Origin of the sequence: Mycobacterium paraffinicum, assembly GCF_001907675.1 — a bacterium.
GTDB lineage: Bacteria > Actinomycetota > Actinomycetes > Mycobacteriales > Mycobacteriaceae > Mycobacterium > Mycobacterium paraffinicum_A.
Genome location: NZ_MPNT01000034.1, coordinates 1 through 56,764, shown reverse-complemented (window position 1 = coordinate 56,764; position 56,764 = coordinate 1). Strand labels below are relative to the sequence as shown.

The following is a 56,764-nucleotide window of genomic DNA, read 5'->3' as shown; positions in this document are numbered from 1 at the left end:
GGTGCTCACCGGGATCGATCCCGACCGCGCGCGGTGTGTCGCGCTCGGCCTGCTGGCCAGCACGACGGCCGGCATCGTGCAGTGGTGCGTCGAGGCGGTCACTGCACACCTGCGCATCCGCGAACAGTTCGGCAAGGTGATCGGCACCTTCCAGGCGTTGCAGCACAACGCCGCGATGCTGCTGGTCAGCAGCGAGCTGGCCACCGCCGCGGCCTGGGATGCCGTGCGAGCCGCCGACGAGCCGCTCGACCAGCACCGCATGGCCGCCGCCGCGGCGGCCGTGATCGCGGTCGCCCCGGTGCCCGACCTTGTCCTCGACGCGTTGACCATGTTCGGTGCCATCGGCTTCACCTGGGAACATGACCTGCATCTGTACTGGCGGCGGGCGATCAGTCTCGCGGCCTCGATCGGTCCGGTGAATCGCTGGGCCCGGCGCCTCGGGCAGCTGACCTGCACCCGGCAACGCGACATGTCGGTCGACCTCGGCGACGCGGAAGCCGGATTTCGTTCCTGGGTGGCCGAGACCCTTGACGCCGCAACGCAGTTGCGCAATGACCAACCCGCACCCCACGGCGACTACCCGGACCAGGCTTCCGGGCCTCAGCGCACGTTGCTGGCCGATGCCGGACTGATCGCGCCTCACTGGCCGGCGCCGTGGGGCGTCGGTGCGGGTCCGCTCAAACAGCTCATCATCGACGAAGAGTTCGCCAAGCGACCCGGTCTGGTCCGGCCCTCGCTGAACATCGCCGAGTGGATCCTGCCCTCGGTGCTGGCCGCCGCACCAAACGACCTGCAAGAAAAGCTGATTCCGCCCACCCAGCGCGGCGAGATTCATTGGTGCCAGCTGTTCAGTGAGCCCGGTGCTGGATCCGACCTCGCGTCCCTGGCCACCAGGGCAACCAAGGTCGACGGCGGTTGGCGGATCAACGGCCACAAGATCTGGACGTCACTGGCGCAGTACGCCGACCTTGGCGCCCTGCTGGCGCGCACCGACCCCGAAGCCGGCAAACACCGCGGCATCGGTTACTTCATCCTGGATATGCGGTCGCCCGGCATCGAGATCCAGCCGATCAAAACGGCCACCGGGCAGGCGCACTTCAACGAGGTGTTCCTCGACGACGTGTTCGTCCCCGACGAGATGTTGCTGGGCGCCCCCACCGATGGCTGGAACCTGGCGATCGCCACCATGGCCGAAGAGCGTTCGGCCATCAGCGGTTACGTGAAGTTCGACCGGGCCGCCGCGCTGCGCCGGCTCGCGGCCGAACCCGGGCCGGACCGCGACGACGCGCTGCGCGCGCTCGGCGAACTCGACGCGTACGCCAACGCCATCAAGGCGTTGGGGGTGCGGGAGACCATCCGGTTGCTCGACGGCCAGGCGTCGGGCCCGGCGTCCAGCATCGCCAAGGTGGCGATGAACGAGCTCCTGCGCAGAACATTCGAGGCCACCCTCCGGTTGACGGGGCGCGCTGCCATGGTGGCCGACGCCGACCCCGACATCGTGGAGCGCTACCTGCACCTGCCCGCCGAGTTGATCGGCGGAGGAACCCGGGAGATCCAGCTGAACATCATCGCACAGATGATCCTCGGACTACCTCGAAAGTAGTTACCGCCCATGGGGTTACGCGGAGAAGCCGCGATCGTCGGCTATGTCGAGCCCCCGCCCGAACGGCTCAACAAGGCCTCGCCCGCGCCGTTCGTGATCGAACAATGGGCGGAGCTCTCGGCGGCCGCACTCGACGATGCCGGCCTGCCGGGCGATGTCGTCAACGGAATCGTGGCATCGCACCTGGCGGAGTCCGAGATTTTCGTGCCGTCGACCATCGCCGAATACCTCGGCGTGGGAGCGCGATTCGCCGAACATGTGGATCTCGGCGGCGCCAGCGCCGCGGCCATGGTCTGGCGGGCGGCGGCGGCGATCGAACTGGGCATCTGTGACACGGTGTTGTGCGCGCTGCCGGCCCGCATATCACCCCGTCTTCGAAGAAAAAGCCCAGGCCGATGGTCGACGCGATGTTCTTCGGCTCGTCGAGCAACCAATACGGCTCTCCCCAAGCCGAATTCGAGATCCCCTACGGCAACCTCGGCCAGAACGGACCCTACGGGCAGGTCGCCCAGCGCTACGCGGCCGTCTACGGCTACGACGAGAGGGCGATGGCCAAGGTCGTCGTCGACCAGCGGTTCAATGCCAACCAACCGTGCCTTCGTGTCCGGCAACGGCGGGATCCTGTCGGAACAGACGACGCTGATCCTCGAGGGGGATTGATCGACATGGCCGCCTGCGAGCGTCCGATTCCCGTCAAAACGCCTACCAGCGCGCCGTTTTAGGACGCGCTGGCACAGCATCGTATCGTCATCCAGTATTCGCCGTCGCTGCAGAGCTATGTGTTCTATCCACGGGTGCGCGCGCCGCGCACGCTTGCCGACGACCTGGAATGGCGAGAGATCTCCGGCATGGGAACGTTGTATTCCTTCACCGTGGCGCGCCGGCCCGTCAGCCCGCACTTCGCCGACGCCGTCCCGCAGCTACTGGCCATCGTCGAATGGGACGAGGGGCCAAGGTTTTCCACCGAGATGGTCAACGACGACCCCGCCGAGCTGAGGGTCGGGATGCGGGTGCAACCGGTGTTCTCCGATTACCCGGAGGACGACGTCACGATGCTGCGCTACGCGCTGGCCGACTGAGGGCGCCCGATCCGAGCCTCAACCGCTTGGTGATTCGGTAGCCCCTAGTTCAGGCGGCGAGTCCATCGCTGCTGTGGTTGGCCAGCGATGACCACGCGCGACAGTGACGACGCGGGCGGCCACGGTGGTACTTCCGCGCGACGACGCGAAACCTGTCGGGCTGCTCGGAAGGCGCTGCCAGAGCCATGTGCGTCACGTCTGCCCGATTACCATGACGTTCACTCGGGTTGCTCCGAGCCTGGACCCCCTAGGGCAGGCCAACTCCGGGCTGGACGCCGGTTGTCGCGGCGTGGACCCTAGTCACCGGCCGACCCAGCCGTACCTGCGTGATCGCACCGAGCAGTTACCCCGGGTCGGAGGCGTTGGGGTCGCGCGCTGTCCAGTCGGTGTTGAATCCTCCGAGGTGCGGATGGAACATCTCATCTCCACTGTGCTGGGTGAACTCCACTTTCACGCTTAAGCGGTCCAGGCCCAGGACATCGGCGCAAATCTCGATGAGTTCGCGCGCCAGTGCTGCGCGAGTTTCGGCTGACCGGCCGCGGCGAACGTCACACATGATCAAGGTGTGCGGATGAGGTTCGCTTGCAGTGCAGCGCCACACGGACCCCTCGCCCAGATCGTGTATTGAGACCGTGACCAGTTCCGGATCAGCGCCCATCGTCGCCGCGTACGCCAACCCGAATCGTCTGGCCAGCAAGCGTTTAGACCCGAACTCAAGACGAGCGGGCACATCTATCTGCAGTGACGGCATGACATCCCTTGTCGCCCTCAAGCCGCTGGGGCTAACTGGCGTACTGAGCTTCGCCGTTGCCAAAGGACCAGTTCTCTTTGGTGTTCTCCACCAGATTGATGACGATGTCCTCGCGGCGCATCCCGAGCCGCTCGTGCAAACCGTCCGCGATGGCTTTGTAAAACGCTGACTTCTTTTCCACGGTTCTGCCGGCCAGCAGCGTCACTTGGATGAACACACAGTCGTTCGTCCGGTTGATGCCGAGGTATTCGGGGTCGAAGATGAAGTTCTGCGCGCGATGCTCATTGATCACCTGGAAGCGATCCCCTTCAGGCACGCCGAGTGTGTCGACCATGGCCGTGTAGACGACATCGCCGATCGTTTGGCGGTAGTCGTCGGATTGCCCTTCTGCGAGGTCTATTCGAGCGAATGGCATCGGTATATCCTTCCATCTGCGTAATACTTTGCCCGGCAGCAGTTTCTGTATCCCTGAAGCTGTGTGCAGGAGCTGGGGGCAGGGATTGTCGAGGTGGTCGTGGCGTCAGGAGCGCGGACCGAAGCCCCAGTAGGGAGCCAGCGCCACGACCGTGGGTGCCGTTAGGTAGCCGCCGCGGACCATCGGCAGCGCGCCGAGTCTGTCCGCCGCGACGGCGGCCGAGGGCGCCTCGACAATCATCGAGGAGCCCGAGCCGTCGGCGTAAACCCAGATTTGCTGGATGAATCCGTCCATGTAAAGGCCACGCACCGCCTGGAATTCGGCCTCTCGCAGGTCGGTAGGCGGCGCCGCGTGCGGTTCCTTGGCGTTCAAGGTGACCGTGGCGATGAGTTGCATCTCAGTTACTCCTTCACGGTTGCCAGCTGGCCCGCCTAGGCGAGACCGGCCCTGCCGTTGCGCCGCATTGACATCTATGCCTCGAGGGTAGACTATGAAAATCATAGTTACAAGTGACCGTGCGGAGCGGAGCGATGAGATGGGCGTAGCTAGATGGAGCGAAGCCGCGGCAGACACGCTGTGCCCAGTCGCACGATCGACGGCCATTGTCGGCGATCGCTGGACCATGCTGATCGTGCGTGAACTGTTCGCAGGCTGCAGTCGCTTCGATGAGATGCAAGCGCAAACCGGCGCCACGGCTCAGATGCTCTCGGCTCGGCTCAAACGGTTGCAGGCCGACGGGATGGTCGAACGGCGAACCTACAGCCGGCGCCCGACGCGCTACGAGTACGTGCTGACCCCGATGGGACGCGACTTCTTTCCCGTGATCCTCGCCTACCGGGCGTGGGCCGAGACATGGTGCAAGAGCGAGAGCGAACCCCTGGCGATACGCACCACGCATCGAGCATGCGGAACCGAAGTCGGCCTGGACGGCGTGTGCCCGACATGTGATGAACGGGTGCCGATATCGGACCTGGACGCCGAACCGGGTCCCGAGTACGCGGCAGAACGCCAGCAACGCCGCGAGGCGTACAGAGCTCGGTCACAACGCCCTCCCGGACGGCGCAGTACCAGCGCCGTCAACAAGCGGGCAGCGTCAACGACACGCGCGGCGAATAGGACGCGGTGACGACGCTAACCATCCACCAGCACAATGCCATTGGAAACGAACTGGTCGTCCGGTCGGAATCCTTGCGCAACGTCGCGGGGACAATCAGCGACAGCGATTGGCCTACTCCGCACTTCGGTTAGCGCCGAATGCCGACATCAGTGGAAAGCTCTGCAAGCAACCAATGTCGCCGCCCGTTATCGTCGCCAACCAGCACCTCTAGTGGGTCAGCCAAAATCCAGAACGAGTTGCCCTACAAGGTTATTGGGACATAGCGGAAGCCGGGTTGCCGGCACCAAAAAACGAACAGCATCTACCAGAGAAGGAGAAACCTCATCATGGTACAAGTCGCGGGATCCACAGTCGTCGTCACCGGAGGGCAGCGCGGTATCGGTAAGGCCATGGTCGACGAACTCTTACGGCGCGGGGCCACGAAGGTCTACGCCACAGCACGTAACCCGCGCCCCGGCGACGACCCCCGCGTCGTCGCCGTTCCGTTGGAAGTCACCGACGCCGCATCGGTTGCAGCCTTGGCCGCCGTCGCGACTGACGCCAATATCGTCATCAACAACGCGGGCGTCGCTGGCGCGCTGACTTTTCTCACTAGCGACATCGACGCGGTACGTGAACAATTTGAAACCAACTTCTTCGGAGCCCTGCGGGTCGCGAAAGCCTTCGCGCCCATCTTGGCCAGCAACGGTGGCGGCGCCCTGGTCGACGTCGCTTCCGTTTTGTCCTGGGTCGCCGGCTTCGGCGGCTATGGCGCATCCAAAGCCGCGCTGTGGTCGGCGACCAACTCGCTACGCATCGAACTCGAAGGCCAGGGCACGCAGGTCATCGGGGCGCACCTGAGCTACACCGACACCGACATGACAGCCCCGTTCGATGTGACCAAGAATGACCCGGCTGACGTCGCCCGCCACATCATCGACGGGATCGACAACGGGGTCACAGAGGTGCTGGCCGACAACGAAACCCGGCACTTCAAGGCCGAACTGTCCGGCCCCGCGGAAGCTCTGCGTTTCGGTTAGACGTTACGTGCGCACTCGCCGCCGAAGACGCCTACTCGGTCGCGCAACTTTCGTTGCGGTGGTGGCCCTGCGACACTGCGCGCGGCGGCGTGTTCCGATCACTCAGGCGTTGCCGCCCGTACGCTCCGAACCCTGCCGGCGCGAGACCGGTGCGGCGGCGGACAGCGAGATCACTTCATCGGAGCGACCGTTACGGCGCCACGCGGTGTGATCAACAGTCAACGGGACCTGGCAATGGATACACCAATCCGCGGACACAGTCGCTGCATTGCCGCACGTGGTGCACCACACGTCTAGATTCGTGCTCTTGAGTTGGGCAGGCGTTCGGTGACGATCACCCCACGCGGCGAGTGCTTGCAGGATCGGCAGCGTTGCCGCACCCGACTGGGTCAGGTGGTAGGTCGGACGCCCGCGCCGCGATTCCGGCGATGCGATTCGCTCGATCACGCCGGCGTCGCACAAGCGGTTCAATCGGTCCGACACCACGGTGTCGGCCGCTTGTAGGCGATCGCGAATTTGGCCGAAATGATTGATGCCACTGAATAATTCGCGCAAGATCAGTACGGTCCACGGATCTCCGAGGACGTCAAGACTGCGCGCCATGGGACAGGTATCCATCGACCAGTCAGATCGCAGCGGCATGACTTCGCCTTCCGCCGATTGCACGGCAATACAGGCCCAGTTTTTACTTGCTTCAAGATAGCACGACCAGTAAAGTGCCATTTACTAGCTTGACGATAGTTAAGTTCGAGAGGTCCTGAGCCATGCCGTTAGACCGATTCGCAGCGCCTACCGGTCAATTGACGCTCAAGTTCAACGAGGAGATCGCCGCTAGAGGCCTTCTGCGGATGAGTAGTGGCGAAGGCAAAACCAATCCGTAGCGTCGGCTGTGCGTGGATCGCTGGACTGCACGATCCGCCAGCGTTGCGGCTGACAACGGAGCCGCTCGGCATGCAAGAAAGCGACGACGTCACGACCGCATCATTGATTGGAGCGATGGGATCTCATGCCGACGTATGTCTGTTGGGCCAGGGATGGTCAGCTCAGCGCTGACCAGAAGCAGCGCATCGCCCAGGGGGTGACGCTGATACACAGCGAATGCACCGGGGCGCCGCCGGCGTTGGTGCAGTGCATCTTCGAAGGCATCGACGCGACCAGTCACTACATCGGCGGGCAGCCGGCCCCGGACAGCGTGTGGGTCTACGGGCACATTCGAGACGGGCGTGACCTCGAGGTCCGAGAACAGCTTCTCCTTCGGATCGCTGAACTCCTTGTCGACGTCGCCCACATCGACTCGTCACTCACGTGGGTTTATCTCAACCCGTTGGCCAACACCAACATGGTCGAGTTCGGTCAGACCCTGCCGGTCCCGGGCTCGGAGCTGCAGTGGATCGAGCAAATGCCAACCGGTCTACGCGAGCGCCTGTTGGAGCTGAACGCAAATACCAAGCGATGACTGCCCATGCGATCGCCGACCACGCGCGCTCGGCACTCATAGTTCATGCCACCTCTCGCCGAACACAAGTTATCGCTTGCTCGGTGATTGCATCGCGATCGCGACATCGAGCGAGCTTGTCGTTGGCGGTAGGCACGCATGCTGACTTGCGAGGCGCAGTTGTGGCTACAGTGAAGGCCGGACCCGTTGTAGGTGTGATCCCGAAAGCCCAAGTAACAGACGGGGGTTCTTGCATGCTCTTACCGAGCCCACATGCGGGGGTCGACCGCAATTGCTGCGAGGCCGGCCAGGACGGCCCCGATGGCGCCGGCGAATCCGCTTTGCGTGCTGGCCAATTGAGCGCCGTGATGGTCGAGCAGCAACGCAAGAGGGTGCGCCGCGGCGGCCGATCCAGGATTCGGGTGGTTCGATCTGTCTCCTCGGAGCCCTCCACCCCGACGGTTCCTTGAGCGTCGTCACCAGTGCTGGGCGCAGCTCGCGAACGATCGTGCCGGGGGCGTGCGCCAGCGACCTCGGCAAATCCTCTGCCGCTGAGTTGAAGTCAGCCTCAAGCGACTCCTGCCCGCGCAAGAGCGATGAACAAGCGACGTCTGCCGCCCCGGGCGCGGCCAAAGGGGTGGAATGCCACCCACCTAGCGGTGCAGTGGTCCGCGCGATGATCGCTGATTCCGATTCTGCACAGGACTCTGCTAAGGCAGAACAGGCAGACGCTTTTCGTCGAGATGCGGTTACAGCAATGACTCGAGAACGACCGCAAAGGCTTCGTCGACGCGGTCGTGATCACCGGTTGCGGCCAAATCGAGTTGAAGGCCGCGGATTTGGGCGAGGAGCGCGGTGGCAACCGCCGTTGCCCGCCGGCTCGGCATTCCGTCGCGCATCAGACTGTTCGCGATCGGAGTGACGAAGTCGTATACGAGTGACTCCAGCAGCCCGGTGAAACGACGGCGGTCGCGGACCGCGAGGGCGTAGATCTCGGTCATCACCAAAAACTGTCGTCGTTCGCGCGGGTCGGCGAGTCTGGCCCAAAACGTCTGCGCGATGGTGGCTGTGGATGCGCCCGTGTGAGGCTCGCCGAGAAGGCCGAGTTGGCTTAGCAGTTCCACGCGGACATGCTCGACAACCTCGGCGAGTAACGCCGACTTGGATGTGAAGTGCCGTATCAGCGTCGCGTGCGTCACGCCCAGCGCATCGGCCATCACGCGCAGCGAGACATTCGCGCCGATTTCCAAAACGTACTCGGCGGCCGCAGCGAGAAGTTCCTCGCGGCGACCTTGGTAGCGCAGTGTGCGGCCGTCGACGCGTGTCGGCGATGACATTGCTCAAGGATAGCTGTCAAAAGCCTCCAGGATAGCTGGCAACCCTCACTAGGCGTACCAAATGGTTTGACAAACCGAGTGGTACGCCTAGACTCGGCGGGGTGGACGACGCACCGATGTCACTGCTGGATTTGGGGCTCTTTGACGGTGGTCCTAAGCACGAGTTGTTCCCGCTGCTAAAGGACATTGCCCCTAATCGCATGACGTCGCCGTCGTCGTCGCCGCACCCGTTCGGCATGGGGCGCCCCATCGCGTTGCCGCCGACCTATCAATTCGGCGGCGCGGCAAGGTCGTCCGAAAAGTTCCTCGTCGACACCGACACCGTGGCGCTGCTGGTACTCCACGGGCGTCGTGCGCTATGAGCGATACGCCTTGACCGGCGGCCCAGACGTGCACTGGCTTTCCTGGTCGGTCACCAAAAGCTTCGTGTCGGCGCTGGTGGGCATAGCGGTCGCCGAAGGTCACATCGGCAGCATCGACGAGCCGATCAGTGCATACATACCGGTGGAGTCAGGCTCGGCCTACGACGGTGTCTCGATTCGCCACATGCTGCAGATGTCCTCAGGGGCGCGCTGGAACGAGGACTACGCCGACCCGTCCTCTGACATCTACCGTCTCGCCGCGGCGGCTGGCGGAGCCGGCACCGTTGAGGCGTTCGTCGCATCGATGGTTCGCGAGAGTCCTCCCGGCACGGTGTGCCGTTACAACTCGGCCGAGACCGCGGCGCTGGGCTACCTGCTGGCACGCGCAACCCAGCGGCCTCTGACCGCGTACATGCAGGAGAAGCTGTGCGAACCCATGGGTATCAGCTCTAACGGCTATTGGTTGCTCGACGTCGCGGGAACGGAAATGGCGTTCGCCGGTCTCATGATGACTCCTTACGACTTCGCCAAATTGGGTGAGCTATACCGCAATGGAGGCCGCCGCGGCGGCCGCCAGGTGGTCCCTGCGGACTGGGTGCGAGCCTCGGTTACTGCGAGCGAGCCGCATCTTATGCCCGGGCGAGTCATCATCAACGATCACTATCTGCCGCTTGGCTACGGCTATCAGTGGTGGGTACCCGAAGGTGATCGCGGTGAATTTGCCGCAATGGGCATCTACAACCAGTTTGTCTACGTGGATCCATCGCATTCCGCCGTCATTGTCAAACTCTCGTCCAACCGCACGTACGGGACGACATCAGACGAATCGACCAACCGTGATGTCGAGAACATCGAATTCCTGCGGGCGATCGCCGCGCGACTATGACAACGACTCAGAAGGACTGTATGCCTCCTGTGATCGAAATTCCCCGCACGCACAACCCATTCCCGACGACCGGCGTGTCCCGCGGTGCCGACGGTGTCCTACGCTACGGGCGCCTGCCCGCGACGCTGCTGGACATGCTCGCCGAGCAGGTCGACAACCGCCCAGGATCGGAGGCCGTCGCTGAATTGACAGCACTCGGCAGTAGCCGATTGACGTACGGGCAGCTGTGGGACCGCGCGGCGCGCGTGGCCGGCGGACTTCGAGCGGACGGCCTAAGCCCGGGCGATCGCGTCGCCGTGCGTTACCCGGCCGGGATCAATTGGGTGCTCGCGTTCTGGGGCACCGTGATGGCCGGTGGCGTTGCGGTCGCGGTCAATACGCGCTCGGCGCCACCGGAGATCGAGTTCGTCCTGTCCGACTCGGGAGCGCGGATGGACCTGGCCCCGGACGCGCCATTGCCCGACGGCGATCCCTACGTGACCCACGGTCTCGCACAGACGGACGTTGCCGCCCTGTTCTACACGTCGGGCACCACCGGTCATCCGAAGGGCGTGCCGACCACACACGAGGCGTTCGTGACCAACACCGAGAATGTGATCCGCTGCCTCAAGCAGCCGAGGGACCTTGGCGAGGAAATGCGCACGCTCATCTCGGTGCCGCTCTTCCATGTAACCGGGTTTAATTCACAGCTTTTGGCCGCCGCACGCCTCGGGGGAGCATCGGTAATCATGCCGGCGCTGAACCTCGACCAGCTGATCGCGACGCTGACCGCCGAACGCATCTCGCAGCTGGTGACCGTCCCGACGATCTATGCACTGATATTGCGGCACAAGGCTTTTGCTGGCACGGACGTCTCCGGCGTGCGCTGGGTCGGGTACGGGGGCGCGCCCATCGCGCCCTCACTGGTGGGGGCGGTGAAGGAAGCGTTCGGCAGCGCGACGGTGTTCAACGGCTACGGCATGACCGAGTCGGCTTCGCTGATGACCGTGCTGCCCGATGCCGACGCGGTCGAGCACGCCGACTCGGTCGGGTATGCGGTTCCCTCGGTGGATCTCGGCGTCATTCCCAGCGGTGACGACCCCGGGTTGGGCGAGTTGGTGGCCCGCGGGGCGAATGTGACCGCCGGGTACTGGAACCGGCCGCAGGCCACGGAGGCGACCTTTGCCGACGGCTGGCTGCACACCGGCGACGTGGTGCGGGTCGACGCCGCGGGCCGGGTGCACATCGTCGACCGGCTCAAGGACATCATCAACCGGGGCGGTGAAAATGTCTCCAGCGTCGAGGTCGAGGCGGTGCTGCTGGCCGCGCCAGGTGTCGCGGACGCCTGCGTGCTCGCGGTGCCCGACGATGTGATGGGCGAGAAGGTCGGCGCCGTACTGTTCGGCGCCCAGACGCAGATCGACGTCGCGGCGGTGCTCGAGCACTGTCGCGCACACCTCGCGGACTTCAAGATTCCGCAATACATCACCGTCACGTCGGATGCGTTGCCGCGCAATGCCAGCGGCAAGCTGATCAAGGCCAAGCTGCGCGGCGAGGTGCAGTGGGGCGCGCCGCTCCGATGAACGCGGCCCTGCTGATGGCCAACCGCGGTGAGATCGCGCTCGGGATCATCGGCACCGCAACCGAACTCGGGCACTAAACGGTCGCGGTGCACGCCGAGGACGACGTCGACAGTCCGCACGTGCACGCGGCCGACGAGGCGATCGGCCTGCCGGGCGCCGGCCCCGACGCCTATCTCGACCGGGCGGGCGCCGTTGACTGTTGATCACACCGCACAGCACCGTAACGGTCGCTCCGATCAAAATGATCTCGCTGTCCCACGCGCGCCGGTCTCGCGCAGGCTGGGTTCGCAGTGTGCGGGGGGTAACACCGGATGTCGGAACAGGGCAGCGGACGCAGCACGATCGCGCACGGGTGCCCACGCCGGAAGCGACTAATAGTTGCTTTTTGATCCGCGATCGAGCTGCGACGAGGTAGGCGGCGCGGAGGGCGGGCTGCCGCCATTTAGATTGGTACGAGGGCCGTTAGGCGTCGAAGCGTGCCCGTGCACGCGGTTGACACTGTGACGAACGCCATTGTCTACTAGTCACTACCTCGGTGAGGAGTGTGGCATGAACAAGGACGACCTGATCCTGATCAGCGTGGATGACCACATCGCCGAACCCGCCGACATGTTCGACGCGCACGTACCCGCGAAGTACAAAGACCGCGCCCCGCGAGTGGTCATGGAACCCGACGGCGTCCAGCAGTGGTACTACGGTGAGGTCCGCGGCCGGAACATGGGCCTGAACGCCGTCGCGGGAAAGCCCCGCGAAATGTACAACATCGACGCCTCGCGCTACGACGAGATGCGGCCCGGGTGTTTCAACGTGGACGAGCGGGTCCGCGACATGAACGCCGGCGGCCAGCTGGCAGGCCTCAACTTCCCCAACTTCACCGGCTTCTCCGGGCAGGTGCTCAACCAGGGCCCCGACCGCGACGTCAACCTGGTGATGATCAAGGCCTACAACGACTGGCACATCGACGAATGGTGCGCGGCGTACCCGGGCCGGTTCATCCCCTGCGGCATCCTGCCGCTGTTCGACGTGGCCGAGGCGGCCAAGGAAGTCAAACGCCTCGCCGACAAGGGCTGCCACGCGGTGACGTTCTCGGAGAATCCGGAAGCGTTGCAGATGCCCAGCATTCATACCAAGTACTGGTATCCGCTGTTCGAGGCGGTGTGCGAGAACGGGACCGTGCTGTGCACGCACGTCGGCTCCGCGTCGCGATCTCCGCAGGTCTCGACCGACGCCCCGCCCAGCGTGCAGATGACGGCGTCGTCGATGATGAGCATGTTCACCTTCACCGAGCTGATCTGGGCCGAGTTCTGGGCGGACTTCCCGCAGCTGAAATTCTCGCTCACCGAGGGCGACGTCGGGTGGATACCGTACTTCCTGTGGCGCGCCGAGCACGTCTACAACCGCCATTCGGGGTGGACGCTCGCCACGTTCCCGCCCGGCTACAGCGGGCCGGCCGACGTGTTCAAGCGACACTTCTACACCTGCTTCATCAGCGACAAGGTCGGCGTCCACAACATGGACTGGTTCAACGAGGACATGCTGTGCTGGGAGTCCGACTTCCCCCACTCGGACAGCAACTGGCCGTTCGCGCCCGAGGACGTCATCGAGACCATGGGGCATCTCGACGACTCCGTCATCGACAAGATCACCCACGAAAACGCCATGGCCGCCTACTCATTCGACCCGTTCCGGCACATCCCCAAGGAGCACGCCCGGGCGGGCTACCTACGCGCCCAGGCCACCGATGTCGACGTGGTGACGCACGTCGGCCACCTGGCCAGCCAGCGTGACCGCGACGCCTGGACCAGAATGACCCAGTTCGCCTTGCAGTCGCAGGTGACTGCGGAGGCCGCCGGCATTTCAGGACGCGCCACCACCCTGGGCAACTGATCGTGACAGCCCGAGCGCCGTTCGCGGACTGGCGCGTGCTGGAGTTGTCCAACGGACTCGCGGTGTCCTACTGCGGCAAGATGTTCGCCGACGCCGGCGCCGAGGTGGTGAAAATCGAATCCGCGCAAGGGGATTCGGTGCGTACTCGGGCGGCCGGCGGGCCGCCCGGGGCGCTATTCGACTATCTGGCCGCGGGCAAGAAGTCGGTGACCGATGACGGCCGGGCGGAGATCACCGCCCCGCTGGCCGGCGCCGACATCGTGCTGACGGACCTGACCGACGGTTGGACGCTCGACGCGATCACGACCCACACCGGTCCGTCGGCGGTGGTGGTCGCCGTGACGCCGTTCGGCACGACGGGACCCTACGTGGACGACCGCGTACTGGCCAACGAGTTCATCCTTCAGGCGCTGTGCGGCTCGACCGCCGGCCGCGGCTGGCCCGAGGACGAACCGGTGCAGGCCGGCGGCCAACTCGGTGAGTGGTTGGCGGGCACGTTCGCGGCGGCGGTGGCGGCGGCGACCGCGCGACATGCCGCGCGAAGCGGCCGCGGGGAGATCATCGACGTCTCGACGTACGAGGCGATGGTGATCGCGATGGGGGGACTGTCCGCCATGTCGGCCAGCGTCCTGGGGGCGGATTCGCTTCTGGGGCAACGTAGTCTGGAGCTGCCGTCAATCGTCCCCACCGCCGACGGCCTGGTGGGCTTCTGCACCATCACCGCGCAGCAGTTCCAGGACTTCCTGGTGCTGATCGAGCGCGCCGATCTGCTCGACGACGCCGATCTCGCCTCATTCGGCGGGCGCGTCGCCCGCCGCGACGAATTCCTCGACATGATCACGCAGTGGACCCAGACACGCACCACGCAGGAGATCGTCGACCTCGCCGTCGCCTTCCGCATCCCGGTGGCCCCGATCGCGACGCCGGAAATGCTGCCCGAGATCGACCATTTCGTGGAGCGGGGCGTGTTCGTGGAATCCGAGGCGGGGATGTTGCAGCCGAGGGTGCCATATCGCAGCGACGCGATGGCGACGAGGGCGCCCGGACGGGCCCCCGGGCTGGGCGCCGACAACGGCAACGTCCACTGGCCGCCGCGCGCCCGCCCGGTCGGCGGCACCGACGCCGACGCACTGCCATTGGCCGACGCCCGGATCACCGACTTCACCGCCTTCTGGGCGGGGCCGGTCGCGACACAACTACTGGGTGCCCTGGGCGCAGACGTGATCAAAGTCGAGGGTGTTCGCCGGCCCGACGGCATGAGGTTCTCCGCCGGCCGCCCACCGACCTGGCAGCAGTGGTGGGAATGGGGCCCGGTCTTCCTGTGTAGCAACAGCAACAAGCGCGGCGTCAGCGTCGAACTGAGCACCGACGCAGGACGGGCCATCGCGCTGGAGCTCATCGCCACAAGCGATCTGGTGATAGAGAACTTCTCGCCCCGGGTCATGTCGAACTTCGGCCTGAGCTGGGATGCCGTGCGCGCGGCTAACCCGCGCGCGATCATGGTGCGGATGCCGGCCTTCGGCCTCGACGGTCCCTGGCGCGACCGCGTGGGCTTCGCCCAGACGATGGAGCAGGCGACCGGCATGGCGTGGATGACCGGACACGCCGACGGCCCCCCGGTGATTCCGCGCGGTGTGTGCGACCCGATCGCCGGCCTGCACGCGGCCTTCGCAGCGGTGGCCGCGCTGGTGGTTCGCGACCGTGACGGGTGCGGGATGCACGTCGAATCAACCATGGTGGAGGCAGCGCTGAACGTCGCCGCCGAGATGCTGGTGGAGTACTCACAACACGGAATCACGATGCGCCGCGACGGTAATCGCGGCCCTGATGCCAATCCTCAAGGGGTCTACCGCTGCCGCGGAGATGACGACTGGGTCGCGCTGGCCGCGATGGACGGCGCCGCACGGACGGCCTTGGCCCGGCTCCTCGGCCGGCCGGACCTCGCCGCGAACGACTGGTCGGAGCAACCGGACGAAATCGACAAGCTGATCTCCGACTGGACCGGGCGCCGGCCGGTGACCGAGGCGGTCGACACGCTGCGCGCGGCGGGGGTGGCCGCGGCGCGCGTCACACCGGCCCCCGAGTTACTGCGTGACCCGCATCTGCACGCCCGCGGATTCTGGGAAGCCGTCGACCACCCGGTCGCCGGCTCCTTCCTGTGCACGGGAATGCCGTTCGCGTTCCTGGGCAGGCCGCGGCGCTGGATTCGCCGGGTGCCGCCGCTGTACGGCCAGCACACGAGCGAGGTGCTCACGGGCCTGTTGGGACGCGGCCACGAAGACCTGGCCGCCCTGCGACAGTCGGGAACCATCGCCCCGCGGCCGGCTGGACTATGACATGGCGGTCACCCTGTGCGTGCCGCCCCGCGCCGGCGAATTGTGTGCACCCGTCCGCTTCCTGCTGCGCCACGACACCGTGGTGATGGAATTGACCGCCCGGCACCGGATCACCAGCGTCGAGTGGGACGAGGGCGAGCACGCGGTGGTGATGGTCGTCGAGATCACCGACCCGCAGACGGCGCGGCCCGTGGACGTGCGGATCGATGTCGTCGATGCCGGCGCGACACCAGCCGATGCCCGGACCACGAAAATCGGCACCGTCACCCGCGACGGGCGGCAATGCGACGTTGTCGGCACCTACCTCGGTGTCGTCGCGGACGAAAACTAAAGCAGAACAAAGGATCACAGAGTGGCAGCCACGAAACGCACCGCGGCGATCGTCGGTGTGCACAACACCCCGCAGGGCCGGCGCCTGGACGGCGAGACGTCCCGCAGCCTCGCGCTGACGGCCATCCGGGGCGCCCTCGATGATGCGGGCCTGCGCATCGAGGACGTCGACGGGGTCAGCGCGGGCCCGCTGTCCACCGCGTTGATCTACGACCTGCGCCTCGGCCCGGCCTGGCAGGGGCTCGCCTTCGGCGTCGGCATGATCACCGAAGCGGTCACCGCCATCGAGCACGGCATGGCCGACGTGGTGGTGCTCGTCGCCGCCCAGGCCGGCGAGTACCGCGACCACGAGGCCACGGCGCCGTGGACCCGGCCCGAAAACGAGTTCGTCGCCCCGTGGGGGATGTTCACCACCGCCGAGTTCGCGCTCATCGCGCGTCGCCACATGCACGTCTACGGCACTACGCGCGAACAGCTATCGATCGTCGCGGCGACCATCCGCAACAACGGATCGCGTAACCCCGAAGCGGTGTATTACCAACGCGGACCCTTCACGCCCGACGACATCACCTCGTCGAGGCCCATCGCCGACCCGTTCCATCTGCTAGATTGCGCCACCACGTCCGAGGGCGGCTGCGCGCTCGTGGTGGCCAACCTCGAAAAGTTCGATGGCGCAAGCCAGCCCATCTACGTGCTGGGCAGCGGCGCCGACTTTCACGGCCCGTCCTACCAGCACCCACCGGCGTGGGATCTGGCCGGTCGGCGGGACAGACACGTGAACGGCGTGGTCGGCCGGCGCGCGGCCGAGCGCGCGTTCGCTCACACCGGGCTGCGGCCCGACGACGTCGACGTGCTGGAACTCTACGACCCGTTCTCCTTCGAAATCATCCGCCAGCTCGAGGCGTTCGGTTTCTGCGGCGAGGGCGAGGGGGGACCATTCGTCGCCGACGGCCACATCGCCGTCGACGGCAGCCATCCCATCACCACCGACGGAGGAACCATGTCGTTCAGCCATGCCGGCTCCAACCCGCAGATGATGCAGCGCGCCATCCGAGCGGTCCAGCAGCTGCGCGGTCAGGCGGGAGAGCTGCAGGTCCCCGACGCGCACATTGCGTTGTGCAGCAACGGGGGAGCGGGCGCCTTGTTTACCACGCTGCTGATCCTGGGGGACGAGCCGCGGTGACCTCCGATGCCTTGCGGCCCCAAACCGGCCCGGTGCCCCATGCCACCAGCCACCTCAGCGTGCCCTTTTGGCAGGGCTGCAAGTGCGGCGAGTTGCGGTATCAACACTGCGAAGCCTGCGGGCTGGCGAACTTCCCGCCGACCGAGCACTGCCGCGAATGCCTTTCGGCGCAAATCCGTTGGGAGCGGAGCGGCGGACTCGGCGAGATCTACAGCTGGACGGTGGTGCACCGGCCGGTGACGGCGGAATTCGAGCCGCCCTACGCGCCCGCCATCGTCACCCTGGACGAGGGCTACCAAATGCTGACCAACATCGTCGGTGTGGCACCGGAGGATTTGCGGATCGGCATGCGCGTGCGGGTGCAATTCCACCCGGTCGGCCCCGACGTGACGCTGCCCTACTTCGCCGGCCAGGGATAGGACGGCCATGAGCCCCCGGCGCATCAGCAACGGCCTGCCGGTAACCGCCTACCTCGTGCTGGGCGTGCTGGCCGCCAACGACGAGCAGCTGACCGCGGGGGAGATCAAGCTGCGCGCCGAGCTGTCGGTCGGTCACTTCTACTGGTCGCCATCGGTCAGTCACGTTCGGCGCGAACTGAATAGATTGTTGGCCCGCGGCATGGTCGGCGAGATCGGCGCCCAATCGGGCAAGCGGGCGATCACGCTTTACGAGACCACCGACGCCGGACTCGACGCGCTGCGCCGCTGGGTGCAACACTTCCCGGGCCAGGACCAGGTCGTCATCAAGCACCCTGTCATCCTCAAGACCTGGCTCTCCCGCGGCGAGGACCCCGAACGCATCGTCGACACGTTGGAGCGGCACCTCGAGGCGACCCGGGCGCGGCTGGACGAGGCGCTGTGGTCGCGCCAGCGGTCGCGGGAGCTTGGCATCACCGACGACCCGAGTCAGCGTTTCTCGTTCGCCGTCCTGGACTATGCGATCCGCGGACTGTATGCGGAGCTCTCCAACATCACGCAGTTGCGCGACGAGATCGCCTCCGGCACAACGCAAGATCCGGTCAAACGGGTGCGACGGTCGAAGGGCCAGATCCGCCGCCGGGTACCCGAGACGTAGGCGTCGCGACCGCGTAGGCGGTGCCGCGCGGTTCGCGCTCCCACAGCATCTCCCCGTCGCCGATGCCGGTGCCTTCGGCGATCAACTGGCGCTTGAGCACCTTGTGGGTGGCGGTACTGGGCAGGTCGGTGGCGAGGCGGACGTAGCGGGGGCGGGCCTTGGGGGACAGGTCCGGCTGCGCGTCGAGGAACGTCTCGAACGTGTCGGGGTCGAGGGTGTGCCCCTCGTTGAGGACGACCGCGGCCATCACCTGATCGCCGACCCGCTCGTCCGGAACCGCGTACACCGCCACGCGGTTGATTGATTTGTGCCGCAGCAGGATTCGCTCGATGGGCGCCGCGGCCAGGTTCTCCCCGTCCACCCGCATCCAGTCGGCGGTCCGACCGGCCAGGTATATCCAGCCCTCGGCGTCGCGGTAGGCGAGGTCGCCGGACCAGTACATGCCGTGGCGCATGCGCTCGGCATTGGCGTCCGGGTCGTTGTAGTAGCCGGTGAAGAATCCCGAGCCGGCGGTGTTGACCAACTCACCCACGGCCTCGTCGGCGTTGAGCAGGGCGCCGTCGGCGTCGAAGCGGGCGACCGCGCACTCGGCGACGGTGTCGCTGTTGTAGATCGCCACCCCGTCGATCCCCTTGCCGATGGAGCCCTTTGGCGTGCCGGGTTCGCGGATCACGATGACCGCGTTCTCGGTCGAGCCGAACCCGTCCTCGACCTGCACGCCGAAGCGCCGCGCGAACTCCTCGATGTCCTTGTCGTTCGCCTCGTTGCCGAACGCCACCCGCAGGGGGTTGTCGGCGTCGTCGCGGCGTTCCGGTGTGGCCAGGATGTAGGCGAGCGGCTTGCCGACGTAGTTCATGTAGGTCGCGCCGTAGTGCCGAACGTCGTCGAGGAAGCTGCTTGCCGAGAACTTCGCCGGCACGATCGCCGCGCCGGAAACCACCGCGGGGGCCCACCCGGCGACGACGGCGTTGGAGTGAAACAGCGGCATCGACACGTAGCAGGTGTCCTGTTCGGACAGGGCGAAACGCTGGACCAGATTGATGCCGGCGAACGTCGCCATCAGGTGCGACACCTGAACCGCCTTGGGATTGCCGCTCGTTCCCGACGTGAAGATCATCATGAACGGGTCCATCGCGGTGACCTGCCGGTGCGGCACCAGTTCGCCGGCGCCCTCGATGAATTCGGTCCACTCGGCTGTGGAGGTGTCCAGGACGTGCGTTCCCTCGAGGTCCAGGCCGTCCAGCAGTGACCGGTGTTCGGCGTCGGTGACGAGGAATTGGCAGTGCGCGCGCCGGACGTCGGCCGCGAGCGCCGCGCCGCGCCGGGTGGTGTTCAGGCCGCACAGGACGTAACCGCCGAGCCCTGCCGCCGCCATCTGGCTCAGCATCTCGGGGTTGTTTCCCAGCAGTGCGCCCACGTGCATCGGCCGGCCGGGGTCGGCGGCGGATATCAGGGCCGCCGCCCGCGTGGCCGCGCCGGCCAGGTACTGACTCCAACTCCACTGCAGGCCGTGGTGTTTCACCGCGGTCCCCGGGTCGGACAAGCGCTTGTTGAGCAGCGCTTGAATGGTGTCGTCAGTCATCGGTCGGATTCACCTTCACTATGCCCAGCCTGCGAGACGAGACGGTCCGTCTTATGGTAGCGGCCGGCCGTCGGTCACAACACCGCCGTGGTCCATCGGCGCGACTGCGCACCGGGCGACCGCGGCCGTCCGCCATCTCGTGTTCGCGAAACCTTTGCCGCCATTTCTCAGAGGATTCTTCGCGGCTGGCTGCGTGTATCACGGCGCACTCCGGATCGGACGGCCAACATTGCCTCATGCTGTTCGAGTTGCACAGATCGCTGATTCTGCTCAGGAACAGAGCGCGACATCTGATGGCCCCATCGCCCGGCGCGGCAGTAAGACGCATGCCGCGGCCTCTCCGCCGCAGACACCCTAGACGCCGGGCCGTCTTGCCGTGACGGCGCCGGTTTGGCTGCGTCGCTGCTCGTACATGGCTTGATCGGCGCGCTCGAGGACGGCGTCGATGGATCGGCCGTCTCCCGGTCGGTGTGCCGCGCTGCCGATCGTCAAAACGATCGAGATCTCGGTCCCGCCGGCGAGGGTGATCGGCGTTCGCTGTAGCTGGCTGGTGATCCGGTCGGTGAGCAAGCTGAGCCCACGATCGTCGACCGTGTCGGTGATGACGAGGAATTCGTCGCCACCCCATCGGGCGACGAGGCCAGCTTCCCCGACCGCGGCGCGCAACCGGCCGGCGATCTCGACCAGCAGTTCGTCGCCGGCCTGGTGGCCGTGTCGGTCGTTGATGGATTTGAACTTCTCGATGTCGCAAAACAGAATGCCGTAGCCGTCGTCGGCGGCGTCGAGTTGCTCAAGCCGGCTCCACGCCGCGGACCGGTTGGCAATCGCCGTGAGTGTGTCGGTGCTGGCTCGGCGCGCCAGCTCGGCCTCTCGCATGCGGTCGGCGGTGACGTCGAGAATCTGGGACACGAAGCAGCGCGGCTGGTTACGCGGGCCTTGGACGAGCACAGCGGTGAGGTTGCACCATACGACGCGCCCGTCGGCGGCAATGTAACGCTTGTCCATGCGGTAAGCGCGGCGGCGCCCCGCAAGGCATTCGCCGAGCAGAGCCAGGTCGGCGTCCAAGTCGTCGGGATGGGTGATCTCCTGGAAGGTCAAGCCCGCCAGGTCCTTTCGGCCGTATCCGAGCATGGTCCTGAGCGCACGGTTGGTGCGCTGGAAGGTGCCGTCCAGCCCGACGACGGCCATGCCGATGGGCGAGTGCGTCAGCGCCAGCTCGAACCGCCGCTCGCCCAGTAGGTCGAAAACGGCTGCGGACTGATCGACCGGTTCGGCGACGACGGCGCCGGCCGCGAAACCGTGGGTGTGGGACTTGGGCCGGCTGAGGTGGAAACCCTGCGCCCAGGGAATGCCGACCGCACCCACTGCATCGAGTTCGCCCTGAGTCTCCACCCCTTCGGCGATTACGGTCGCGCCGATCTGCGCGGCCAGTTCCGCGATCGACTGGGCCAGTCGCCGCCGCGCCGCGTCGGCGTCGATGTTGCGTGTGATGGAGCGATCGATCTTGATGAACTCTGGTGCTATCTCCAGCACATGGGAAAACGACGAGAAGCCGGCGCCCACGTCGTCGACCGCCACCCGCATACCGCGCGCCCGGCATGCATCCAGGGCGTCGTCGAGGGCGTCGTAGTTCTCGACGGCGTCGTGCTCGGTAATCTCCAGCACGAGACGCGACGGGTCAACCTCGGCCAACAGGTCGGGCCACGGCGTGCGCAGCACCGCCGATGGAGAGATGTTCACTGCGACGAATGCATCCTCGGGCAGCTGCGGCACCAGCGACAGTGCGCGCGCCACGACCGCGGTCTCCAGTTCGATGTCCAAGCCCAACGCGGCCGCTTCGCCGAAGACAAGATCGGGTCGAAACGGTTCGCATGGGAAGCGCGCGAGCGCTTCGACACCGAGCGCCTTGCCGGTCGAAACATTGTGCACCGCTTGAAATACGATCTCGAAGTCCCGCTCGGCCACCATCCGGCGAATGCCTTCGTGTTGATCGGTATGGATCTTCGTCGGGTCCCCCGGCAGTTCCATCAGAGCGCCGATGAGTTCGGCCATCTTCCTGGTGACTCGTAGATCAACGTCGGCCAGGTGCCGCTGCGGCCGCTGGCTGACCGCGCACACCATCCCGACCGCCGAGCCATCCGGGCCGATCAACGGGACACCAACATAGGCGCCCACACCCCATTCGCGGGTTTTCGCCAGAACGGAGGCAGTCTTATCGGCCGACGTGTCCGGGATGACGGCGGGCAGCCGCCCATCGATCACGCGGACGCTAAACGACCCGGACAGCGAAGAGCGGTCGCCTGCTGAGAGACCGAAGGCGCTGGCGTCGCCGTCGACCACCTCGAACACCTGCATGCCGCTGGAGAACGACGCCACCCACGCCGTGTCAAGGCCAAGGCGACGCCGTAACCAGCCTAGGAGGGTGCGGACCAAGTCGGCGGAATTCGCCGGTTCGTGGCCCGGGGCGTTTGCCGCCTGCTCCTCGGCGCCCATGGCGACGATGCTAGACCGGCGCGCGGAACGAGGCATTCCGAATAGCGTGGATTTGCGGGCCGCACCGGCCGGGGTCGAACAACCGGGAGCGGACGTGCACCATGATCGCCCTCGAAGTACTGGGTCGATTTGCTGAAGGCGCTTTACCGATCCGGCCGGGGGTTCGTATCCGCGAATCACATTGACCCATTGCGCGACTCGGTTCCTCCGGGCGAACACCGCGCCGGCTCAAAGCCAAAAGACGTCCGGGCCTGTCAGGCCTTCAATGACTTGTCCGGCCGTCATCCACCCACCATCATCAGGCCACCATCGACGGCCAGCAGCTGCCCCGTGATGAACCCGGAACCGGTGCCGGCCAAAAAGACGAGCATCGGCCCGAGGTCGCGGGCGGGATCCCCCAGCGCCCCGCCCAACGGGATCATCATTTGCATCTGCTGATCGATCAGCGCGCTCGCGTCGGGGCCGAGGAACTCCCGCAGCCGATCGGCGCCGGCGGTCTGCACCGCAGGGGCCAAAGCGTTGACGGTGATCTTGTCCGCCGCCCAGGCTTTGGCCGCAGACCGCGTCCAGGCCTGAACCGCACCCTTGGTTGCGGCGTAGACCGCCGAAATCGGGCTGCCCATAACGGCTTCCGACGATCCGAAGTTGATGATCCTGCCGCCTTTGGGGTCTTGGTCCTTCATCACGGCGTACGCGGCCTGATTGGTCAGGATGGTGGCCTTCACGTTGGTGTCCAACAGGAACGAGATCTCGTCGACGCCGATGTAACCCGGGATGCCGGCCTGCCACAGACCCGCGGCGTTCACCAACACGTCGAGTCCGCCCATGCCGTCGGCGGCTTGGCGCACCATCGTCGAGACACCGTCGGCGTCGCGCACGTCGCACTGCAACCAGGCGGCCGCGAGACCATCCGGCGGCGGTGTCCGGTGATAGGTGGCGACAACCTCCGCCCCCGCCTCGCCGAGCGCTCCCACCGCGGCCGCTCCGATGCCGGTCGCTCCGCCGGTTACCAAGATCCGCCGTCCTTGCAGCACTTCTTTCATGCCCGCGAGCGTAACGCCACGGCGAAATTCAACTCGAATTTTCGCCGTGGCGTTACGGTCGTGAAGCCGACGGCACTAGGTGCGTACCGCGATCGTCGACAGCAGGTCGGCGAGCCGGTCCGGTTGGTCGATCATCGAGAACGTTCTTGCGCCCTCGATGATCTCGAGGCGGGAGTTCGGGATGGTGGCGGCCAGTCGGGCGCCGTCCTCCTGTTCGAAGAACACGTCGTCGGCCGACCACGCGACCAGCGTGGGCTTGTCGAACTCGGGCAACCGCGCCGCCACGCCCGTCGTCACCTCCGTGCGCATCGACAGCGTGAACCGGCGCAGGTCTTCGGCGATGCGGGGATCGGACAGCCCCGGGCGCACCCACGCCTCGGTGAGGTCGTCGATGTTGCGATGCGCCAGTCCGTCGAACGCGCGCTTGCGCGCCGCCGGCACCCGCATGGCCTGTGAAACTGCGCGGAATGTCGTCTTCGACTTGGCCGCCAGGATCACCGGCTTGAGAATGGGCGGGGGAAAGTGTTCGAACGCATCGCAACTCGTGAGCACCAGCGCGCCGAGCCGCTCCGGGTGGTGCACGGCCACGAGTTGGGTGACGACCCCGCCGGTGTCGTTGCCGACCAGGACCACGTCCTCGAGGTCGAGCGCGGCAAACACCTCGGCGACCATGCCCGCGACCCCCGTGATGGTTCGATCGGCGCCGCGGCGCAACGGTTCCGGGTGCGCGCCCAGCGGCCAAGTCGGAGCGATGCAGCGCAGCCCCCGGCCCGCCAGCCGTTCGCTGACCCGGCGCCATAGCTGGCCGCCCATCATGTACCCGTGCACGAAGACCACCGGCCTGCCGCTTTCGGGTCCGGTTGCTTCGTAATGAATGGTTCCGGCACTAATGTCGATCGTCGACATAAAAAAACTCCTACCTCGGGATACACTTACAAACAGGCTGCCTGTTCGTAAGTTACCAACAGACTGTATGGAAAGCAAGAGACGGACCCAGGAAGAGCGCTCCGCGGCGACCCGCGAAGCGCTGATCGCGGCTGCCCGCAAGCTCTGGGGCTTGCGCGGCTACGTGGATGTGGGTACGCCGGAGATCGCGGCCGCAGCCGGGGTGACGCGCGGCGCGATGTACCACCAATTCGCCGACAAGGCGGCCTTGTTCCGCGAGGTCGTCGAGGCCGTGGAACAGGACGTGATGGCCCGCATGGGCACTCTGGTGGCCGAGTCGGGAGCGACGACGCCGGCGGACGCGATCCGCGCCGCGGTCGACGCGTGGCTCGAGGTTTCCGGTGATCCGGAAGTGCGGCAGCTGATGCTCCTGGACGCCCCGAGCGTGCTGGGCTGGGCCGGTTTTCGCGATGTCGCCCAGCGGTACAGCCTGGGCATGACCGAACAGTTGCTCACCGAGGCCATTCGAGCCGGCGAGGTGCCCAAGCAGCCGGTGCGGCCGCTGGCGCACGTGCTGATCGGCGCGCTCGACGAGGCCGCCATGCTGATCGCCACCGCAGAGGACCCCAAACGCACCCGCCGGGAGACCCGGCAGGTGCTGCACATGCTCATCGACGGGATGCTGGCACTGCGATAGGGGTCAGGGATCGCCACCGCGAACGGTGGCGGCACCCTACCGGTGGTTTTGGGTGAAGAACTGCCAGATGGTGTCGGTGGCGTCCAGCGCCGTCGAGGGCGCCGGGGTGCCCGCGAGCTTCTCGGCGAGGGGGCTGGGCTCGCCGCCCGGCCATTGATGGCCGGCGCCGGCCACCGAGATCAACTCGACGGTCCGCCCGTCCGGGCAGCCGGCGACTTGGGTGGTCACGTCCCCGGCGGTGCTCGAGTTCGGCGGCCCGCACGCGTCGATGGCGCGCCAAGTGGCGTTGACGGATTGCGCCGACGGCCCGTCGACGCGGGCGGTCCCGTTGAACGAGAAGGCCTTTCCGGGTCCGCCGTTGTACGGCACGCGATCGTCGGCCGTGCCGTGGATCTGCAGCACCGATACCCGGTGCGCCTGGGAACAGTCGGTCAGCAGCGTGCCCGCCACCGGAGCGATCGCGGCGAAGACGTCGGACTGGCAGCCGAGCCGGAGCGCCATCATGGCTCCGTTCGACATGCCGGTCACATAGATGCGTGCGCGATCGAGCGGCATCTGCTGTTCGACGGCACCGACCATGGCCGTGATGAACCCAACGTCGTCGGCGCCGACGCGCTGCGGTTCGCCGCAGCAAGTGCCGGCGTTCCAGGCCCGGTTGAGGCCGTCGGGGTAGGCGACCAGAAACCGTCCGCGGTCGGCCTCGGCGTCCCAGTGGTAGGCGCGCTCGGCCTGCTCACCATTGCCGAAACCGCCGTGCAGCATCACCACCAGCGGGGCGGCATCGGTCAATCCTTGCGGCCGGTACAGGTGAAACGTTCGGCTGACGCCGCCCCATTCGATGCTCTGGACGGACTGACCGACCGGAATCGTCTGCGGGCCGGGCGTTCCCAGCGCGTGCCCGCCGCCGCCCACACAGCCGCCGAGGACGACGACCAGGAGACCGAGAAGGCACAAGCCGGCGGCCCGGAAGCGGCGCGATCGCATGTCGCCATCGTGGCAGGCGCGGCGGATTTTGACAAGTAGCTTGTCATTCCTGTTCCGGATGGCACACTTTCCCCATGCGCCACCCTCACGGCCCCGACTGGCAGCCCACGGTGCCCGCGCTGGTCAACCTGGTGGCCGCGTCCGGGGCGCCGCGATTGCGGGCGGCGTTTGCCGCCGCAGGCCTCGACGGCATCCGTCCCGCGCAGGCGGTGGCGCTCGTCCCACTGGCGGCCGGCGGGCTGCACGCATCGGATCTGGCCGATCGACTCCAGGTGAGCCGGCAGGCGGTGGCCCAGGCGGTCGCCGGGCTGGAGCGCCACGGCTACGTCACCCGAGCCCCTAACCCCGCCGACGCGCGGGCGCGGATCATCGAGCTGACACCGCGCGGCCGGCAAGCGCTACGCGTAATGCGTTCGAACGCCGTCGATTTGGAGGGGCGGTGGGAACGGGTGCTGGGCCGGCAGCGACTGGCCGACCTGCGCGAGACGCTGCAGATGTTGCTCTCCGACCAGAGCTAGGCCATCGCGGATCGACGCTCGCGGGAAATTGCCATGTCGTGACGGCCGTTGACGGCCTAGGCTCGAACCGAGACAGTGAACAGGAGTCCTGAGTGCCCATCTTCATGGTCGAGCGCAACTTTGCCGAGGAACTCGAACCCAACCTCGAGATCGCCGACGGCATCAACCGGATCAACGACCTGGAGGGTGTTCGCTGGATGTACTCGTTCCTGTCTGCGGATAAACGAAAGACCTACTGCCTGTATGAGGCGCCTTCGCCGGAGGCGATCAGGTCCGCGGCCGCGCGTGCCGGCCTGCCCGCCGACGCCGTCGTCGAAGTGAAGGACCGGTTGATGCCGGACGGCGCCCTGTCCGAGATCTGACGGCGCTACCCGAGAAGCTCGTGGTCGGCGGCGTACATCGCCGCCTGGGTGCGGTTCGCGGCGCCCGTTTTGATCAGGATGTTGCGCACGTGGTTGGCGGCGGTGTTGGTGCTGATGAAGAGGCGCTCGCCGATCGCGCGATTGCTCAGCCCCTCGGCGAGCAACCGGAGCACCTCGACCTCCCGCACGGTCAGGCCGTCCGGACCCAGGGCACCGATGGCAAGCAGCGAATCCGCCAAGTCGACGACCCGGGTCTGGCCGATCGCACCGGCGATTGCCCTCGCCTCCTCCGTCAGGCACCGGGCGTCCTCGGCGCGACCGCACGACGCGGCGAACAACGCTTGCCGGGCCAGCGTCTCGCTGATATGGACCACCGAGCCCATCCGGCGGTCCATCTGGATCGCCGTGGCGAAGTGCCGCTCGGCCGCGCGGTTATCCCCGCAGAGCGCCGCGATGCGGGCCAGATATCGGTCCGCACTGCCGAACAGTGCGACGAATTGCCCGGCCACCAAATTCTTTCCGGCATAACGCGCGACGTAGGGCCGCAGCGCGTGGACCGCTTCGCGGTGGGACAGTTCCAGCGCCGCCTCGACCATGAACACCAGCTCCATCGGCCACTGCGCATCCTCGAGGCGGTCGCCTAGGTTGCGGTTGAGCAATTGGCTGAGCGCCCGGGTCATGCCGCGTTCGCATTTGAGCTCGGTGTAGAGGGCGAGCAGCCCGGGCACCCAGCGGCCGGTAAATGTTTCGCTGCCGTCGATGAACTCGCCGAACCGCTTCAACTCGCCCGTCTCGCGACGGATCATGAACATCTGGACGCCGTTGGACCCCTCGGTGTCGTCGGCGCCGAACAAATCCCCTGTGCGCAAGGCGATGTCGGCCCAGCGTTCGGCGCCGGCGAAGTCACCGCGCAGATAGGCCAGCGCCTGCTCGATGCACGCGCCGACGAAGCCGAAGGCGGGTTGTCCGCAGGTCTGCGCGGCTCGCCGCATGTCGGCGGTCGCGGCGGCCAGGCCGTCGGGGCGGCCGGACAGGTAGCTGACCATGCCGTGGAAGTGTGACGCCGCGCCCAGCGACTCGTAGTCGCGACGCGACAGGGCCATCGTCGACACCTCGGCCGCGCGCTCCGCCTGGATTTCGCTCATCTCCGGGGTAAGGCCTTGCCACAGGCTGGTTTTCAACGTGTGTAGAAGCACCGACGCGTCGTCGATCGCCCGTGCACGCTCGATCGCGTCGGCGCCGACCGCGCGAGCCCGGGCCGCTTCGCCGGCGAAGGCCAGGGCCCGGCCGAAGCTGCCGAGCGCCTGCACGTAGCGAGGGTCCTCGGCCCGCAGCCCGCTGGATTCCAGAGCCGACGCGAGCAAGTCCGCAGCCTTCGAATTAGATTGCGCGGAGCGCCAATTGGCCTCCTCGTAGCCGACGGCCGCCTCCAGCCGCATCAGCGGGTCGTCCATCCCGCCGATGCGCTCGTAGATGCCCCGAGCCCGCGCGAACGACCCCCCGCGCACGTGGTTGGCGGCCGCGTCCAGTTGCAGCCTGGCCCGGTCAGCGAGGCTGAGCTCGGGAAGCGACGCCGCCCGCTCGAACCACTTCGCCGCGTCCTCGTAGGCCAGGCTCTGCTCGGCCATCCGGGCCGCCTGACGCGCGTACCGCAACGCCTGCTCGTGGTAGCCGAGCACGTGCGCCATCAGGAAGTGGTTGGCCAGCCGCGGAACGAGCGACGGGTCGGCGCGTCCCTCCAATGCCTCGGCGGCGCGCGCGTGCATGATCCGCAGCCGCGAGGCGGCCATCCCGCCGAGCACCGATTCACGGGTCAGGGCGTGCACGAAGGCGAATTCGCCGTCGGAGTCGTGGACCGCGCGGACCAGCCCCACCGCCTCGGCCGAATCGATCGCCGCCAGCGTCGCGCCGACCTCCGTCTCGCGCGTCGAGATGAGCGCCGGCAAATCGAACGTCTGGCCCAAAACCGCCGCTTGCTCGATGACCGCCCGCACGGCGGTGCCCAGCCCGGCAAGGCGGCGCGCGATGGCGTCGCCGATGGATGCGGGGACCGTCTGCTGCGTGCTCAAAGTGGCGAGCCCGCCCCGGATTTCGAGGTCGTTGACCAGTTCGGTGAGGAAGAAGGGATTGCCGCCGGTGCGCTCGCGCAGCAGCGCCGCCGCGGTGCGCGCCGACGCCGGCGCCAGTTGCTGGGTCCGCGCCACGAACTCGGCGATGGCCTCGGTGTCCAGGCCCGCCAGGTCCAGTCGGCGCACCCCGTCGAACCGGTGCAGTTCGGCCAGCCGGGTGGCCAGGTCGTCGGACCGGTCGGGCTCGGTCGTGCGGAAGGTGACCACCGCCAGCACCGGCACATCGGCGCAGCCGATCAACACGTGCTCGAGCAGTGCGAGGGTGGGCAGCTGCGCCCAGTGCAGGTCGTCGAGGATCAGCGCGACGGGGCGGTCGACCGCCAGACGCCGCAGGAATCGCGTCAACGCGTCGAAGAGAGCCTGCCGCGCCGCACCAACGTCCGGCGCCGGACCGTCGTCGGCCAAATGCCGGCCCACGTGCGGCGACAGCCGCCGCAGCTGGGCACCCACTTCGCCCAGCGGTTCGGTCATCGAACCCGGGGGACCGGCGATCAGTAGCCGGTCGAGCGCTTCGGCGAAGGGCGCGTAGGGCAGATCCTCGTCGGCGGTCGAACTGCCCACCAACACCGCGACACCGTGGTCGAACAGCGTCCCGGCCACCTCCGCGGCCAGCCGTGTCTTACCGGCGCCGGGCTCGCCGCCGATGAAGACCGCCTGGCGGTTGCCCGCATCCACCCGCTGCCAGGCCTGCTCGAACACCGCGAGTTCCGCGTCACGGCCCACGAGCGGGCCGCGGCGACGAGCGATGAGTTCGGCCGGGAGCGGGGGCGGTACCCACTGCGCCATGCAAACAAGGTAACCGCGGCGGTATGGATGGGTCGATAGTCAGATGTGACTATCGCGGAATGCCCCGGCAATGCTCGGTTGCAGTCCCGACCCGCGGCTCACCGGGCTCGTAGCGGTGCGGCATCAACATCCCCCCTATCGGCGGGTGCTGCCCCTGGTCGTGCTCGATCGGCAGCAGCGCACCCATGCCTGGAACGCGCTGCGCCGCAGCGAGGTTCGCGCCGATCTGGCTGGATTTGTCGCAGCTACCGCGATGGCTGACCGCGCTACAATCTCTACGTCGACCATTGCCGGGGGGTCACAAAGCTGGCGTGGGCGCCCACGTAACAACCAATCCATCAAGGCATTTCGCGACGCGGCGTAAGCCATAATCATTGCGTGATGGAAGATTCGCACGTCTACCGCCGGCTCGCCCTGCTGGAACAGCAGGTGCGCCTGTTGTCCGAAAAACTCGGAGTCCCATGCCCGACGTTCGGCAGCGACGCGGGCGCGGCCCCCTCGGGTGTGTTCGAGAACGGCGTGCCCGCCGAGGTCGTCGCCATGGCCCGTGCAGGGAACAAGATCGGCGCGATCAAGCTGTACCGGGAGCTGACCGGCGCGGGTTTGCGCGAGGCGAAAGAGGCCGTCGACCCGCTGTAGTGCGGCGTAGCCTGTGGCGGTCTCGCGGCGCGGAGGCCTAGGGCGTCTTGAGGAAGACGTCGTTGAGCGTGACGGTGCGCAGGTTGCGATCCCGGATGACCTCGACCAGCTGAGGGTAGACGTGCGTCACCGGAAGGTGATTGAGGTGCCCGATGACGATCGCCTGCGGCGTGAAGTACTGGTCTGCCATCTGGACGATATATTCCTCGGTGATCAACGTCGAATCCGACAACGACCCTGACCACAGCGTCGGCACCGTGTAACCCAGGTCGGCGGCGATGGCGTCGACGACGGCGTTGCGTTTCGCGTACGGCGGGCGCCAGTACGGCTTCGCGCCAATCCCGTACGTCTTCTTGAGGAACTCGTCGTTGCGGGTGAGCTGCTGAGCGACCTGCTCTTTGGTCAGCGTCGTCAGGTCCGGGTGCGACCAGGTGTGGTTGCCGAGTTGGATCTGCCCGCTGTCGACCAAGGGCCGGAGCATGTCGGCGTTCTCGGTCCAGGAGTCGTAGGTGCCGTTGACGAAGTAGGTCAGCCGGACACCGGTGTCTTTGGCGAACTGCGTGTAGGCGCGGACCACCTCGCTGTTTACGCCATCGTCGACGGTCAGCGCGAGCAGGTCGCCGTCGCCGGGAATCTTCACCAGCGCGCCGCCGCCGGGCAGCGGGATCCGCGCGCCGGGCGGCGGCGGTGGCAACAGGGCCCCCGGGGCGGCGGGCCCCGAAGTCGCCACGGAATCCGCGGGGACGTCCGCAAAGGTGCGCGGCTGCGGGTCGACCACCAACCGCGCGCCGCCCACGCCGGCGACGACCGAGGCGGCGAGCGAACCCAGGAACTGGCGGCGATTCATCGCGGGCAGACGAAGGCCTGCAGCGAAGGCGGCGGGCTGTTCCCGCCGGTGGCTTCGCCGCGGGACGGGCCGGGCCGACCCGCGGAGGGGCCGTCCGTCGCGGAGAGAATCGTCAGCCATCAGCAGCGAACCGTACCACTACCAGGGCGAACATTTCGGAGGTGTTACGGGTGGGTCAGCTGTGAATTTTGTGATCAGTGTGGTTCGCCGCCCCCGCGCTGGGGCAGCTGTACCGGCTCGGTTGCGGGTGTCCCCAGGGTCGAGGCCAGCCAGGGCAGCGCCGCGGTAAACGCCTGGGCGGCGAACGGCCAGTCATGCTTGCCGGGTTGACTGACGACGGCGCAGGAGATGCCGTTGGCGGAGGCGGCCGCACAGAGCGCGTTGGCGGCGGTGTCCTGGCCTTCCGGGTTGGCGGCGGGGTCGGTGCCGGGGGCGCCGGACGTGGGATTGGCTTCCTCGGCGACGTTGCGCGGTTCGGACGACCCCGGGACGTCGAACCACCCCGACAATCCGCTGTACGGACCATGCCGGGCGATCACGGTGAGCGGATCGAAGCCGGCCCAGGCGGTGCGATTGCCGTCGAACAGTTTGGCGATCGTTTGATCCTTCGGGCCCACGTTGGGGCTGCGATCACCGGCGATGTCGACGAACGCGCTGAACAGTTCCGGATGCATCACGGCCAGGGTGACCGCGCAGGTGCCGCCCATCGACCATCCGGCGACGCCCCAGTTGGCTCGATCGGCGCTCACGGCAAAGTTCGACACCATGAAAGGTACGACGTCCTTGGTCAGATGGTCGGCGGCGTTGCCGCGGCTGCCGTTGACGCACTCGGTGTCGTTGTCGAACGAGCCGGTGGGGTCGACGAACACGAGCACGGGGGAGAAGCCGCGATGGGCGGCGGCGAAGTTGTCGATCGCGGTGAATGCGCCACCGGGGCCCAGCCAGTCGGCCGGGGTGTTGAAGGCCGAGCTGATCATCATCACCGCCGGGAGGCGGGGTGGCGGATTGCTGTTGAACCACGCGGGTGGCAGGTACACCAATTCCCGGCGGTGGCGGAAGTGGGAGGCGTTGTCGTCGATGTCCACCGGCACCACCACGCCCTTGCTCGGCCTCGTCCCGGCGACCTGCATTTCGGTCACGCGCAGGCGGTCGATCTGGTCGGGCAACGGCACCGACGTCAGTTGGTTCCACGCGGCCAGCGCCGTCGGGAAGTAACCCACCCAGCTGTTCAGGGCCAAACTCGCGCACAGCACGCACAGGGGGATGGACAGCACCGCCACCCCCCGGCGCCACCACCGCGCGCCCGGCCAGCCCACCAGGAAAACCGCGGCTGCCAGGCCGGTCGCCGCGATCCATAGCCATAGCGTCGTCGGCGCCGGGTCCCCGGCCACGCCGAGCGACGTGATGTACCAATACGCGACCGCGGTCGTTGCGGCGGCCGCGATCAGGGCCACGGGCAGCACTCGCTTGAGCCACCGTCGGGCACGCCACTGGATCGCGATGATCAACAGCAACAGCGTCAGCGCCTGCACGGTCGGCGGAAACCAGCCGTGCAGCAAGGACAGTCGTCCGAAGAATTGGTCCAACGGTCGTTGCCTTTGCTGAGTCGCTGCGCGGGGGCGGACCCGTGGTCTTTTTCGAACGCGGTGGGTCGGGAACAACTATCCCACACCGGCCCCGCCGGCCCGCCTGCCAGCGCCGCGTGTGGGCGTGGCCGTTAGGAGGCTGTGACGCTGGTGAAGGAGCGCAGCCGCAGGCTGTTGGCAACCACGAAAACGCTGGAAAACGCCATCGCGGCGCCCGCGAGCATCGGGTTGAGCAAGCCGAGCGCGGCGAGCGGGATCGCGGCGATGTTGTAGCCGAAGGCCCAGAACAGGTTGGCCTTGATGGTGGTCAGGGTCCGCCGGGAGAGCCGGATCGCATCGACGGCGGCGCGTAGGTCGCCGCGGGTGACGGTGAGGTCGGCGGCTTCGATCGCGACGTCGGTGCCGGTGCCCATGGCCACCCCGAGATCGGCGGTCGCCAGGGCCGCGGCGTCGTTGACGCCGTCGCCGACCATCGCGACGACCTTGCCTTCCGACTGCAACCGCGCGATGGCGGCGACCTTGTCGGCGGGCAGCGTTTCCGCGATGACCTGCGCGATGCCGACCTCGTCGGCGATGCGCTCGGCCACGCCCCGGTTGTCGCCGGTCAGCAGGATCGGTGTCAGGCCGAGCGCTGTGAAGCGCCGGACGGCTTCGGCGCTCGTCGGTTTGACGGTGTCGGCGACGACCAGAACCCCGCGGGCCCGGCCGTCCCAGCCGACGGCGACCGCGGTCTTGCCCTCGCCCTCGGCTCGGTTCTTCTCCGCCGAAAGCGCATCGTCCAGCGGCTGGCCGCAATCGGCCACCAGGCTGGCGCGCCCCACGACGACGGTGTGGCCGTCGACGATGCCCCGCACGCCGTTGCCCGCGGAGTTGCTGAATCCTTCGGCCGCGGGCAGCCGGCCGAGCTCGGCCGTTGCGGCCTTGGCGATGGCCCGGGCGATGGGATGCTCGGAGGCATCCTCGACCGCCCCGGCGTAGCGCAGCAGCGTCGCCCGGTCGGTCCCCTCGCCCGCGATCACGCCGACGAGCGCCATCTTCCCGGTCGTGACGGTGCCCGTCTTGTCGAGCACGATCGTGTCGACGCGGCGGGTGGACTCCAGGACTTCGGGTCCTTTGATCAGCACGCCGAGCTGGGCCGCGCGGCCGGTTCCGACCAGCAGGGCGGTCGGGGTCGCCAGCCCGAGCGCGCAGGGGCAGGCGATGATCAGCACCGCGACGGCTGCGGTCAGGGCCGCGGTGGCCGGGAACCCCAACGCGAGCCATGCGCCCAGTGTCGCCAGAGCAACGCCGACGACCACGGGGACGAACACAGCGGAGATGCGGTCGGCGAGCCGCTGCACCTCGGCCTTGCCCGCCTGCGCCTTCTCCACCAATTTGGCCATGTGGGCCAGCTGCGTGTCGTCGCCGACCCGGGTGGCGCGCACGACGAGACGTCCGCCGACGTTGACGGTGGCGCCCGTGACGCCGTCGCCCTCGCCGACCTCGACGGGGGCGGACTCTCCGGTGAGCATTGACACGTCGACGGCCGAGGAACCCGAGACCACGACGCCGTCGGTGGCGACCTTCTCCCCGGGCCGCACCACGAACTGGTCCCCGACCGTGAGGCCGTCCACCGGGACCCGGACCTCGGCGCCACCTCGCAGCACGGCGACGTCCTTGGCGCCGAGCTCCAGCAAGGCACGCAGGGCGGCGCCCGCCGTCCGCTTGGACCGTTTCTCGAAGTACCGTCCGGCCAGCACGAACAGGGTCACGCCCGCGGCGACTTCGAGGTAGATGTTGCCCGCGCCGTCGGAGGGCCGGATGGTCAGTTCGAAGCGGTCGTGCATCCCCGGTGTTCCGGCGGTGCCGAGGAACAGCGCGTACAGCGACCACAGGAACGCCGCCAGCGTGCCGACCGAGACGAGAGTGTCCATCGTGGCGGCGCCGTGTCTGAGGTTGGCCCAGGCGGCGGCATGGAAGGGACGGCCACCCCACACGACGACGGGCGCCGCGAGGACCAGCGACGCCCATTGCCAATAGCGAAATTGCAGCGCGGGGATCATCGCCATGGCGATCACCGGCGTGGCGAGCAGCACGGCCGTGATGAGGCGGGTGCGAAGCGCGGTGAGTTCGGCGTCGGCGCCCCTCTGGGGGCCCGGCCCTTCCCGAGGCTGCGGCAGGGCGGCGGTGTAGCCGGCCTGTTCGACGGCGGCGATCAGCAAACGCGGGTCATACCCCGCGGGAACGGTCAGGGCGGCCTTTTCGGTGGCGTAGTTGACGGTGGCGGCGACGCCGTCGAGCCTGTTCAGTTTCTTCTCGATCCGCGCGGCGCACGACGCGCACGTCATCCCCGCGATCTCGAGCTCGATGTGGCTCACCGCCGACGCGCTCATGCGACCAGGACGGCCTCGTAGCCCGCCTCATCGACCGCGCCGAGGACGGCGTCGGTGTCGATGGGAACGGAACTCGTGATCACCAGCCTGCCCGTGTCGGCGCTGACGTCCACGCGCTCCACGCCGGGGAGGCGGCCGACCTCGTCCTTCACGGCCGACTCGCAGTGGCCGCAGCTCATCCCGTCGACCCGATATTCGCTGGTGACCATGGCACTCCTTCCGACATGTGCCTCGGGTGGACACCCAATGACGACACCTTCGGGCGTCATCTCCATCATCGCTGGGTTCGTACACGGGCGGCAGCACGATTCTGCCGGATTGCGCGGTCGGGGGTCAGGGCTGGGACAACAACAGCAGCACCCGGCCCGTGGGCGGGGGTGCGGGAAACGCCTCCTCGTCGAAGCCGTAGTACTTGCGCTGGTCGGCGGTGACGGCATCGATCACCTTGCCGGTGGCCGTCAGGTCGCCGTTGTGAACACGCGACATCATGCCCTTGAAGTCCGCGACCGCCATCGAATCGGCGAGCAGCAGCGCCTCACCGCCGGTGGTCAGCGCCACCAGCACGCCGGCCCCCGCGTAGTTGTTGCCGCCGCGGCCCCGGCCCTGCGGCGCCCAGTAGACGGGCGCCGCAGCTACGGCGCCTTTCACGCGGCGATATTCGCCCGGATGCTGCGCGTCGTCGATGGTGACGACCGGCAGGGCCGCGATCGTCCGTTGCTCCTTGACCCAGAGCACACCCAACGGGACGCAGACGATGGCGTACATCAAGAGCACCAAGGCCAGCACGGGCTTCCAGGCGATTTCCCAGCCGAGTCGGCGTGGCGAGATCGCCAGGCCGCGCAGTTGCGTGTCGAGCTGGCGACGGCCGAATCGAAAGACGTACCAAGCCAATACGCGCGCCAGCGCCATGACCGCGAGGATCGTCAGGCCGACCATGCCGCACACCCGCCAGTAGAACGTGCTGTCGCCCTGATTGGCGGTGGCCGCCCACATGACGGCGGGGATCGGGGCGGTGATCAACAACAGCAGCGCGTACGACGGGTGACTGGTCAGATAGGGGTAGGTCACGCGCCACGCGGAGTTACCGCCGTAGACGGTCACCGGCCCGACGTCCGCGTGCACCGTCGGGGTCCACGACCCCTGCACCACCCGCGGCCGCACGAGCGAGCGGACGAAGAAGAATCCGAAGACCAGCGACACCACGAGCGCTCCCCAGAAGGTTCCGTCGAGCCGTTCGCCGGTGCCGGGCACGCCCAGCGCGCCGTGGATGTCGATCACCCTGCCGACGAAGAACGTCAACGGCATCACGAAGAAGAACTCGGTCAGCCAGATCTGGATTAGCTGAGGAATGCGCGAGCCCAGCCGGTCGAACGCAAGTACACGTTGCCAGAAAAAGCGCAGCACGCCCATGACCTGCGACCATAGCGATCGTGGGCGATAGCGGCAATAGCGTCGGCACCTGGTGAAGCGGTTTGCCTGTCTCGATAGCTTCAGACGCAGCCCACGCCGATGTCGACCGAAACCTGGGTTGCCGTGACCAATCGAGACTGGTCGGAGGCGAGCCGGGCGACCGCGTCGGCGAATCGTAGGGAACGCTCGGCGGCAACGGCCCGGTGATATCGACCGCGATGATGTCGGCACCTTCGGCGGCCAGGCGCACGGCGTGCGCCCCCCTTGCCCCGCGCTGCGCCGGTGATCGGCGCACCTTTCCCGAAATAGATTGACTCATAGGCTTTTCGGCGCAGCTCGGCGTGTGCGCCCGGTTACGCTCGCCGCGGCCCCGGGGCGGGGCATTTCCCTGTTCTGAATTCGACTCGGCGAGCGTAGCGTCGAGCTGACGCTGCCGGACAGCCGAAAGGAAAGATCATGACCAACGTTGTCGACGCAGGTCCGCGGCAGGTAAGCCGGTCGGTCGAAGTGGCGGCGCCGGCCGCCGAGCTGTATGCGATGGCCGCCGACCCGCGGCGACACAGCGAATTGGACGGGTCGGGCACCGTGCGTGCCAACGTCAAAGTTCCCGCGGAACTGGCTGTGGGATCGAAGTTTTCGACCAGCATGAAGATGTACGGCCTGCCGTATCGGATCACCAGCACGGTGACCGCGCTCAAACCCAACGAACTGATCGAATGGCGTCATCCGCTGGGGCACCGCTGGCGGTGGGAGTTCGAGGCGCTCTCGCCGACCCGGACGCGGGTTACCGAGACGTTCGACTACAGCCAGGCCGGGGCGGTCAAGAATGCGCTGAACTACTACAAGCTGATCGGTGCGGTGAAGGGGAATGCCGAAGGCATCGAGGCGACGCTGGCTCAGTTGCGGGATCGCTACGCCGGATAACGGTTGTCCGGGCGGGTGAACAAAATCGGAGGCCCGCTCGTGGCTGCTCTGTGGACGAAATCGAATCGTCGGTGACCACCCGCACCCCGGCCCCCGTCGCCGCCGGTTCCCGCGTGGCGCCGTCGTTGACGCTGTCGGGCCAGCTGATCAGCCGGTACGGGTTGGTCGTCGTCCTGGCCTGGATCGGGTTCGGGAAGTACGTGAAAATGGAATCCCGTGTACTGATTGAGAACAGCCCGCTGATGAGCTGGATCTACGACATGCTGAGCGTCGCCACCGTCGGACACCTGCTGGGCACCATGGAAATCGCCGCCGCAGTTCTGATCGCCCTGAGACCGGTGTGGCCGCGCGCGTCGGCGGTCGGCAGTGCGCTGGCGGTGGTGCTGTTCCTCGGCACGGTGAGCTTCCTGTTCACCACGCCGGGGGTGGTCGCGACTCACGCGGATGGCATCCCGGTGCTGTCGGCGCTACCGGGCCAGTTCCTGCTCAAAGACCTGGTGCTGATCGGCGTCGCGCTGTGGACTTGGGGTGATTCGCTGGGCGCACGAACAGCGCCCCGCTGATCACTGCCTTCGCCGAGGCCAGCGTGGCGGCGTAGGCGTCGGCGTCCAGGGTGGCCGCGCGCTCGGTGAGACCGCGTGCCAGCGCATGGACCGCGTCGGCGGCGGCCCCGGGGTCGGTGCCCGGCGGCAGTGCACCATCAGTCCGGGCGTCGCGAAGGATCTCAATGATGATGCGGCGCAATGCCGTTAGCCCGAGATACTTCGGCCGGCCGCGAACGGGATGCTCCGTGCTCTCTGTGCGCACCGCGCGATCGAACGCGGCCAGGTGCGGTTGCTCGCGCATCATCCGGCTCGCCTCATCGAGCACCGCCGTGAGCCGATCGACCACGTCGTCGGCCTGGGCGGCCGCGTCCCGCAACCGCGGGACGGCGATCCGCTCGATATCCTCGACCGCCGCGCCCAGCAATTGGGACTTGTTGGGGAAGTAGTGGTACAGGCTGCCGCTCGTCATGTCGGCGGCGCGGGCGATCTCGCGAATCGTGGTGCGGGAGTAGCCCATGTCGGCCACACATCGCATTGCCGCCGCGATGATCCGCGCGCGGGTCTGCTCACCGTCGGCGCCCACCGGGCGCCCCAATTGTGCGGGCGGGACGCTCATGCGGGAAGGCGCCCGCCGCAGCCCGGTCCCTCACGCACCGCGCACCTCCGCAGGAAGCCTCGAACTAATCGATCACTCGATTATATTCGACCATGTCAGGCACCGAGAGCCGGCGGACGGGACGCGCGAGTGGGGAGATTGCGGTGACGCGGGGACGCCCCGTCGGCGCCAGCGGTGAGGAGACCCGCCAGCGGATCATCGTGGCCACGATGCGCTGCGTGGCGACGGTAGGCTACTCGCGAGCCACGATTCGCGAGATCGCCCGCACCGCGGACGTCACCAGTGCCAGCCTGTACAACTACTTCCCGAACAAGGCCGAGCTGATCAAGGCCGCGATCGCCGCGCGTACCGATGTCGCATTACCACGGCTGCGCGCGGCCGCCACCCGGTCCGGGAGCGCGGTCGACCGCATCGAGGCGGTACTCGACGAATCGGGTCGGCTCATGCGCGAGTACCCCGACCTCGCCGCCTTCGAGTGGGTGATCCGCGCCGAAGGCGCGGTGGGCCCCGATCCACATGTCCACGGGGGCACGGGGTTTCAGGCCTTCCGCGACATCATCGAGGGCATCGTCGACGACGGCTACCGGCGGGGCGAGCTGTCGCAGGCTTCCGATCGGGACAGCGTCGTCGAGGCCGTCTACGCGCTGATCTACGGGTTGGTCGAGCTGGCGGCGACGTCGCCGCCGCGCGATTACCACGCCGCGCTGGACGCGGCCAAGAAAATGATCAGGGGAACCTTGTTCGCCGCGGGCAAGCGGGGGTAGCCGCCGGCGGGCGAGGGTAGCCGCGGGCGGGCGCCGCAACACCTTGATATGATCAAGCGATTGATTATATAGTCGGGCCACGAGAGGATCGGGCCTTGACTGAAACCGTTGGCGCGACATTCGACGTCGACGCGCTGCGACGCAAGTACGCCGAAGAGCGCGCGCGCCGATTGCGGCCCGACGGCATCGCGCAGTACGTGGAGGCGGCGGGGGCGTTCGCCCGCTTCGCCGACGACCCCTGGGTGGACGGTGAATTCACGCGCGAGCCGCTGACCGACGAGGTCGATGTCGCGGTCATCGGCGCCGGCTTCGGCGGGCTCCTGACGGGGGTGCGGCTGCGCCAGCTCGGCGTCGACAGCGTGCGGCTCATCGATCGGGCGGCCGACGTGGGCGGGACGTGGTACTGGAACCGCTACCCGGGGATCGCCTGCGACGTCGAGTCGTATGTATACATGCCGCTGTTGGAGGAGCTCGGCTATGTCCCGACCGAGAAGTACGCCAAGGGTCCGGAGATCTTCGCCCATTGCCAGCGAATCGCGCGGCACTACGACCTGTATCGCGACGCATGCCTGCGGACCGACGTGCAGGAGATCCGCTGGGACGCACAGGAGTCGCGGTGGGTCATCCGCACGAACCGTGGCGACGAGATGCGGGCCAGGTTCGTGTCCATGGCCAACGGCTACCAGGCCAAGCCCAAGCTGCCGGGGATCGAGGGCCTCGGCGCGTTTCGCGGGCACGCCTTCCATACCAGCCGGTGGGACTACGCCTACACCGGCGAGAGCCTGGAGAATTTGGCCGGCAAGCGGGTCGGCATCATCGGCACCGGCGCCACGGCGATCCAGTGCGTCCCCCACCTCGCCGCGGCGGCGCAGCGGCTCTACGTCTTCCAGCGGACGCCGTCGTCGGTCGACGTCCGCGCGAACCGCGCCACGGATGCGCAGTGGGCCAACACGTTACGGCCCGGCTGGCAGCGTCGGCGCATCGAAAACTTTCAGATCCTGACCGCCGGCGGCCAAGCCGACGAAGACCTGGTCGCCGACGCCTGGACAAGCATCACGCGCAAGCTTCCCGTGATGCGCCATGACGGGGATGGCGTCGTGGATCCGGCGCAACGTGGCCGCGACATCGAGATCGCGGACTTCGCCAAGATGGAGGAGATCCGGGCGCGAGTCGACGAGCTCGTCACCGATCCGGCCACCGCCGAGGCGCTCAAACCGTGGTACGGCTATTTCTGCAAACGCCCCTGTTTCCACGACGACTACCTGCAGACGTTCAACCGCGACAACGTCACGCTGGTCGACACCCGCGGCCGCGGGGTCCAGCGCATCACCGAGTCGGGAGTGGTGGTCGACGGCGTGCGATACGAGCTCGACTGTCTGATCTTCGCAACGGGTTTCGAGGTGGGCACCGACTACTGCCGCTGCACCGGGTTCGAGTTGATCGGCCGTGACGGGGTCTCGCTGACCGACCACTGGGCCGACGGTGTGCGCACGTTCCAGGGCCTGTGCACGACGGGGTTTCCCAACTGCTTCATCGAGAGCATCGCCCAGGCGGGGCTGACGGTGAACTTCCCCTACCTGCTCGACGTGCAGGCCACGCACGCCGCGTGGATCATCGCCTGGGCGCTCGAGCACGGCGTCGACGAAATCGAGGCCACGCCCGACGCCGAGTCCGCCTGGGTGGACACGGTTGTCACACGGTCGGCCGCCAGCGCCGAGCGCGCCCAGACGTGCACCCCCGGCTACTACAACCGTGAGGGCAAGGCGGACACCAAGACTCGTCAAGGCAGCTTCTTCTTCGGCGCACCCACCGAGTATGCCGACATGTTGCGGGCGTGGCGGACGAGCGGTGGCCTCGAGGGCTACCTGATTCGCGGCGGGACGGCCGGGACGTGACGAGTGCGCGGGCGTGCTGGCACTACGGCGTCGGCCGGCTGCGGGCGGCGACTCTGCGCCGGCGCCCGCCCCGGGTGGCGATCATCGGCGCGGGATTCGGCGGCCTCGGCGCCGCGGTCGCGCTGCGCCGGGCCGGCCTCGACGATCTGGTGATCATCGAAGCCGACGACGGCGTCGGAGGCACCTGGCGGCGCAACACTTATCCCGGCGCCGCGTGCGACATCCAAAGCCACCTCTACTCGTTCTCCTTCGCGCCCAACAAAACGTGGAGCCGTACCTATGCGCGGCAACCCGAGATACTGGCCTACCTCGAATCGGTGGCCGACGATTTCGATCTGCGCCGGCACCTCATGCTGGGCACCCGGGTGCGCTCGGTTCGCTGGAACGACGGGAGTTGGGAATGCCAGCTCGACCGGGCGGGGCACACCGCCGGCCTGACGGCGGATGTGGTCGTGTGCGCGGTCGGATTGTTCGGTGCCCCAAAGCTTCCCGACATCGCAGGCTTGAGCGACTTCTCCGGCGCGCTGATGCACACCGCACGATGGGATCACCACGCCGATCTTGCGGGCAAGCACGTGGCGGTCATTGGCACCGGCGCGAGCGGGGTGCAGGCGGTCCCCGAACTGGCCAAGGTCGCCGACCGCGTCAGCGTCTTCCAACGCACACCGCCGTGGATGGTGCCCAAGGATGACCGTCCTTACAGCGCCGCCGAATTGGCGCGATTCCGCCGCAACCCGTTGGCCGTACGCCGCACCCGCTGGCAGATCTGGAAGTTTCAGCACGACAACACCGCGACCTTCGCCGACGACCCCGTCGTCACGTCGCGCACGCGGATCGCGACGTCATTCCTGGAGCGCACCGTCGACGACGAGCGGCTGCGCCGGGCGTTGACGCCGGACTATCCGTTTCGCTGCAAGCGCGTGCTGCTGGGTGATGAGTTCTACCGGGCGTTGCAACGTGACAATGTCGAGTTGGTCACCGACCCCATCGAGCGGATCGACGCGTCCGCCGTGCTGACCAAGGCGGGGCGGAGGGTCGACGTCGACGCGATCGTGCTGGCCACGGGGTTCGAGACGTCCCGCTATCTGTCGGGCATCGACGTCATCGGGCCCGGCGGACGCCGCCTGCACGAGCGTTGGGGCGACGACCCGACCGCGTACCTGGGCGTCGCGGTCAGCGGCTTCCCGAACTTTTTCATGCTTTATGGCCCCAACACCAACCAGGGCGGCAACTCGATCGTCTACATCCTCGAGGCCGGCGCGCGACTGGTCACCAGCGCGGTCAGCAGGGTGGCGCGCAAGGGCGGCTACGTCGACGTCCGTCCCGAAGCCGAAAAACGCTACAACGATGCGCTTTCCGCGGATCTGGAGCGCACCATCTGGACGCGGTGCGACAGCTATTTCCGTTCGCCCACCGGCCGGATCGTCACCCAATGGCCGTACACCGAGCTGGAGTACGCCCGGCGGACCTGGCGGCTGAGACGGCGCGACTGGTCGCACCGCACCGGCAACCAGCCGGCGCCGTTAGCGCATGCCGAAATCGATGACTCCCCGGATCAGCCGGCCGGCGGTCAAATCGGCGTAGGCGTCGTTGATGTCGTCGAGCCGGTAGCGTTTGGTGATCATCTCGTCGAGGAGTAACCGACCCGACTCGTAGAGCGTGGCCAGCAGGGCGATGTCGCTTCTGGGGTTGCAGGCCCCGAACACCGTGCCGCACAACGTCTTGTTCATCAGGATGAAGTCTTGCAGCGCGACGGCGATCGAGTCCGTCGCCGGCGCGGGCAGGCCGGTCAGCACGCAAGTGCCGCCCTTGCGGGTGAGCGCCAGCGCCGCCCCGACGTCGGCCTCACCGATCACGGCGGGGGACACCACGACCGCGTCCGCCATCACGCCGCGGGTCAGGTCGCGCACCAGTTCGAGCGCGTCCGTCGCCGTCGCTGCGGTGTGGGTGGCGCCGAATTTCGTTGCGGAGGTGCGCTTGTAGTCGCTCGGATCGACGGCGACGATCCGGGCCGCTCCGCTGATGCGGGCGCCCTGAACGGCCGCGGTGCCGATTCCGCCGGTCCCGATCACCACCACCGTGTCGCCGCCCCGTACCCCCGCACGCCGGGCGGCCGAGCCATAGCCGGTGGGAACCGCGCACGCCAACAGCGCGGCGGGCACCAGCGGAAAGTCCGGGGCGATCTTGATGAGCGAATCCGCCGCCACCACAGTGTGTTCGGCGAACGCGCCGATCTTGGAGACGTGGCCGAGGTCTCGCCCGTCGATCGTGTGATGGCGAAAGGTGCCGTCCGTCGGCATACCTGGCGTCAAAGTCCCCGACCCCGTGTCGCACAGGTACTCCATCCCCGAGGCGCACCACCTGCATCGGCCGCACACCGCGACGAAGGATGTCACCACGTGGTCGCCCGGCGCAAACCCGGCGACGCCCGCCCCGACCTCCACCACCACACCGGAACCCTCATGCCCGCCGATCGTCGGCGACATGGTCGGTAATCCGAGAGCCCGCAACGTCTCTGGCGGTGGGGCCAGCTTGCCCCGCCGGATGTGTTCGTCGGAGTGGCAGAGCCCGGTGGCGGCAAGTTGCACCAGGACCTCGCCGGCCTTCGGCGGGTCCAGCTCGAACTCCTCGACCGACCACGGACTGCCGTAGTCGTAGAGGATGGCAGCGCGGCTTCGCATCGACCGGTGCCGCCTTCCTGCCGGGAGCTCACACCGGCATAAATACTATCAATTGATTGATTACCGGACGGGATCCGCGGCCACCTCGATGTCGCCGGCCGCGGCCGCGGCCCGCAATTGGTGGAAATCGTCGAGCGACTTATCCGCGTACGCGTAACACCACTCGGCAACCGCGTCGTGCACGGAGGCGCTGGTGCCGACGTAGCCGCGCAGCAACGACGCATTCGCGCTTTGCGAATGCGCCCGCGCCAACAGCACCGCGCAGGCCGTGACGTAGTCGCGGAAAGTGGCGGCTCCCATGCCCTCCGTCTCGACCGTGCCCTTCATGTCGTGGAACTGACGGACGTAGTAATCGCGGCCGTCCTTGCGCGTGGCGCCGAGGAATACGTCGGACATCGCCTGCAGCATTCGCTGGCCGTCGACCACGCGCATGCCCTGGCCCCCGGCCTCGACGGCGGCCCCCAGCGTGTCGGGCTGGGGCCAACCGCCGTATTCGTCGAGCACCGATCGGTTCGCTTCCTTGATCTGCAGGATCAACGGGGTGCGGTTGGGACCGACCAGGATGACCAAGTAGCACCGGGTGCCGACGCTGCCGACGCCGACCACCCGCAGCGCCATATCGGTGACGCGGAAGTGCGACAGCAGCAGCGCGACGTCCGCGGGCACGGTGGTCAGATACTCCTGTATGGATTCCGTCAGCACGGCTTCGATGTCCTCGTCGACGTGCCGCAAGACCGGCGCGTCCTCCCGTAGCCGCGGCGTGCCGTCGGCGCCAATCTCGGTGAGCTGTTTGAAGACTCGCGCCGACGTCCTGCTGCGCGCCCGGGATGCCGTCCTCTGCATCACGTCGACCAGGCCCTTGGACACCTGTGCCTTGTCCCGCTCCGGTTCGACCCGCAGGTAGTAGCGGTCCAACACGTTCATCGCGAGCGTCGCCCGCAGGCTGGTTTGATAGCCGACCAGCGCCTGCTCGACGCAACGGCGGATGGCTTTTGCGCGATAACCCGCGTGGCGGCCGCCGACGATCGCGCTGGTGATCAGGCGCTTGACGTCCCATTCCGCCGGAGCGACGGCCGCCTCGTCGAAGTCGTTCAGGTCGAACACTATTGAGCGGTGCGGCGCCGCATACATGCCGAAGTTGGACACGTGGGCGTCACCGCAGCACATCACTTCGATGCCGCTCGACGGGCTGGCGCCCAGGTCGGCCGCCATGACCGCCGCCGACCCGCGGTAGAACGAGAACGGGTCGGTGAGCATTCGCGCGAACCGCAGTGGCACGAGATCGCCTAGACGCCCAGTGTTTTGAGCGACCAGGATTTCGGTTGCGGAGCGGCCGGACAAAGTCAGCTGTGCCAGGGTGCGCCGCGGGACGGTCTTGCGCAGCGCCCGGCCGCGCGCCACGTCCCTGTCAGGCTCTTCCAGATCGATCAGGCGTTCACGCAGCACCCGTTGCGGCATCGGCTCAGCATAGGCAGCGGTGCCGCGACCGCGGTCGGCTTTGACGCTCCGATCGCGTGCACTTATTTTCAGGCTGATTCTCACCGCTGCACCCGGGTGGGCCGATCGTTAACATGCTTAAAAAGTTTGGCTCCAACGAACCTGGCTGGGCCATTGCCGCGGGAGGACGCCTGGATGCTGGACGCGCGTCCGACACTCCCGCTGTTGCGGGTCGACTGGCTCACAGTCCTCGGTGTTGTGGCCGTCGTCGTTGCGGCCGGGGTGATCGCGGTCAAGTACGCCTCCCCCCAGGGGGCCAACCGGATCCTCAACGTCTCCTACGATCCGACGCGCGAGCTGTACGCCGCCGTCGATCGGGCGTTCGTCGCCGAATACCGCGCACGCTCCGGAATCACCCTCGACATCAAGGAGTCTCACGGTGGATCGGGGCGGCAGCTGCGCAGCGTCCTGGACGGCAGCCAACGAGCCAGCGTGGTGTCGCTGGCGTTGATCAGCGACATCGACACGCTGAGCAAGCGGGGGCTGGTCGCGGCCGACTGGCAGCGGCGGTTGCCGAATCATTCGGTGCCCTACACCTCGACCATCGTCTTCGTCGTCCGCAAGGGCAATCCCAAGGGCGTCCACGACTGGGCTGACCTGATCAAGAGTGACGTGTCCGTGGTGACGCCCAACCCGCGCAGCTCGGGCAACGGCCAGCTCAGCGTGCTGGCGGCCTGGGGTTCGGTCACCACCCGCGGCGGCGGCCACGCCCAGGCGGCCGACTACGTGCGGACGCTGTTGCGGCACGTAGCCGTCTCCGATGCCGGCGCCCGGAGCGCCGGCGACAGCTTCACCCTGGCGAGGGTAGGCGACGTGCAGCTCACATGGGAGAACGAAGCGCTGCGCGAGGTCACGGCCAACAAGGACGAACTCGAGCTCGTCTATCCGCCGGTCAGCATCCTTGCCGAGCCCGCGGTCGCGTGGGTGGACGCCAACGTCACGGACGCGAAGACGGCCGGCTACGCGAAGGCCTACCTCGACTACCTGTTCACCGACGCGGGGCAAGAGCAGGTGGCGCAGTACGGCTATCGGCCGTTCAAGCCGGAAATCCTTGCCCGACACGCGGATCGGCTGCCGCCGCTGGCCCTCTTCCCGATCGGCGCCATAGCCAAGGACTGGGCCGACGCGCGAGAACAGTTCTTCGGCACCAACGGAATCCTCGACGCGATCTCCGCGCCGCCGGGCGCGGTGTCGGGAACCTAGCGGAAGACCGGCGCGGTGGCCATCGCCTTCAATTACGACCTGGTGAAGGGTCGGCACGACCTGATCGCCGGGCTCACCGTCGCCGCGATTTCGTTTCCCCAGGCGATGGCCTACGCGCTGATCGCCGGGGTGGATCCCCGGTTCGGTGTGTATTCGGCGATCGTCGTGACGATCGCCGCTTCGGTCTTCGGGTCGTCGTCGCATCTGATCAACGGGCCGACGAGCGCCATCTCGCTGCTGGTGTTCACGGCACTGGCGTTCATCGACCCGGAGAACGCGACCGAACTGTTCGAGGGGCTGTTCCTGTTGGCCGTGCTGGTGGGGGCGTTCCAGATCGTGATCAGCTTGTTCAAGCTGGGCAATCTGACCCGCTACATATCCGAGTCGGTGATCATCGGCTTCATGGCGGCAGCAGCGTTTCTGCTGGCCATCGGCCAGCTGGGCAACGCGCTCGGCGTGCGGGACAAGGGCAACGGCCACATGCAGGTTCTGCGTCGCGTGTGGCTGACGTTGACGCACGGTGACCACATCAACTACCGGGCCCTGACGCTGAGCGCCGCGGCGGTGGTGCTGGCCGTGGTTCTGCGGAAGCTGGTGCAGCGCTATCGGTGGCCGCAGATCGACATGCTCGCCGTGCTGATCGTCACCGCATTGATCGCGTATTTGGCGGGCTGGTCGGTTCCGGGCTCGAACGGACATACCGCCGTCGCGGTCGCCGCCAAGATCCCGCGCAGCCTGCCCACCGTGCACGTCCCCGAGGTGCACACCGGCTGGCTGCCGCACTTGTCGTCGGGCGCGCTGGCGATCGCCTTCGTCGGCATCATCGAGGCGCTCTCGATCGCCAAAGCCATTGCCTATCAAACCAACCAGCAGATCGACTACAACCGGCAGATCATGGCCGAAGGCCTGGCCAACCTTGCCGGCGGCTTCTTTCAAAGCCTGCCGGGCTCGGGTTCGCTGTCGCGGTCGGCCATCAACTTCCAGGCCGGAGCCCGTACGCGGTTCTCTGGAATCGTCTCGGCCGCAACGGTGGCCGCGGCGCTGCTGTTGTTCGCACCGCTGCTGCGGTACGTCCCGCAGGCGGCGCTGGCCGGGCTGCTATTGGTGACCGCGGCGCGGCTGGTCGACTTCAGGCGCCTGGTCTACACGCTCAAGGCGTCGAAGTACGACGCCGGGTTGGTCGTCGTCACCGCGTTCACCGGCGTGGCGATCGATCTGGACAAATCGGTGCTGCTCGGTGTCGTCCTGTCGATCCTGCTGTTCGTGCCGCGCGCGGCGAAGCTGAAGGCGCGCGAACTCGTCGTCACGCCGGAACGCGTTGTGCGCGAACGTATTCCCGGAGACTCGGTGGATCCCTCGATCGTCATCTACGACCTTGAGGGTGAGTTGTTCTTCGGCGCCGCGCCGGAGCTGGATCGCTACCTTTCCGAGATCAGCCGACGGGTCGCTGACGAAGGCATCAGGTTCGTGGTGGTGCGGCTGAAACGGGTGCGGCATCCCGACGTCGTCTGCATCGAACGCATCGAGCATTTCCTGCGCGACGAGACCGCGCGCGGCGTGACGATTCTGCTCGCCGGGGTGCGTCCGGACACGCTCGGCATGTTGCACAATGTCGGGTTCCAAAGCTGGTTCCCCGCCGAGCAGGTCTTCCCCGAGGAGGACGAGGAGTTCTCGGCCACACTCAAAGCGGTGCGCTACGCGAACCACAAGATCGACGGGCCGGCGCCGCTCACGGCGCCGGCCGAAATCGCCCCGCACCCGCAGCTCTACTACCTGGTCTGACGCCGGCGGGCTCAGCCGGCGGCGGCCGCCCGCGCCCGCTCGGTCATCGAGGCGATGACGCCGCCGTCGCTGAGGATGTCGGTGCCGGTGAGGTAGCCCGCCTTGTCACTGGCGCAGAAGGCGAGCAGTTCGGCCATCTCCTCGGCCTTGCCCCACCGCGGGACCGCGGCGTTGGTGACCATTGCGCCCGCGCCCGCCTGCTCCTCGAGCCTGCCCATCTCGGTGTCGATCGAGCCCGGTGAAACCGAGACGATGCGCAGCGCGCGCCCGTTGAACCTCTCCGCCTGCGACTGGCTGTACCACTTCACAAAGCTCTTGCTGACCGCGTAGGCGATGCCGGACCGCGCTTCCTCGGGCACGATGTCGCACGTCGTCATCAGGGCGTCCAGGAAGGCGTCGGCGTCGCGCAGCGCGAGCGGAAATTGGTCCACCGGAACCATTTCCGCGGGAAGAATGTGGGCCGCCATCGAGGCCACGTTGACGATCACGGCGCCCTCGCCGGCCGCGGCGTAGAACGCCTCGTTGACGTTGAGCGTGCCGAGCGCGTTGGTCCGCATGACATAGTCGGCGGGGCCCATGCTCGGGCTCACACCCGCGGTGTGGATGACCGAGGCGAGCGTCCCGAGACCCTGCGCCGTTTCGAGCAGGTCATCGACGGCAGCCCGGTCGGTGACGTCGCAGTCGACGGCCGTCGGCGTCATCCCGAGCGCCTCGAGCGCTGCGGCCGCCGCCTTGAGCCGGTCCTGCCTGACGTCGCAGAGGACCAGGGTGTGGTCGCGGCCGACGATCCTGGCCGTGGCCAGACCCATGCCACCCGCGCCGCCGGTGATCACCGAAACTCGATTCATACCGTGGACCGTATACGGCCGGGCGATCACTGGGCGCTAGGCGTCTGGCTCCGAATGGTGCGGGTGACCGCTGTGCCGGAGGGCCGTCCCGAAGAACGGCGCCCGCAGGGTGGCCGCCACGTAACGGCGGTAGCGGATCAGCGCGACGACCGCCACCACGGTGTAGACGGCACAGAGCAGCAGCCGGCCATGCGTCGAGGCGATCGGGAATTGCACGACGAACAAGGCCAGCAGCGTGCACGCCGCGGCGCGGTGGAACCGCAGCGCCAGCAGCAGCGCCACTCCCATCATGGTCTGGGTGGCCGTGAGGAGCACCTCTTCGATCTGACGTGAGTCCAGCTGCAGCGAGAATCCGCCGCCGCCCAGCAGGTGGGCGACCGGCAGTGACCCGATGAGCAGCGTCCATTGGTTGACCTTGGAGGAGATCAGGGTGGCGATGGCCGCCGTGCCCTTGCCGCGGGCGGCGAAGATGGTGGCGACGATGAATTCAGGGGCCTCGGACGCGAGCGGGGCCAGCCACTGGACGAGCAGGAACCGGTCGATGCCCAGCTCGGTGCCCGCGGCGACCAAGTTGTCGGCGAAGGGCTTGGCGCACAGCAGAATCACGGCGCCGGAGAGCAGGAAGAGGCCGACGACGAGGATGCGCCGCCCCCGGTCGGGCAGCTCCCCGAGGGCGGCGGCGGTCCCGATCAGATCGGGCTCTTCGACGTCGCCGTGGCTGACCTTATAGAGGTAGAACCCGAACCAGGCGAGCAGCGCCAGCCCCAACCCGAAATGAATCTGGCCGCTCGCCGGTATCGCGAAGGCGATGACGCCGGCGACCATGAGGAACCCGAGTTCGACGCGGTTGGTCGGTTGCAGCGCCAGACCGGTGGTGTTCTTCGCGCCCGCCTTGCGCGCCACGACGATGCTCACCAACACCACGACGGGCCACCCCAGACCCATCAGCAACCGGTTCGAGCCCGTCATGTTGGCCGCGGCGTATTGCGTGTACTCGGCGTTGTGGCCGGAGACGTACGCGTAGTACAGGTCGACGGCGTATTCGGGCAGCACCGCGATCAACGCGAGGATCGCCGTCGCCAGCCCACCGGAGACATCGATCTGTGCGGTCTCCGCCGCCCAGGCCAGCAAGAAGCTCGCCGAGACGACCGCCGCCCCGTAGATCAGCAGTGCGACGACCGGGTCGGGATGCAGGCCGACGATGCGGATGATCATCGCGGGGGCGACGAACGCCGCGGTGATCAAACCCGAACGAGTCAAGGTGAGACTCCGCGACCGTTCTGCCGTCGCGGTCGTGACCGCGGGCCTGTCGGTGCCGAGCATCGTCGTCTTTCGATCGGGAGGGGTGGCGATTGGAGCGGCTGCTCCCGGTGGATTAGCCGTGCCTAACGCCTCCCTAAACTACCCGTGAAGCGGGCCGCCAGCAACGCCATCGATCGGCGGCGGGTTGACGCACCGCAGCTTATCTTTGCTGGCCAGATGGGCGCGGCTGAAAAGTTAGGCTGCCCTGATTTCGAAGTTTGGCAAACCTTTCGGAGGGAAATCCGCCCCAGTGCAGTATGACGGCCCGCGAGCGGGGGAGGTAGTCACTAATTGTCCGGTCCCATGGCGGCCGCCGCGGCTTGCGCGAAAAGCTCGACGGCCTGGTTGCGGGTTAGCGACGCCAGCAGTTGTTCGGCCGCGCGCATCATGTCACCGACCATCAGCGTCGGCCCGTTGCCCAGGTTTCCGAACGCCTCGGCGATCACGTCCGTCACTGTGGCCGCGCCCGGCGGTACGTCGTCGAGCGAGCCGATCTGCCCGCGGCTGTGCTCGAGTCGCCGCAACGCGGGCGTGTCGGTCTTGCCCAGGATGAGGCCCAGGACGTCGACGCCCTTGTCGTGCAACTCGGCCCAGAGCGCTTCGGCGAACACCATGTCGAATGCCTTCGTCGCGCCGTACGCGACCATGTTGGCGCCACCGGCCAGGCCGGCCCCGGACCCGAACAACACGATGCCGCCGCGGCCCCGTTCGACCATCGGCGCGGCGAAGTGATGACACAGTTGCATCGGCACCATGCAGTTGCGCTGCACCATCGCTTCGGCGACTTCGATCGGATTGGCCAGGAACGGCTCGAAGTTGGGGTCGGCGCCCGCGCAGTACACGAGGAAGCCGACCTCCAGGTCGCTGGTGGCCCCCACGATCGCCGTCGCCGCGCCCGGTTCGGCGAGGTCGATGGCGAGGGTACGGGTGGACACCGCCGTATCGTCGCGGATCTTGGCCGCCACTTCGTCGAGGACGGCCTGCCGACGGGCGATCAGCACCACGTTGACGCCCCGCTCGGCGAGCCCGCGCGCGAATGCCGCGCCCACTCCGTCAGAGGCGCCCGCCACCAGCGCCCACGGTCCGTACCTGCCTGCGAATGACATCTAAGGGCCCCCGAATGTGGTGATGCGCACCGGGGTGAATCGGCGGCGCGCAATGCGCCAGCCGTCACCGGCCCGGACGATGTCGTCGTCGTAGAAGCCCCACGCGTTGACGCCGGATTGGTTGTCGCCGAACATGATTACCGCGTCGACATAGGTGCGGGCCGACGCGCTGTCGCCGTCGACCGTAATGGCCTGGTTGGTCAAGCGGTGCAGAGTGTGCCCCGCCATCGCGTGTGTCGTGTCCATGAACTCCGTGACGGCATCCACACCTCGCCACGAGCCGATCTCGCCGTAGTCAAGTTCGCAGTCCTCGGTGAATACGGTCCTGAACAACGACCAGTCGCGCCGGTCTATCCCGGTGGCGTAGCGCACCAGCAGCTCGCCGATGTCCTGGCGGTCATCACGTTCGGTCATGTCAGGTCTCCGTTCGGATGGACCATGATGCGCGGCGGGCCGTCGCTCAACGCCGCAGCGAGCAAAAGCATACGCCTTCTCGAATAGTCGATATAGAATCTCGAATGTCCGCTCAACTCTAAATCGTGCGGCAAAGGAGTCAAGCCATTCGCGGAGCGACGTCTGCGCCGACGGCCCGGGTGCTCGACGTGGTCGAGCTGCTGGCCCGGTCGGGGAATGCGCGGCTGCGGTTTTCCGACGTGGTACGCGAGCTCGATCTCACCCAGGCGACGGCGCACGCGATCCTGAAGACGTTGTGCGACCGCGGGTGGGCCAGCCGCGACCCGGTCGCCAAGACGTTCACCCTGGGCCCGGCGCTGGCCGTCGTGGCGGCGCGAACGGACACCGCCCGCCCGCTGGCGCACGCGGCGCGCTCCGCGGCACTGCGGTTGTCTCGCGAGGTGGGCTATGCCTGCTCCGTGGTCGAGCGGTTCGGTGATTCGTTGGTGGTCACCGCCTTTGAGGGCGAGCCCGCCGCCCAACCGTCCGGGATACCCGGCGATCGCATCCCTTACGCTCCGCCCTTCGGGGTGGCCCTCGCCGCGTGGGACGACGAGAACGGACAACGCGCATGGATCAGCCGCGGTGCGGGCGACAACCCCGATCGCATCCGGCGCCTGGAGCAGGTGCTGGCGCGCACGAGGGAGCGCGGCTTCGACGTCGACTGGACGACGCCCGCACTGGCCCAGGCCGTGCAGGTGGTCGGCACGTTGGACAGCGCTGAGATGCCGACACCCGTGCGCCACATCATGGATCAGTTGCTCGCCGAGTTCACCACCATCGGCTTCCTCTCCGACGACAACCCCGGCCGGCGCAAGCAACCCGTGGTTACCATCGCCGCACCGGTTTTCGACCACCGCCAGGTGGCACTGATGGTGGCCGTGCATCCGCTGTGCCCGCTGTCGGCGCGGCAGATCCGGCTCATCGGTAAGCACCTGACCGAGGAAACGACCGCGATCAGCGTGGCGCCGCCGCGGCCCGGCGTGATCGATCGCGCGGTCTAGGCTCCGCGTATGGAATTGCGGCAGCTGCGCTATTTCGTGGCCGTCGCCGAGGAGTTGCACTTCGGCCGCGCCGCGCAACGCGTGCACATCTCGGGACCGGCGCTCTCGCAACAGATCATCGCGCTGGAGCGCGAGCTGGGCGCCGACTTGTTCGTGCGGGACCGGCGCAGCGTCCGGCTGACCGAAGCCGGGCGCACCTTCCTTCCGGACGCGCGCCACATCCTGACGCTGGCCGACGATGCCAAGCACCGGCTCCAGCGGGCGGCGGCGCGCAGCACGCCGGTGCGCCTGGGGTACGTCAGCTGGCTGCCCGATGACATCACCGCCCTGGTGGGGTCCGCGGCGGACTTGCGCCTCGACGAATGGGTGCTGCCGTCGCACGCCCAAGCCGACCGCGTGGCCGAGGGCACCCTGGACATCGCCCTGGCGTGGGTGACCGCCGACCAGGTCAGTGAGCGTGGCTTGGTCGCGCACCTGGTGCGAACGGAGCCGCTGCGCGCGGTCCTGCCGGGCGCCAGCTCGACGGAACCCATTGCCGCACAACGGGTCAGCGTGCTCGTCGACGCCGACGAGTCGGCATGGTCGTCGTGGAACCGGTACGCCACCGAGTTCGCGGCCGCCGTCGGCGCGCGCGTCGTGCACATCGACGACGGCGGCATCACCGGGGATGCGTTTTACGCGCACGTACGCAAGGTGGGTGGGGCCGTGCTCGCGTCACCGAAGCGCCATACCGCGGCGCTGCCACCGAGTCTGGGGCAGCGTCCCGTCGCCGAACCGGTACCGCTGTGGACCTGGTCGCTGTTGCACCGCCGCGACGACGACCGCGCCAGCGTGCGTGGCGCCGTCGACGCGTTGCTGGCGATCGCGCGCACCCGCGCCTGGCCGGCCCCGCCCGCCGGGCGGTGGTGGGCCCCGGCCGGCGACCCTCACCTGCGGTGAGAAGTCTCATCGAGCACTGGTAAGAGAACGGTTCTGGACGGGCGCCCGGCGCTGCGCTTCAGTGGAATGAGCAGCGCGGAAGGCGAAAAGTCATGGCAGAGAACTACGTTGTGGATCAGCTGGCCGGATTCGTCGTCGGCGCGGAGTCGGCGGATCTGACGGGGCGGCCGCGGGCGCTGCTGAAGCGCAACGTGCTCGACAGCATCGCCTGCGCCGTCGGTTCCCTGAACGGGGAGCTGATTGCGACCATTCGCGAGCACACCGATCAATTCAGCGGCGTCCCCACCGCCACGCTGGTGGGCGGCGGACGGGCATCGGTGGACCAGGCCGCGTTCTTCAACGCGGTGTTGGTGCGGTATCCCGACCTGCTGGACACCTATCTGACTGTCGGAGGGCTCTGCCATCCGGCCGACAACTTCGGCGCGGTCTTGGCGGTCGCGGAGCACACCGGCGCCAGCGGGGCCGATTTCCTGCTGGCCCTGGCGGTCGCCTACGAGGTCCAATGCCGGTTCAGCGCCCAGGTACCCGTGATGGCGCGGGGGCTCAATCATGCGCTGCAGCTGTCGATGTCGGTCGCGGCGGGCGCGGCCAAGTTGCTCGGGTTGAGGGTCGACGCCACCGCCAACGCCATCGCGGCCGCCGCGACCGACAACGTCTCGCTGGCGACCGTGCACGCCGAGCCGGTCTCGAACTGGAAGGGCATCTCACCGGCCATCACCGGCATGCGCGCCGTCTACGCGACCATGCTGGCCGCCCGCGGCGTCACCGGGCCCAAGTCGTTGTTCGAGGGTCCGCACGGCCTGGTCCAACTCTTCGACCAGCCCATCGATCTCGTCACCACCGATCGCGGCCTTTCCTGCGTCGAGCGGACCTACCTGAAGCAGTACTGCTCACTGATCCACGGCCAGGTCGTCATCGACGCGATCTTGGCGTTGCGCGGCGAGCACGGCTTGCGCGGCGAGGACATCGCGCGGGCGACCCTCGAGGTCTTCCAGGGCGCGTATGACTTCGCCGGCGGGGGCGCCTACGGCGCCAAGGATGCCCCCCGCACCAAGGAGCAGGCCGACTACAGCCTCAAGTACCTTGCCGCGGTTGCGCTCCTCGACGGTGGGGTGGGCCCCGAACAGCTGGAAACCGAGCGGGTTCTACGCGCCGACGTGCAAGACCTGTTGACCCGCGTCGACGTCGAACCGGCCGCCGACCTGACCGCCGGCTATCCGAACCGCACCGCGGCCCGGGTCCACCTGCGGACCCGCGACGGACGCGAATTCGACCGGGAGCAAGACGATTACGAGGGCTCCCCGACCCGGCCGATGTCGTGGGTACGCGTCGTCGACAAGTTCGGATGGCTAGCCGAACCCTTCACCGGGGAGGCGCTGCGGGCCGACATCGTCGCGGCGGTCGAGCACCTCGACGAGATAACGGTCACCGAACTCACCGGCCTCCTGGGGGCGGTGAGCCCCCGCGCCCAACGGCCGCGCACCAGTCCCCGGTTCTGACGCGCCCTCTTGCGTGGTCCGCGCCCGGCAGTGCGATGATCGGCCATGCGCAAAGATCAGGGCATCAATCGGTGGGAGCTGGTTACCTGCGCGATCGCGGGACACGCCACCTATGCGCCCGAGGAGGAGGATCTCGCCGCGCGGCTGAGCGGCACCACCGGGCTTGGGGAGGTGTGGCGCTGCCTGCGGTGCGGTGAATTCACCGTCGGCGCGCCGCACGGGCGGGGACCAGCCGAAGACGCGCCGATGATCATGCGCGGCAAGGCGTTACGCCAAGCGATCATCATCCGCACGCTCGCGGTGGAACGCCTGTTCCGCGCGGTGGTGATCGCGCTCGCCGCATACGCGGTGTGGAAGTTCCGCGGCGCGCGGGGCGCCATCCAGGCTACCCTCGATCGCGACCTGCCGATCTTCCGTGCCGCCGGGTTCAAGGTCGACCAGATGACCGTCGTGCACGAACTCGAAAAGGCGCTGGCCGCCAAGCCCTCCACGCTGGCCCTGCTGACCCTGATGCTGGCCGCCTATGCGCTGCTCGAGGTGGTGGAAGGCGTCGGCCTGTGGCTGCTCAAGCGCTGGGGTGAGTACTTCGCGGTGATAGCCACGTCGGTGTTCCTGCCGCTGGAGATTCACGACCTGGCCAAGGGCATCACGATGACCCGCGTGGTCACCTTCACCATCAACGTGGCCGCCGTCATCTACCTGCTGTTCTCGAAACGCCTGTTCGGCTTGCGGGGCGGCCGCGAAGCGTACGACGAGGAACGACGCGGCGAGCAGCTGCTCGATGTCGAGAAGGCCGCCACCAGAACCTGAGGTCCGAGACCACCGCGGCTGGTAAGAACTAAAGCGATGGGCATTTATGCGGTCACCGGGTCGGCGTCCGGGATGGGCTACGAGACCGCGCAGCGGCTCAAGGCCGACGGGCACACCGTGATCGGCGTCGACATCAAGGACGCCGACATCGTCGCCGACCTGTCGACGCCGCACGGCCGCCGACAGG

The 56,764-nt window shown here is 67.5% G+C and carries 51 protein-coding genes and 6 pseudogenes (1 of these 57 cut by a window edge); 32 read left to right on the top strand and 25 right to left on the bottom strand.

Annotated features, from left to right (window positions below; translation table 11 throughout):
- From BRW65_RS25785 to BRW65_RS25775, 3 genes and pseudogenes are all read left to right on the top strand, one after another.
- Positions 1-1,603 carry the 3' portion of an acyl-CoA dehydrogenase gene (locus tag BRW65_RS25785; RefSeq protein ID WP_073879503.1) on the top strand. 623 nt of this gene lie to the left of the window's left edge, so the window shows 1,603 of its 2,226 coding nt (coding positions 624-2,226); its start codon lies beyond the left edge, outside the window; the stop codon is at positions 1,601-1,603.
- Positions 1,604-1,612: 9 nt separating this feature from the next.
- A pseudogene (locus tag BRW65_RS25780) lies at positions 1,613-2,190 on the top strand (thiolase family protein); the annotation flags it as partial.
- Between the two features lie 78 nt (positions 2,191-2,268).
- A pseudogene (locus BRW65_RS25775) lies at positions 2,269-2,682 on the top strand (Zn-ribbon domain-containing OB-fold protein).
- 343 nt (positions 2,683-3,025) lie between these two features.
- Here BRW65_RS25775 and BRW65_RS25770 read toward each other — a convergent pair.
- The 3 genes from BRW65_RS25770 to BRW65_RS25760 all read right to left on the bottom strand — a co-directional run bounded on the left by BRW65_RS25770 (position 3,026) and on the right by BRW65_RS25760 (position 4,244).
- Complete coding sequence (locus BRW65_RS25770; RefSeq protein WP_073879501.1) at positions 3,026-3,433, bottom strand: tautomerase family protein; 408 nt, start codon at positions 3,431-3,433, stop codon at positions 3,026-3,028.
- A gap of 31 nt (positions 3,434-3,464) precedes the next feature.
- Positions 3,465-3,848 carry a tautomerase family protein gene (locus BRW65_RS25765; protein ID WP_073879499.1) on the bottom strand — a complete coding sequence of 128 codons (384 nt, stop codon included), beginning with the start codon at positions 3,846-3,848 and terminating at the stop codon, positions 3,465-3,467.
- Positions 3,849-3,953: 105 nt separating this feature from the next.
- The gene (locus BRW65_RS25760; RefSeq protein ID WP_073879497.1) at positions 3,954-4,244 is read right to left on the bottom strand and encodes a hypothetical protein; all 291 of its coding nucleotides are present in this window, start codon (positions 4,242-4,244) and stop codon (positions 3,954-3,956) included.
- 94 nt (positions 4,245-4,338) lie between these two features.
- On the opposite strand from BRW65_RS25760, the gene BRW65_RS25755 reads away from it, so the two are divergent.
- Both BRW65_RS25755 and BRW65_RS25750 read left to right on the top strand, forming a co-directional pair.
- Positions 4,339-4,974 carry a winged helix-turn-helix transcriptional regulator gene (locus BRW65_RS25755; protein WP_347876640.1) on the top strand — a complete coding sequence of 212 codons (636 nt, stop codon included), beginning with the start codon at positions 4,339-4,341 and terminating at the stop codon, positions 4,972-4,974.
- Positions 4,975-5,291: 317 nt separating this feature from the next.
- Positions 5,292-5,984 (top strand): SDR family oxidoreductase, encoded by a 693-nt coding sequence (locus tag BRW65_RS25750; protein ID WP_073879493.1) that lies wholly within the window; start codon positions 5,292-5,294, stop codon positions 5,982-5,984.
- Between the two features lie 102 nt (positions 5,985-6,086).
- Here the strand turns inward: BRW65_RS25750 and BRW65_RS25745 are convergent, their stop codons facing one another.
- Positions 6,087-6,707, bottom strand: coding sequence for a winged helix-turn-helix transcriptional regulator (locus BRW65_RS25745; RefSeq protein WP_208611926.1), 621 nt, complete (start codon positions 6,705-6,707; stop codon positions 6,087-6,089).
- Between the two features lie 283 nt (positions 6,708-6,990).
- On the opposite strand from BRW65_RS25745, the gene BRW65_RS25740 reads away from it, so the two are divergent.
- Positions 6,991-7,440, top strand: a complete 450-nt coding sequence (locus tag BRW65_RS25740; protein ID WP_073879491.1) for a tautomerase family protein — start codon at positions 6,991-6,993, stop codon at positions 7,438-7,440.
- Here the strand turns inward: BRW65_RS25740 and BRW65_RS32995 are convergent.
- Positions 7,338-7,652, bottom strand: coding sequence for a hypothetical protein (locus BRW65_RS32995; protein WP_073879489.1), 315 nt, complete (start codon positions 7,650-7,652; stop codon positions 7,338-7,340). The two genes, BRW65_RS25740 and BRW65_RS32995, sit on opposite strands and share 103 nt — an antisense overlap.
- A gap of 516 nt (positions 7,653-8,168) precedes the next feature.
- Positions 8,169-8,669, bottom strand: coding sequence for a TetR/AcrR family transcriptional regulator (locus BRW65_RS25730; RefSeq protein WP_208611925.1), 501 nt, complete (start codon positions 8,667-8,669; stop codon positions 8,169-8,171).
- Positions 8,670-8,857: 188 nt separating this feature from the next.
- Here BRW65_RS25730 and BRW65_RS32475 point away from each other — a divergent pair, with 188 nt between their 5' ends.
- From BRW65_RS32475 to BRW65_RS25680, 10 genes and pseudogenes are all read left to right on the top strand, one after another.
- Positions 8,858-9,118 carry a hypothetical protein gene (locus BRW65_RS32475; protein WP_073879485.1) on the top strand — a complete coding sequence of 87 codons (261 nt, stop codon included), beginning with the start codon at positions 8,858-8,860 and terminating at the stop codon, positions 9,116-9,118.
- A gap of 10 nt (positions 9,119-9,128) precedes the next feature.
- Entirely contained in the window at positions 9,129-10,004 is an 876-nt protein-coding gene (locus BRW65_RS25720) for a serine hydrolase domain-containing protein (protein ID WP_244168207.1), read from the top strand.
- Positions 10,005-10,024: 20 nt separating this feature from the next.
- Complete coding sequence (locus BRW65_RS25715; protein ID WP_208611924.1) at positions 10,025-11,566, top strand: class I adenylate-forming enzyme family protein; 1,542 nt, start codon at positions 10,025-10,027, stop codon at positions 11,564-11,566.
- Positions 11,563-11,751 (top strand): annotated as a pseudogene (locus BRW65_RS25710) (biotin carboxylase N-terminal domain-containing protein); the annotation flags it as partial. The gene BRW65_RS25715 and the pseudogene BRW65_RS25710, both read left to right, overlap by 4 nt.
- Before the next feature lie 364 nt (positions 11,752-12,115).
- Positions 12,116-13,453 (top strand): amidohydrolase family protein, encoded by a 1,338-nt coding sequence (locus BRW65_RS25705; RefSeq protein WP_073879479.1) that lies wholly within the window; start codon positions 12,116-12,118, stop codon positions 13,451-13,453.
- Between the two features lie 2 nt (positions 13,454-13,455).
- Positions 13,456-15,789: a CaiB/BaiF CoA-transferase family protein gene (locus BRW65_RS25700; protein ID WP_073879477.1), complete on the top strand. Its 2,334-nt coding sequence runs from the start codon at positions 13,456-13,458 to the stop codon at positions 15,787-15,789.
- A gap of 1 nt (position 15,790) precedes the next feature.
- Positions 15,791-16,120 carry a hypothetical protein gene (locus tag BRW65_RS25695; protein ID WP_073879475.1) on the top strand — a complete coding sequence of 110 codons (330 nt, stop codon included), beginning with the start codon at positions 15,791-15,793 and terminating at the stop codon, positions 16,118-16,120.
- A 21-nt stretch (positions 16,121-16,141) separates the two neighbouring features.
- The gene (locus tag BRW65_RS25690; protein ID WP_073879473.1) at positions 16,142-17,302 is read left to right on the top strand and encodes a thiolase family protein; all 1,161 of its coding nucleotides are present in this window, start codon (positions 16,142-16,144) and stop codon (positions 17,300-17,302) included.
- On the top strand, positions 17,299-17,721 hold the full coding sequence (locus BRW65_RS25685) for a Zn-ribbon domain-containing OB-fold protein (RefSeq protein ID WP_073879471.1): 423 nt from the start codon (positions 17,299-17,301) through the stop codon (positions 17,719-17,721). The genes BRW65_RS25690 and BRW65_RS25685 overlap by 4 nt, the downstream gene beginning before the upstream one ends.
- Positions 17,722-17,728: 7 nt before the next feature.
- Positions 17,729-18,376 (top strand): MarR family transcriptional regulator, encoded by a 648-nt coding sequence (locus tag BRW65_RS25680; RefSeq protein ID WP_073879469.1) that lies wholly within the window; start codon positions 17,729-17,731, stop codon positions 18,374-18,376.
- On the opposite strand, the gene fadD1 is transcribed toward BRW65_RS25680, so the two are convergent.
- From fadD1 to BRW65_RS25660, 4 genes are all read right to left on the bottom strand, one after another.
- A complete protein-coding gene (fadD1, locus tag BRW65_RS25675; protein ID WP_073879467.1) occupies positions 18,321-19,958 on the bottom strand; it encodes a fatty-acid--CoA ligase FadD1 in 1,638 nt (545 codons plus the stop codon). The two genes, BRW65_RS25680 and fadD1, sit on opposite strands and share 56 nt — an antisense overlap.
- 354 nt (positions 19,959-20,312) lie before the next feature.
- Positions 20,313-22,451 (bottom strand): EAL domain-containing protein, encoded by a 2,139-nt coding sequence (locus BRW65_RS25670; RefSeq protein WP_073879465.1) that lies wholly within the window; start codon positions 22,449-22,451, stop codon positions 20,313-20,315.
- Between the two features lie 281 nt (positions 22,452-22,732).
- Positions 22,733-23,494, bottom strand: a complete 762-nt coding sequence (locus BRW65_RS25665; protein WP_073879463.1) for an SDR family NAD(P)-dependent oxidoreductase — start codon at positions 23,492-23,494, stop codon at positions 22,733-22,735.
- Positions 23,495-23,569: 75 nt separating this feature from the next.
- Positions 23,570-24,400: an alpha/beta fold hydrolase gene (locus BRW65_RS25660; RefSeq protein WP_073879461.1), complete on the bottom strand. Its 831-nt coding sequence runs from the start codon at positions 24,398-24,400 to the stop codon at positions 23,570-23,572.
- A gap of 67 nt (positions 24,401-24,467) precedes the next feature.
- On the opposite strand from BRW65_RS25660, the gene BRW65_RS25655 reads away from it, so the two are divergent.
- Positions 24,468-25,076 carry a TetR/AcrR family transcriptional regulator gene (locus tag BRW65_RS25655; RefSeq protein WP_073879459.1) on the top strand — a complete coding sequence of 203 codons (609 nt, stop codon included), beginning with the start codon at positions 24,468-24,470 and terminating at the stop codon, positions 25,074-25,076.
- A gap of 36 nt (positions 25,077-25,112) precedes the next feature.
- Here the strand turns inward: BRW65_RS25655 and BRW65_RS25650 are convergent, their stop codons facing one another.
- Positions 25,113-26,060, bottom strand: coding sequence for an extracellular catalytic domain type 1 short-chain-length polyhydroxyalkanoate depolymerase (locus BRW65_RS25650; protein WP_073879457.1), 948 nt, complete (start codon positions 26,058-26,060; stop codon positions 25,113-25,115).
- Positions 26,061-26,134: 74 nt separating this feature from the next.
- Between BRW65_RS25650 and BRW65_RS25645 the strand changes: the two genes are divergently transcribed.
- Entirely contained in the window at positions 26,135-26,578 is a 444-nt protein-coding gene (locus BRW65_RS25645) for a MarR family winged helix-turn-helix transcriptional regulator (protein WP_073879455.1), read from the top strand.
- A 92-nt stretch (positions 26,579-26,670) separates the two neighbouring features.
- Entirely contained in the window at positions 26,671-26,940 is a 270-nt protein-coding gene (locus tag BRW65_RS25640) for a DUF4242 domain-containing protein (protein WP_073879453.1), read from the top strand.
- Between the two features lie 5 nt (positions 26,941-26,945).
- Here the strand turns inward: BRW65_RS25640 and BRW65_RS32720 are convergent, their stop codons facing one another.
- On the bottom strand, positions 26,946-29,855 hold the full coding sequence (locus tag BRW65_RS32720; RefSeq protein WP_073879451.1) for a helix-turn-helix transcriptional regulator: 2,910 nt from the start codon (positions 29,853-29,855) through the stop codon (positions 26,946-26,948).
- Between the two features lie 381 nt (positions 29,856-30,236).
- On the opposite strand from BRW65_RS32720, the gene BRW65_RS25630 reads away from it, so the two are divergent.
- Positions 30,237-30,494, top strand: coding sequence for a ribosomal protein L7/L12 (locus BRW65_RS25630; RefSeq protein ID WP_073879449.1), 258 nt, complete (start codon positions 30,237-30,239; stop codon positions 30,492-30,494).
- A 37-nt stretch (positions 30,495-30,531) separates the two neighbouring features.
- Here BRW65_RS25630 and BRW65_RS25625 read toward each other — a convergent pair whose 3' ends face one another.
- The 6 genes and pseudogenes from BRW65_RS25625 to BRW65_RS32830 form a co-directional block, all read right to left on the bottom strand.
- A complete protein-coding gene (locus BRW65_RS25625; RefSeq protein WP_073879447.1) occupies positions 30,532-31,341 on the bottom strand; it encodes a polysaccharide deacetylase family protein in 810 nt (269 codons plus the stop codon).
- Positions 31,342-31,535: 194 nt separating this feature from the next.
- Positions 31,536-32,927 (bottom strand): alpha/beta hydrolase, encoded by a 1,392-nt coding sequence (locus tag BRW65_RS25620; protein ID WP_073879445.1) that lies wholly within the window; start codon positions 32,925-32,927, stop codon positions 31,536-31,538.
- A gap of 131 nt (positions 32,928-33,058) precedes the next feature.
- On the bottom strand, positions 33,059-35,299 hold the full coding sequence (locus BRW65_RS25615; protein WP_073879443.1) for a heavy metal translocating P-type ATPase: 2,241 nt from the start codon (positions 35,297-35,299) through the stop codon (positions 33,059-33,061).
- Entirely contained in the window at positions 35,296-35,508 is a 213-nt protein-coding gene (locus BRW65_RS25610; RefSeq protein WP_073879441.1) for a heavy-metal-associated domain-containing protein, read from the bottom strand. The genes BRW65_RS25615 and BRW65_RS25610 overlap by 4 nt, the downstream gene beginning before the upstream one ends.
- A 124-nt stretch (positions 35,509-35,632) precedes the next feature.
- Positions 35,633-36,709, bottom strand: a complete 1,077-nt coding sequence (locus BRW65_RS25605; protein ID WP_073879439.1) for a hypothetical protein — start codon at positions 36,707-36,709, stop codon at positions 35,633-35,635.
- A 163-nt stretch (positions 36,710-36,872) separates the two neighbouring features.
- Positions 36,873-37,020, bottom strand: a pseudogene (locus BRW65_RS32830) (SDR family mycofactocin-dependent oxidoreductase); the annotation flags it as partial.
- A gap of 142 nt (positions 37,021-37,162) precedes the next feature.
- Here BRW65_RS32830 and BRW65_RS25595 point away from each other — a divergent pair.
- Together BRW65_RS25595 and BRW65_RS25590 are read left to right on the top strand one after the other, a co-directional pair.
- On the top strand, positions 37,163-37,633 hold the full coding sequence (locus tag BRW65_RS25595) for an SRPBCC family protein (protein ID WP_167374094.1): 471 nt from the start codon (positions 37,163-37,165) through the stop codon (positions 37,631-37,633).
- Positions 37,634-37,746: 113 nt separating this feature from the next.
- Complete coding sequence (locus BRW65_RS25590; RefSeq protein WP_073879519.1) at positions 37,747-38,196, top strand: DUF417 family protein; 450 nt, start codon at positions 37,747-37,749, stop codon at positions 38,194-38,196.
- Here the strand turns inward: BRW65_RS25590 and BRW65_RS25585 are convergent.
- The gene (locus BRW65_RS25585) at positions 38,120-38,794 is read right to left on the bottom strand and encodes a TetR/AcrR family transcriptional regulator (protein ID WP_073879435.1); all 675 of its coding nucleotides are present in this window, start codon (positions 38,792-38,794) and stop codon (positions 38,120-38,122) included. The two genes, BRW65_RS25590 and BRW65_RS25585, sit on opposite strands and share 77 nt — an antisense overlap.
- A 92-nt stretch (positions 38,795-38,886) precedes the next feature.
- Here BRW65_RS25585 and BRW65_RS25580 point away from each other — a divergent pair, with 92 nt between their 5' ends.
- The 3 genes from BRW65_RS25580 to BRW65_RS25570 all read left to right on the top strand — a co-directional run bounded on the left by BRW65_RS25580 (position 38,887) and on the right by BRW65_RS25570 (position 43,093).
- Entirely contained in the window at positions 38,887-39,558 is a 672-nt protein-coding gene (locus BRW65_RS25580) for a TetR/AcrR family transcriptional regulator (RefSeq protein ID WP_432206455.1), read from the top strand.
- Positions 39,559-39,653: 95 nt separating this feature from the next.
- Positions 39,654-41,453 (top strand): flavin-containing monooxygenase, encoded by a 1,800-nt coding sequence (locus BRW65_RS25575; protein WP_073879433.1) that lies wholly within the window; start codon positions 39,654-39,656, stop codon positions 41,451-41,453.
- On the top strand, positions 41,450-43,093 hold the full coding sequence (locus tag BRW65_RS25570) for a flavin-containing monooxygenase (protein ID WP_073879431.1): 1,644 nt from the start codon (positions 41,450-41,452) through the stop codon (positions 43,091-43,093). Before BRW65_RS25575 ends, BRW65_RS25570 begins: the two co-directional genes overlap by 4 nt.
- Here the strand turns inward: BRW65_RS25570 and BRW65_RS25565 are convergent.
- Complete coding sequence (locus BRW65_RS25565; protein ID WP_073879429.1) at positions 42,977-44,134, bottom strand: Zn-dependent alcohol dehydrogenase; 1,158 nt, start codon at positions 44,132-44,134, stop codon at positions 42,977-42,979. The two genes, BRW65_RS25570 and BRW65_RS25565, sit on opposite strands and share 117 nt — an antisense overlap.
- Before the next feature lie 60 nt (positions 44,135-44,194).
- The gene (locus BRW65_RS25560; protein ID WP_073879427.1) at positions 44,195-45,592 is read right to left on the bottom strand and encodes a DUF2252 domain-containing protein; all 1,398 of its coding nucleotides are present in this window, start codon (positions 45,590-45,592) and stop codon (positions 44,195-44,197) included.
- A gap of 174 nt (positions 45,593-45,766) precedes the next feature.
- Here BRW65_RS25560 and BRW65_RS25555 point away from each other — a divergent pair.
- A pseudogene (locus BRW65_RS25555) lies at positions 45,767-46,851 on the top strand (sulfate ABC transporter substrate-binding protein); the annotation flags it as partial.
- The gene (locus tag BRW65_RS25550; RefSeq protein WP_073879425.1) at positions 46,850-48,616 is read left to right on the top strand and encodes a SulP family inorganic anion transporter; all 1,767 of its coding nucleotides are present in this window, start codon (positions 46,850-46,852) and stop codon (positions 48,614-48,616) included. The pseudogene BRW65_RS25555 and the gene BRW65_RS25550, both read left to right, overlap by 2 nt.
- Before the next feature lie 11 nt (positions 48,617-48,627).
- On the opposite strand, the gene BRW65_RS25545 is transcribed toward BRW65_RS25550, so the two are convergent.
- The 4 genes from BRW65_RS25545 to BRW65_RS25530 form a co-directional block, all read right to left on the bottom strand.
- On the bottom strand, positions 48,628-49,464 hold the full coding sequence (locus tag BRW65_RS25545) for an SDR family oxidoreductase (RefSeq protein ID WP_073879423.1): 837 nt from the start codon (positions 49,462-49,464) through the stop codon (positions 48,628-48,630).
- A gap of 36 nt (positions 49,465-49,500) precedes the next feature.
- The gene (locus BRW65_RS25540; RefSeq protein ID WP_244168208.1) at positions 49,501-50,679 is read right to left on the bottom strand and encodes a sodium:proton exchanger; all 1,179 of its coding nucleotides are present in this window, start codon (positions 50,677-50,679) and stop codon (positions 49,501-49,503) included.
- Between the two features lie 374 nt (positions 50,680-51,053).
- Positions 51,054-51,872 carry an SDR family NAD(P)-dependent oxidoreductase gene (locus tag BRW65_RS25535; protein ID WP_073879419.1) on the bottom strand — a complete coding sequence of 273 codons (819 nt, stop codon included), beginning with the start codon at positions 51,870-51,872 and terminating at the stop codon, positions 51,054-51,056.
- Positions 51,873-52,286 carry a nuclear transport factor 2 family protein gene (locus tag BRW65_RS25530; protein WP_073879417.1) on the bottom strand — a complete coding sequence of 138 codons (414 nt, stop codon included), beginning with the start codon at positions 52,284-52,286 and terminating at the stop codon, positions 51,873-51,875. It abuts the gene before it with no gap.
- A 179-nt stretch (positions 52,287-52,465) separates the two neighbouring features.
- Between BRW65_RS25530 and BRW65_RS25525 the strand changes: the two genes are divergently transcribed.
- The 5 genes and pseudogenes from BRW65_RS25525 to BRW65_RS32455 all read left to right on the top strand — a co-directional run.
- Positions 52,466-53,329 carry a helix-turn-helix domain-containing protein gene (locus BRW65_RS25525; protein WP_073879415.1) on the top strand — a complete coding sequence of 288 codons (864 nt, stop codon included), beginning with the start codon at positions 52,466-52,468 and terminating at the stop codon, positions 53,327-53,329.
- Between the two features lie 9 nt (positions 53,330-53,338).
- Positions 53,339-54,268 carry a LysR family transcriptional regulator gene (locus BRW65_RS25520; RefSeq protein WP_073879413.1) on the top strand — a complete coding sequence of 310 codons (930 nt, stop codon included), beginning with the start codon at positions 53,339-53,341 and terminating at the stop codon, positions 54,266-54,268.
- A 110-nt stretch (positions 54,269-54,378) separates the two neighbouring features.
- Complete coding sequence (locus tag BRW65_RS25515; protein ID WP_084187992.1) at positions 54,379-55,767, top strand: MmgE/PrpD family protein; 1,389 nt, start codon at positions 54,379-54,381, stop codon at positions 55,765-55,767.
- Positions 55,768-55,812: 45 nt separating this feature from the next.
- Positions 55,813-56,577, top strand: coding sequence for a DUF2127 domain-containing protein (locus tag BRW65_RS25510; RefSeq protein WP_073879408.1), 765 nt, complete (start codon positions 55,813-55,815; stop codon positions 56,575-56,577).
- 36 nt (positions 56,578-56,613) lie between these two features.
- A pseudogene (locus BRW65_RS32455) lies at positions 56,614-56,764 on the top strand (SDR family oxidoreductase); the annotation flags it as partial.

Excerpts from the sequence above, each read along its gene's own strand:
- BRW65_RS25770 (WP_073879501.1), bottom strand. The coding sequence starts at position 3,433 with ATGCCGTCACTGCAGATAGATGTGCCCGCTCGTCTTGAGTTCGGGTCT.
- BRW65_RS25765 (WP_073879499.1), bottom strand. The coding sequence starts at position 3,848 with ATGCCATTCGCTCGAATAGACCTCGCAGAAGGGCAATCCGACGACTAC.
- BRW65_RS25760 (WP_073879497.1), bottom strand. The coding sequence starts at position 4,244 with ATGCAACTCATCGCCACGGTCACCTTGAACGCCAAGGAACCGCACGCG.
- BRW65_RS25755 (WP_347876640.1), top strand. The coding sequence starts at position 4,339 with ATGAAAATCATAGTTACAAGTGACCGTGCGGAGCGGAGCGATGAGATG.
- BRW65_RS25750 (WP_073879493.1), top strand. The coding sequence starts at position 5,292 with ATGGTACAAGTCGCGGGATCCACAGTCGTCGTCACCGGAGGGCAGCGC.
- BRW65_RS25745 (WP_208611926.1), bottom strand. The coding sequence starts at position 6,707 with ATGGCACTTTACTGGTCGTGCTATCTTGAAGCAAGTAAAAACTGGGCC.
- BRW65_RS25740 (WP_073879491.1), top strand. The coding sequence starts at position 6,991 with ATGCCGACGTATGTCTGTTGGGCCAGGGATGGTCAGCTCAGCGCTGAC.
- BRW65_RS25715 (WP_208611924.1), top strand. The coding sequence starts at position 10,025 with ATGCCTCCTGTGATCGAAATTCCCCGCACGCACAACCCATTCCCGACG.
- BRW65_RS25705 (WP_073879479.1), top strand. The coding sequence starts at position 12,116 with ATGAACAAGGACGACCTGATCCTGATCAGCGTGGATGACCACATCGCC.
- BRW65_RS25695 (WP_073879475.1), top strand. The coding sequence starts at position 15,791 with ATGGCGGTCACCCTGTGCGTGCCGCCCCGCGCCGGCGAATTGTGTGCA.
- BRW65_RS25680 (WP_073879469.1), top strand. The coding sequence starts at position 17,729 with ATGAGCCCCCGGCGCATCAGCAACGGCCTGCCGGTAACCGCCTACCTC.
- fadD1 (WP_073879467.1), bottom strand. The coding sequence starts at position 19,958 with ATGACTGACGACACCATTCAAGCGCTGCTCAACAAGCGCTTGTCCGAC.
- BRW65_RS25670 (WP_073879465.1), bottom strand. The coding sequence starts at position 22,451 with ATGGGCGCCGAGGAGCAGGCGGCAAACGCCCCGGGCCACGAACCGGCG.
- BRW65_RS25665 (WP_073879463.1), bottom strand. The coding sequence starts at position 23,494 with ATGAAAGAAGTGCTGCAAGGACGGCGGATCTTGGTAACCGGCGGAGCG.
- BRW65_RS25660 (WP_073879461.1), bottom strand. The coding sequence starts at position 24,400 with ATGTCGACGATCGACATTAGTGCCGGAACCATTCATTACGAAGCAACC.
- BRW65_RS25655 (WP_073879459.1), top strand. The coding sequence starts at position 24,468 with ATGGAAAGCAAGAGACGGACCCAGGAAGAGCGCTCCGCGGCGACCCGC.
- BRW65_RS25650 (WP_073879457.1), bottom strand. The coding sequence starts at position 26,060 with ATGCGATCGCGCCGCTTCCGGGCCGCCGGCTTGTGCCTTCTCGGTCTC.
- BRW65_RS25645 (WP_073879455.1), top strand. The coding sequence starts at position 26,135 with ATGCGCCACCCTCACGGCCCCGACTGGCAGCCCACGGTGCCCGCGCTG.
- BRW65_RS32720 (WP_073879451.1), bottom strand. The coding sequence starts at position 29,855 with ATGGCGCAGTGGGTACCGCCCCCGCTCCCGGCCGAACTCATCGCTCGT.
- BRW65_RS25630 (WP_073879449.1), top strand. The coding sequence starts at position 30,237 with ATGGAAGATTCGCACGTCTACCGCCGGCTCGCCCTGCTGGAACAGCAG.
- BRW65_RS25625 (WP_073879447.1), bottom strand. The coding sequence starts at position 31,341 with ATGAATCGCCGCCAGTTCCTGGGTTCGCTCGCCGCCTCGGTCGTCGCC.
- BRW65_RS25615 (WP_073879443.1), bottom strand. The coding sequence starts at position 35,299 with ATGAGCGCGTCGGCGGTGAGCCACATCGAGCTCGAGATCGCGGGGATG.
- BRW65_RS25610 (WP_073879441.1), bottom strand. The coding sequence starts at position 35,508 with ATGGTCACCAGCGAATATCGGGTCGACGGGATGAGCTGCGGCCACTGC.
- BRW65_RS25605 (WP_073879439.1), bottom strand. The coding sequence starts at position 36,709 with ATGGGCGTGCTGCGCTTTTTCTGGCAACGTGTACTTGCGTTCGACCGG.
- BRW65_RS25585 (WP_073879435.1), bottom strand. The coding sequence starts at position 38,794 with ATGAGCGTCCCGCCCGCACAATTGGGGCGCCCGGTGGGCGCCGACGGT.
- BRW65_RS25580 (WP_432206455.1), top strand. The coding sequence starts at position 38,887 with ATGTCAGGCACCGAGAGCCGGCGGACGGGACGCGCGAGTGGGGAGATT.
- BRW65_RS25565 (WP_073879429.1), bottom strand. The coding sequence starts at position 44,134 with ATGCGAAGCCGCGCTGCCATCCTCTACGACTACGGCAGTCCGTGGTCG.
- BRW65_RS25560 (WP_073879427.1), bottom strand. The coding sequence starts at position 45,592 with ATGCCGCAACGGGTGCTGCGTGAACGCCTGATCGATCTGGAAGAGCCT.
- BRW65_RS25545 (WP_073879423.1), bottom strand. The coding sequence starts at position 49,464 with ATGAATCGAGTTTCGGTGATCACCGGCGGCGCGGGTGGCATGGGTCTG.
- BRW65_RS25540 (WP_244168208.1), bottom strand. The coding sequence starts at position 50,679 with ATGATCATCCGCATCGTCGGCCTGCATCCCGACCCGGTCGTCGCACTG.
- BRW65_RS25535 (WP_073879419.1), bottom strand. The coding sequence starts at position 51,872 with ATGTCATTCGCAGGCAGGTACGGACCGTGGGCGCTGGTGGCGGGCGCC.
- BRW65_RS25530 (WP_073879417.1), bottom strand. The coding sequence starts at position 52,286 with ATGACCGAACGTGATGACCGCCAGGACATCGGCGAGCTGCTGGTGCGC.
- BRW65_RS25520 (WP_073879413.1), top strand. The coding sequence starts at position 53,339 with ATGGAATTGCGGCAGCTGCGCTATTTCGTGGCCGTCGCCGAGGAGTTG.
- BRW65_RS25510 (WP_073879408.1), top strand. The coding sequence starts at position 55,813 with ATGCGCAAAGATCAGGGCATCAATCGGTGGGAGCTGGTTACCTGCGCG.